At 72.2% G+C, this 57,671-nt stretch carries 47 protein-coding genes and 1 tRNA gene (1 of these 48 running past the window's edge); 29 read left to right on the plus strand and 19 right to left on the minus strand.

The features are described 5' to 3' along the window. Positions 1-58: 58 nt before the first annotated feature. Positions 59-595: a CGNR zinc finger domain-containing protein gene (locus D6B71_RS14565; protein WP_121256301.1), complete on the minus strand. Its 537-nt coding sequence runs from the start codon at positions 593-595 to the stop codon at positions 59-61. A 47-nt stretch (positions 596-642) separates the two neighbouring features. Here D6B71_RS14565 and D6B71_RS14570 point away from each other — a divergent pair, with 47 nt between their 5' ends. From D6B71_RS14570 to D6B71_RS14585, 3 genes are all read left to right on the plus strand, one after another. Then, positions 643-1,635 (plus strand): EamA family transporter, encoded by a 993-nt coding sequence (locus D6B71_RS14570; protein WP_121256303.1) that lies wholly within the window; start codon positions 643-645, stop codon positions 1,633-1,635. 82 nt (positions 1,636-1,717) lie between these two features. After that, a complete protein-coding gene (locus tag D6B71_RS14575; protein WP_240641425.1) occupies positions 1,718-2,245 on the plus strand; it encodes a SigE family RNA polymerase sigma factor in 528 nt (175 codons plus the stop codon). Then, a complete protein-coding gene (locus D6B71_RS14585) occupies positions 2,238-3,416 on the plus strand; it encodes a hypothetical protein (protein WP_164519686.1) in 1,179 nt (392 codons plus the stop codon). Before D6B71_RS14575 ends, D6B71_RS14585 begins: the two co-directional genes overlap by 8 nt. Positions 3,417-3,434: 18 nt before the next feature. On the opposite strand, the gene D6B71_RS14590 is transcribed toward D6B71_RS14585, so the two are convergent. The 4 genes from D6B71_RS14590 to mce all read right to left on the minus strand — a co-directional run bounded on the left by D6B71_RS14590 (position 3,435) and on the right by mce (position 7,904). Further along, complete coding sequence (locus D6B71_RS14590; protein ID WP_121256311.1) at positions 3,435-4,592, minus strand: AI-2E family transporter; 1,158 nt, start codon at positions 4,590-4,592, stop codon at positions 3,435-3,437. Next, the gene (locus D6B71_RS14595) at positions 4,589-5,842 is read right to left on the minus strand and encodes a coiled-coil domain-containing protein (RefSeq protein WP_121256313.1); all 1,254 of its coding nucleotides are present in this window, start codon (positions 5,840-5,842) and stop codon (positions 4,589-4,591) included. Before D6B71_RS14595 ends, D6B71_RS14590 begins: the two co-directional genes overlap by 4 nt. Before the next feature lie 124 nt (positions 5,843-5,966). Then, on the minus strand, positions 5,967-7,304 hold the full coding sequence (gene ccrA, locus D6B71_RS14600) for a crotonyl-CoA carboxylase/reductase (RefSeq protein ID WP_121256314.1): 1,338 nt from the start codon (positions 7,302-7,304) through the stop codon (positions 5,967-5,969). 150 nt (positions 7,305-7,454) lie between these two features. Beyond that, positions 7,455-7,904 carry a methylmalonyl-CoA epimerase gene (mce, locus tag D6B71_RS14605; RefSeq protein WP_121256316.1) on the minus strand — a complete coding sequence of 150 codons (450 nt, stop codon included), beginning with the start codon at positions 7,902-7,904 and terminating at the stop codon, positions 7,455-7,457. A 235-nt stretch (positions 7,905-8,139) separates the two neighbouring features. Between mce and D6B71_RS14610 the strand changes: the two genes are divergently transcribed. The 4 genes from D6B71_RS14610 to D6B71_RS14620 all read left to right on the plus strand — a co-directional run bounded on the left by D6B71_RS14610 (position 8,140) and on the right by D6B71_RS14620 (position 11,154). Beyond that, the gene (locus D6B71_RS14610) at positions 8,140-9,333 is read left to right on the plus strand and encodes an acetyl-CoA C-acetyltransferase (protein ID WP_121256318.1); all 1,194 of its coding nucleotides are present in this window, start codon (positions 8,140-8,142) and stop codon (positions 9,331-9,333) included. Further along, positions 9,330-10,331, plus strand: a complete 1,002-nt coding sequence (gene meaB, locus D6B71_RS14615; RefSeq protein ID WP_420846332.1) for a methylmalonyl Co-A mutase-associated GTPase MeaB — start codon at positions 9,330-9,332, stop codon at positions 10,329-10,331. The genes D6B71_RS14610 and meaB overlap by 4 nt, the downstream gene beginning before the upstream one ends. Before the next feature lie 112 nt (positions 10,332-10,443). Further along, the gene (locus D6B71_RS22850) at positions 10,444-10,608 is read left to right on the plus strand and encodes a hypothetical protein (RefSeq protein WP_164519687.1); all 165 of its coding nucleotides are present in this window, start codon (positions 10,444-10,446) and stop codon (positions 10,606-10,608) included. 18 nt (positions 10,609-10,626) lie between these two features. Beyond that, on the plus strand, positions 10,627-11,154 hold the full coding sequence (locus D6B71_RS14620; protein ID WP_121256320.1) for a PH domain-containing protein: 528 nt from the start codon (positions 10,627-10,629) through the stop codon (positions 11,152-11,154). Between the two features lie 9 nt (positions 11,155-11,163). Here the strand turns inward: D6B71_RS14620 and D6B71_RS14625 are convergent, their stop codons facing one another. Beyond that, on the minus strand, positions 11,164-12,975 hold the full coding sequence (locus D6B71_RS14625; protein WP_126688286.1) for a sensor histidine kinase: 1,812 nt from the start codon (positions 12,973-12,975) through the stop codon (positions 11,164-11,166). A gap of 212 nt (positions 12,976-13,187) precedes the next feature. Here D6B71_RS14625 and D6B71_RS14630 point away from each other — a divergent pair, with 212 nt between their 5' ends. The 5 genes from D6B71_RS14630 (at position 13,188) to D6B71_RS14645 (ending at position 18,537) form a co-directional block, all read left to right on the plus strand. Further along, positions 13,188-14,414: an acetyl-CoA hydrolase/transferase family protein gene (locus tag D6B71_RS14630; RefSeq protein WP_121256324.1), complete on the plus strand. Its 1,227-nt coding sequence runs from the start codon at positions 13,188-13,190 to the stop codon at positions 14,412-14,414. Positions 14,415-14,446: 32 nt separating this feature from the next. Further along, entirely contained in the window at positions 14,447-15,385 is a 939-nt protein-coding gene (locus D6B71_RS14635; protein ID WP_121256326.1) for a co-chaperone YbbN, read from the plus strand. Between the two features lie 244 nt (positions 15,386-15,629). Then, the gene (locus D6B71_RS23535; protein WP_240641434.1) at positions 15,630-15,854 is read left to right on the plus strand and encodes a hypothetical protein; all 225 of its coding nucleotides are present in this window, start codon (positions 15,630-15,632) and stop codon (positions 15,852-15,854) included. A 29-nt stretch (positions 15,855-15,883) separates the two neighbouring features. Further along, positions 15,884-18,019, plus strand: a complete 2,136-nt coding sequence (locus tag D6B71_RS14640) for a molybdopterin oxidoreductase family protein (protein ID WP_240641433.1) — start codon at positions 15,884-15,886, stop codon at positions 18,017-18,019. Then, positions 18,016-18,537, plus strand: a complete 522-nt coding sequence (locus tag D6B71_RS14645; protein WP_121256328.1) for a hypothetical protein — start codon at positions 18,016-18,018, stop codon at positions 18,535-18,537. Before D6B71_RS14640 ends, D6B71_RS14645 begins: the two co-directional genes overlap by 4 nt. A gap of 178 nt (positions 18,538-18,715) precedes the next feature. Here D6B71_RS14645 and ppdK read toward each other — a convergent pair whose 3' ends face one another. From ppdK to D6B71_RS14680, 7 genes are all read right to left on the minus strand, one after another. Next, entirely contained in the window at positions 18,716-21,400 is a 2,685-nt protein-coding gene (ppdK, locus tag D6B71_RS14650) for a pyruvate, phosphate dikinase (RefSeq protein ID WP_206051779.1), read from the minus strand. Between the two features lie 91 nt (positions 21,401-21,491). Next, positions 21,492-22,280, minus strand: a complete 789-nt coding sequence (locus D6B71_RS14655) for an NUDIX hydrolase (protein WP_121256330.1) — start codon at positions 22,278-22,280, stop codon at positions 21,492-21,494. 39 nt (positions 22,281-22,319) lie between these two features. Next, positions 22,320-24,578 carry a 1,4-alpha-glucan branching protein GlgB gene (gene glgB / locus D6B71_RS14660; RefSeq protein ID WP_121256331.1) on the minus strand — a complete coding sequence of 753 codons (2,259 nt, stop codon included), beginning with the start codon at positions 24,576-24,578 and terminating at the stop codon, positions 22,320-22,322. Next, positions 24,575-26,023 carry a maltokinase N-terminal cap-like domain-containing protein gene (locus D6B71_RS14665; protein ID WP_121256333.1) on the minus strand — a complete coding sequence of 483 codons (1,449 nt, stop codon included), beginning with the start codon at positions 26,021-26,023 and terminating at the stop codon, positions 24,575-24,577. Before D6B71_RS14665 ends, glgB begins: the two co-directional genes overlap by 4 nt. Continuing rightward, the gene (treS, locus tag D6B71_RS14670) at positions 26,020-27,741 is read right to left on the minus strand and encodes a maltose alpha-D-glucosyltransferase (RefSeq protein WP_121256432.1); all 1,722 of its coding nucleotides are present in this window, start codon (positions 27,739-27,741) and stop codon (positions 26,020-26,022) included. Before treS ends, D6B71_RS14665 begins: the two co-directional genes overlap by 4 nt. 62 nt (positions 27,742-27,803) lie before the next feature. Beyond that, complete coding sequence (locus tag D6B71_RS14675) at positions 27,804-29,846, minus strand: alpha-1,4-glucan--maltose-1-phosphate maltosyltransferase (RefSeq protein ID WP_121256335.1); 2,043 nt, start codon at positions 29,844-29,846, stop codon at positions 27,804-27,806. Positions 29,847-30,026: 180 nt separating this feature from the next. After that, positions 30,027-33,557, minus strand: coding sequence for a M36 family metallopeptidase (locus D6B71_RS14680; RefSeq protein ID WP_121256337.1), 3,531 nt, complete (start codon positions 33,555-33,557; stop codon positions 30,027-30,029). 160 nt (positions 33,558-33,717) lie between these two features. On the opposite strand from D6B71_RS14680, the gene glgP reads away from it, so the two are divergent. Beyond that, the gene (glgP, locus tag D6B71_RS14685; protein WP_121256339.1) at positions 33,718-36,312 is read left to right on the plus strand and encodes an alpha-glucan family phosphorylase; all 2,595 of its coding nucleotides are present in this window, start codon (positions 33,718-33,720) and stop codon (positions 36,310-36,312) included. Between the two features lie 75 nt (positions 36,313-36,387). On the opposite strand, the gene glgX is transcribed toward glgP, so the two are convergent. Next, positions 36,388-38,532 carry a glycogen debranching protein GlgX gene (gene glgX / locus D6B71_RS14690; RefSeq protein ID WP_240641426.1) on the minus strand — a complete coding sequence of 715 codons (2,145 nt, stop codon included), beginning with the start codon at positions 38,530-38,532 and terminating at the stop codon, positions 36,388-36,390. Between the two features lie 181 nt (positions 38,533-38,713). On the opposite strand from glgX, the gene D6B71_RS14695 reads away from it, so the two are divergent. The 4 genes from D6B71_RS14695 (at position 38,714) to D6B71_RS14710 (ending at position 41,879) form a co-directional block, all read left to right on the plus strand. After that, positions 38,714-39,523, plus strand: coding sequence for an enoyl-CoA hydratase/isomerase family protein (locus D6B71_RS14695; protein ID WP_121256343.1), 810 nt, complete (start codon positions 38,714-38,716; stop codon positions 39,521-39,523). Positions 39,524-39,530: 7 nt separating this feature from the next. Next, positions 39,531-39,866 (plus strand): hypothetical protein, encoded by a 336-nt coding sequence (locus D6B71_RS14700; RefSeq protein ID WP_121256345.1) that lies wholly within the window; start codon positions 39,531-39,533, stop codon positions 39,864-39,866. Positions 39,867-40,123: 257 nt separating this feature from the next. After that, positions 40,124-40,903, plus strand: coding sequence for an electron transfer flavoprotein subunit beta/FixA family protein (locus D6B71_RS14705; RefSeq protein WP_240641427.1), 780 nt, complete (start codon positions 40,124-40,126; stop codon positions 40,901-40,903). Between the two features lie 13 nt (positions 40,904-40,916). Further along, positions 40,917-41,879 (plus strand): electron transfer flavoprotein subunit alpha/FixB family protein, encoded by a 963-nt coding sequence (locus D6B71_RS14710; RefSeq protein WP_121256349.1) that lies wholly within the window; start codon positions 40,917-40,919, stop codon positions 41,877-41,879. Between the two features lie 90 nt (positions 41,880-41,969). Here D6B71_RS14710 and D6B71_RS14715 read toward each other — a convergent pair whose 3' ends face one another. Further along, positions 41,970-43,514 (minus strand): lysyl oxidase family protein, encoded by a 1,545-nt coding sequence (locus tag D6B71_RS14715; RefSeq protein WP_121256351.1) that lies wholly within the window; start codon positions 43,512-43,514, stop codon positions 41,970-41,972. A gap of 98 nt (positions 43,515-43,612) precedes the next feature. Here D6B71_RS14715 and D6B71_RS14720 point away from each other — a divergent pair, with 98 nt between their 5' ends. The 9 genes from D6B71_RS14720 to D6B71_RS14755 all read left to right on the plus strand — a co-directional run bounded on the left by D6B71_RS14720 (position 43,613) and on the right by D6B71_RS14755 (position 50,784). Beyond that, positions 43,613-44,863 carry a glutamate-5-semialdehyde dehydrogenase gene (locus D6B71_RS14720; protein WP_121256353.1) on the plus strand — a complete coding sequence of 417 codons (1,251 nt, stop codon included), beginning with the start codon at positions 43,613-43,615 and terminating at the stop codon, positions 44,861-44,863. Between the two features lie 66 nt (positions 44,864-44,929). Next, positions 44,930-45,094, plus strand: coding sequence for a hypothetical protein (locus D6B71_RS22855; RefSeq protein ID WP_164519685.1), 165 nt, complete (start codon positions 44,930-44,932; stop codon positions 45,092-45,094). Between the two features lie 14 nt (positions 45,095-45,108). After that, the gene (gene nadD / locus D6B71_RS14725) at positions 45,109-45,756 is read left to right on the plus strand and encodes a nicotinate-nucleotide adenylyltransferase (RefSeq protein WP_276311007.1); all 648 of its coding nucleotides are present in this window, start codon (positions 45,109-45,111) and stop codon (positions 45,754-45,756) included. Then, positions 45,753-46,130, plus strand: coding sequence for a ribosome silencing factor (gene rsfS / locus D6B71_RS14730; RefSeq protein ID WP_121256357.1), 378 nt, complete (start codon positions 45,753-45,755; stop codon positions 46,128-46,130). Before nadD ends, rsfS begins: the two co-directional genes overlap by 4 nt. Next, a complete protein-coding gene (locus D6B71_RS14735) occupies positions 46,127-46,774 on the plus strand; it encodes a histidine phosphatase family protein (protein ID WP_121256359.1) in 648 nt (215 codons plus the stop codon). Before rsfS ends, D6B71_RS14735 begins: the two co-directional genes overlap by 4 nt. A 113-nt stretch (positions 46,775-46,887) precedes the next feature. Beyond that, positions 46,888-46,963, plus strand: a tRNA-Ala gene (locus D6B71_RS14740). Positions 46,964-47,110: 147 nt separating this feature from the next. Continuing rightward, the gene (locus tag D6B71_RS14745; RefSeq protein ID WP_206051780.1) at positions 47,111-47,821 is read left to right on the plus strand and encodes a response regulator transcription factor; all 711 of its coding nucleotides are present in this window, start codon (positions 47,111-47,113) and stop codon (positions 47,819-47,821) included. Next, positions 47,818-49,488 (plus strand): sensor histidine kinase, encoded by a 1,671-nt coding sequence (locus tag D6B71_RS14750; protein ID WP_121256361.1) that lies wholly within the window; start codon positions 47,818-47,820, stop codon positions 49,486-49,488. The genes D6B71_RS14745 and D6B71_RS14750 overlap by 4 nt, the downstream gene beginning before the upstream one ends. A gap of 57 nt (positions 49,489-49,545) precedes the next feature. Further along, positions 49,546-50,784, plus strand: a complete 1,239-nt coding sequence (locus D6B71_RS14755) for an alpha/beta hydrolase (RefSeq protein ID WP_121256363.1) — start codon at positions 49,546-49,548, stop codon at positions 50,782-50,784. A gap of 10 nt (positions 50,785-50,794) precedes the next feature. Here D6B71_RS14755 and D6B71_RS14760 read toward each other — a convergent pair whose 3' ends face one another. Next, on the minus strand, positions 50,795-51,316 hold the full coding sequence (locus tag D6B71_RS14760) for a helix-turn-helix domain-containing protein (protein WP_121256365.1): 522 nt from the start codon (positions 51,314-51,316) through the stop codon (positions 50,795-50,797). Between the two features lie 157 nt (positions 51,317-51,473). On the opposite strand from D6B71_RS14760, the gene D6B71_RS14765 reads away from it, so the two are divergent. Together D6B71_RS14765 and D6B71_RS14770 are read left to right on the plus strand one after the other, a co-directional pair. Continuing rightward, positions 51,474-53,009, plus strand: coding sequence for a YjjI family glycine radical enzyme (locus D6B71_RS14765; protein ID WP_121256367.1), 1,536 nt, complete (start codon positions 51,474-51,476; stop codon positions 53,007-53,009). A gap of 5 nt (positions 53,010-53,014) precedes the next feature. Continuing rightward, the gene (locus tag D6B71_RS14770; protein ID WP_121256369.1) at positions 53,015-53,797 is read left to right on the plus strand and encodes a radical SAM protein; all 783 of its coding nucleotides are present in this window, start codon (positions 53,015-53,017) and stop codon (positions 53,795-53,797) included. 84 nt (positions 53,798-53,881) lie between these two features. On the opposite strand, the gene D6B71_RS14775 is transcribed toward D6B71_RS14770, so the two are convergent. Together D6B71_RS14775 and D6B71_RS14780 are read right to left on the minus strand one after the other, a co-directional pair. Further along, positions 53,882-54,508 carry an acetoacetate decarboxylase family protein gene (locus D6B71_RS14775; protein ID WP_121256371.1) on the minus strand — a complete coding sequence of 209 codons (627 nt, stop codon included), beginning with the start codon at positions 54,506-54,508 and terminating at the stop codon, positions 53,882-53,884. Next, positions 54,505-56,040, minus strand: a complete 1,536-nt coding sequence (locus tag D6B71_RS14780) for a flavin-containing monooxygenase (protein WP_240641428.1) — start codon at positions 56,038-56,040, stop codon at positions 54,505-54,507. Before D6B71_RS14780 ends, D6B71_RS14775 begins: the two co-directional genes overlap by 4 nt. Before the next feature lie 92 nt (positions 56,041-56,132). On the opposite strand from D6B71_RS14780, the gene D6B71_RS14785 reads away from it, so the two are divergent. Then, positions 56,133-57,137, plus strand: a complete 1,005-nt coding sequence (locus D6B71_RS14785) for an AraC family transcriptional regulator (protein WP_121256375.1) — start codon at positions 56,133-56,135, stop codon at positions 57,135-57,137. Here the strand turns inward: D6B71_RS14785 and D6B71_RS14790 are convergent. Beyond that, a protein-coding gene (locus tag D6B71_RS14790; RefSeq protein WP_121256377.1) for an SDR family NAD(P)-dependent oxidoreductase crosses the window boundary here: on the minus strand, positions 57,130-57,671 show its 3' portion. 262 nt of this gene lie beyond the right edge of the window; only the last 542 of its 804 coding nucleotides appear in the window; the start codon falls outside the window, past its right edge; its stop codon occupies positions 57,130-57,132. The two genes, D6B71_RS14785 and D6B71_RS14790, sit on opposite strands and share 8 nt — an antisense overlap.

A 57,671-nucleotide genomic window follows, 5' to 3' on the forward strand; every position in this document is an offset into this window, starting at 1 on the left:
GAGCGGACCCGCGGAGCGGCGGCCACCGTCGGGTGGCCGCCGCCTCGATCGCCCGGCGCTACCGAGCCTGCCGCGCGCGGTAGGCCGCCACGGCGTTCCGGTTGCCGCACGCGGTGCTGCAGAAGCGCTTCGACCGGTTGCGGGAGAGGTCGAGGACGACGCCCTGGCAGTCGGCGTCGTCGCAGACGCCCAACCGGGACATCTCGTCGGAGCGGATGACGTCGATCATCGCCATCGCGGTCTCGACCGCGATCCGCGTGGCGAGCGGCGCGTCCGGCACCACCGCGTGCAGGTGCCAGTCCCAGCGGTCGTGGCGGACCAGCTGGGGCACCGCCTGCGCGTCGGCCAGCAGCTCGTTGACGATGCCGGCGGCGTGGTCGCGGTCGGTGGTGAGCAGCTCGCGCAGCCGGAGGCGGAGGGCGCGCACATCGTCGAGCTCGGCCCTGGTGCGGTCGTGGCGGCCGGTGTATTCGAAGCGCTCGTAGAACGCGTCGAGCGCGGCGACGCCGTCGAGCTCGTCGACGTCGCCGTCGAGACTGTTCACCAGCGCGACCGCGGCCTGCAGCGACACCTCGGTGTCATGAGTGAAGGGCACGTTGACAGGTTACCTCAGGGCCCGTAATGTCATGTTCCATGACGGCGATGGCTCATGACGCGGTGGGTGGATCGACTCCTGGCGCATCGCTCCCCGCAGGGGCGCCGTCCTCGCGGTTCGCGTCGGGTCTGCTGTTCGCGGTGGTATCCGCAGCCACGTTCGGCATGTCCGGTGCACTGGCCAGCCCGCTGCTGGAGCGTGGGTGGAGCGCCGGTGCGGTGGTCCTGGTGCGAGTCGGTGGCGCGGCGGCGGTGGTGCTGCCCTTCGCGCTGCGCTCGCTGCGCGGCCGTTGGGGGGTGCTCCGCGAGAACGTCGGCCTGATCGGCCTCTACGGCACGCTCGCGGTCGCGGGCGCCCAGTTCTGCTACTTCTCCGCGGTGCAGCACATGCAGGTGGGGCCCGCCCTGCTCATCGAGTACACCGCGCCCGCGGCCGTGGTCTGCTGGCTCTGGCTGCGCCACGGCGAGCGACCGGGGCCGGTCACGCTCGTCGGTGCCGGCCTGGCCGCGCTCGGCCTGGTGCTGGTGCTCGACCTGCTCTCCGGCGCCGACCTCAGCGTGGTCGGGGTGGCCTGGGCGCTGGCGGCGATGGTCGGCGCCGCGGCGTACTTCGTGATCTCGGCCGACGAGGGCAACGGGCTGCCGCCCCTGGCGCTGGCCGGGGCGGGGCTGCTGGTGGGCGCGGTGCTGCTCGGACTGCTCGGGCTCGTCGGCCTGATGCCGATGGACACCGCGACCGGCACGGTCGTCTACGCCGGGCGCGCCGTCGAGTGGTGGGTGCCGCTGCTGCTGCTGGCCCTGGTCACCGCCGCGATCGCCTACACGACCGGCATCGCGGCCGGCCGCCGGCTCGGGTCGCGGCTCGCCTCGTTCGTCGCGCTGCTCGAGGTCGTCCTCGGCGTCGTCTTCGCCTGGCTGCTGCTCGACCAGCTGCCCCGGCCGATCCAGCTCGCCGGCGGTGTGCTGATCCTGGTCGGCGTGATCGCGGTGAAGCTGGGGGAGCGGACCACCGCCGTCTCCGACGTGCCGGTCACCACCTGACGGTCCGCTCGCCGGGCAGAAAGTTCGTGTCGCACTGCCACGCACGGTCCGGCTGCGGCGTGTGTTGTGCATGGATGTGGGGGTGGCCGAGCAGAGCAGGGCGGCGGATGCGCCGACCTTCGAGGAGTGGGCGACCGCCCGCGCCCCGGCGCTGCTGCGCTTCGGCTACCTGCTGACCGGCTCCCAGCACGCGGCCGAGGACGCCGTGCAGACCGCGTTGACCCGGGCCTGCGAGAAGTGGGGGCGGGTGTCGCGGACCGCCGATCCGGACACGTACGTGCGGCGGATGGTCGTGAACGCGCACGTCTCCGCGTGGCGGAAGGCGGGGCGTCGGGAGCTGAGCGTCGCCGACGTGCGCGACGTCCCGCCCTCCGCCCTCCACGGCGACCCGGCCGACCGGGTCGCCACCGACGACGCCGTGTGGCGGATGTGCGGTGGGCTGCCGGCGCGACCCCGGGCCGCGGTGGTGCTGCGCTACTACGAGGACCTGGAGTACGCCGAGATCGGCGCGGTCCTGGGCTGCTCGGAGGCCACCGCCCGCTCCTACGTCCACCGCGCCCTCACGGCTCTGAGGGCCCAGCTGCGAGCAGGGGAGCACGGCCATGACTGAGCCGACGAGTGACCGATGGAGCGACGACGAGCTGGAGCGCCGGGTGCGTGGAGCCCTCGAGCGACGCTCGCGGATGGCGGCGATCGACGTACCGGTGGTCGAGCGGGCCCGGGCGGCCGCCCGGCGTCGCCGAGCAGGACGGGTGAGCGCCGGACTCGCGGCCGCGGCGGTGGTCGCGGTGGCGGGTGTCGCGGTGGCCGTCGACGGTGACCGGGGCCGCGACGCGCCACGGGACCCGGCCGGTCCCAGCACGACCGCGGTGGACCCCGCGGACACGAGCGTGCCGGCCGGCTGGCGGGTGGAGAGCTGGCGGGGACTCGAGGTGTCCGTGCCGCCGGACTGGGGCTGGGGCGCCGCCCCGATCAGGCCGGTCGCCGGCGACGACCTCGCGCTCTGCGGCGGCCCGGGGGCGATGGTGACCGCCGCCGGCCAGAAGCTGGTCAACGCCGACGCCTCCCTGCCCTACGTGGGGCGTCCCGTCCTGCAGTCCGACATGTGCGTGGGGGCGCCGTACCCGCAGCCCGAGGCGCCGTACGTGTGGCTGGGCGCGGCGCTCGAGCCGGGCACCGTCGAGCTGGGCGACGGCTACGTGCAGGAGACCGTCGTCGTGGGTGGTGCCTCCGTGACGGTGGCGACAGCAGACGCCGAGCTCCGCGCCCGGATCCTCGCCTCCGCCACGGAGACCGGTCCGGGAGCCTGCCGGGCCGTGCGCGACCAGCCGCCCCCTCCCGTGCGCGAGACGACGGTCGAGGGACGCGGCGACCTGCATGTCGCACGGATCTGTGCCTACCGGCGCCTCGACGGTGACGGACCGCTCGACCTCGTCTACTCCGCCGACGTGGCCGCCGGCGACGTGGAGGGCACCCTCGCAGCCGTCGACGCGGCCCCGCCCAGTGACGTGCTGTGCAAGGACACCTCGGAGGTGGTGGTGCTCGAGGCGACGTACCTCGACCCCTACAGTCCCGACCCCGACCTGAGGCTGCGCGAGCGCACGGTCTTCGATCTCACCTGTGGCCACGTCACGACCGGCGACTGGTTCACGCCCGCGCCGGTTCAGCGCCGCCTCACCGAGGCGACCGTGCGGCCCTGGGCCAGCGGCGGGGTCGGCTCGGTGCTGGTGGGCCCGTCGGCGCCGTGGGTCTACGACTACTTCATCGGCATGCAGGGCTAGGGGGCGTCCGTCGCGCCGTCACCGGGCATCCTGGCGCTTGACCACGACCTCCTTGCCGAGCATCAGGATCGCCGCGGCGGTCGGGATCGCGAGCAGGGCACCGACGACGCCGAGCAGCGCGGCGCCGACGAGCGCGGCGATCACCGTCACCGCGCCGGGGATGTCGACCGAGCGGGACATCACCCGCGGGTAGATCAGGTAGTTCTCGACCTGCTGGTAGATCAGGTAGAAGATCGCGCAGGCGATGCCGATGGTGGGGTCCTCGGCGAACGCGATCAGGGTCACGATGACCGCGCCGATGGTGGCGCCGATCATCGGGATCACGTCGAGCAGGGCGACCACGAACGCCAGCGCCAGGGCGTACTCGCCCAGGCCCACGGCGAACAGGAACACCAGTGACGAGACACCGGCTGCGGTGGCGACGATGAACGCCCCCGAGACGTAGCCGCCCACCCCGCGCAGCACCCGGTCACCGAGCAGGCTCACCCGCTCCCGCCGGGAGGCCGGAGCCAGCTGGTAGAGCGCGTTCTTCGTGGTCTGCAGCGAGGAGAGGAAGTAGAGCGTCAGCACCACGATGATGAACGCGTTGCCGAGCGCGGACAGAACCGCGAGCCCCACGCCCAGGACACCGCCGAACAGGCTGCTGGCGTAGCCGCCGTCCTCGATGTACTTCTCGGCCTTCTCGATCACGCCGTAGCGCTCGTCGAGCTCCTGGACCTTGGGGTTCTCCTCCAGGGTGGCCAGCCACCCGGGGGCGTTGTCGGTGATCGAGCGCACCTGCTCGGCGATCACCGGCACGATCGCCAGCAGGAAGAGCGCCAGGGCCACGAGCACGCCCACGATCACGGCCAGCACGGCCCAGCCGCGGCCCAGCCCCCGTCGCTCGATCGCCTCGACCGAGGGGTTCAGCCCGGCGGCGAGGAACATCGCGACGACGACCAGCACCAGCACCGAGCTGATCGAGACGATCTGCTCGCCCAGCCAGAAGGCCAGGAACAGTCCGAGGCCGCCGAAGAACCCCCACACGAACGGGGAGTGCCGCGACAGCGGGGCGCCCAGCTCGCCGAGGTAGTCGACGTCTTGGCTGGGGTTGAGGTCGATCGCGGCGTCACCGTCGGGGACCCGGTCGTCCCCGCCGTCCCGCCCCGCTGGTCGGGGCGGCCGGCCCTCGCTCAACTGCGGTCCTCGGCCTCGTCATCGCCGGCGAACCCGGAGATGACGTCACGCAGCGACGACAGCTGGGCGACGATCGCGTCGCGCCGCTTGGTGAGGCGCTCGAGCTCGGCGCGGGTCGCCGCCGCCTCGCGCTCGGCCTCGGCCTGCCCGGTGGAGGTGATCGACTCGGCCTGCGAGCGGGCCGAGGCCACGATCTGCTCGGCCTCGCGACGGGCCCGGACCAGCAGCGCCTCGGACTCGCTCTGCGCCTGCTGGCGGTACTGGGTGGCCTGCTCCGTGGCCTGGCGCGAGCGCGTCTCGGCGGCGTCGGCGCGCTGCTCGGCCTCCTCGACCAGCCGCCGGGTCTCACTCATGGCGCTGTTGTGGTGGTCGGTGGCCTCGCGGGCCAGCCGCTCCTTCTCGACCGCCAGCGCCCGGCGGGCCTCCTGGACCTCGCGGTCCGCGGCGGCCCGGGCCTGCTCGGCCTCGCGAACCGCCGACGTGCGCAGCTCGGAGGCCTCCTGCTGAGCCGCGAGCCGCAGCTGCTCGGCCTCGCGGCGCGCGGAGGCGAGGAGGTCCTCGGCCTCGCTGCGGGCCAGGCTGCGCTCCTGCTCGGCGTCGGCCATCGCCCGGGTGCGCTGCTCGTCGAGCTCCTTGAGCTGCACCACGCGCATGTCCTCGGCCTCGCGGGAGGCGTCGGCCCGGGTGGCCCTGGCGTCGCGGGCGGCCTGCTCGCGGATCTCGGCGGCGTCCCGCTCGGCGATGCCGCGGATCTCGGCGGCCTCCTCCTCCGCGAGCCGCAGCATCGCGCTCGCGCGGCCGCCCAGACCGGCGTACGACGGGTTCTGGTGCTCGGCGAGCTCCTCGCGGGCCCGCTCGAGCTCGGCGCGAGCCGCGGTGAGCTGCTGCTCGAGCTCGACGGTGTGGGCGCGCAGCGCGGCCTGCTCCCCGGCCAGCTCGCGGAACCGGGCATCGACCGCCGCCCGGTCGTAGCCGCCGCGCCGGACCACGGGGAGTCCGGGGGCGGCAGCGGTCGGCGCGGCGGGCGGAAGCACCGGCCCGGGGGTGGCCTTCGCGGCCGTGGGGGTGGGCCGCGGCGCCGCCGGTGCGGGCACCGGAGTGGTGCGCTGGGTGCGCTCGGCGGGCGGCTGCTGCGCGGCGGGCTGCTGCTCCTGGACCACCGGCAAGGCGCGGGTCTCCTCCGCGTCGGGACTCGTGGCCTCGTCGGTGTCCGGCTCGTCGTCGAAGATGGACAGACCCTGGTCGTTCATGGTGTTCCCTCGTCAGGCTGTGGGCGGCGGCTACCAGCCCCATCCTCCACGATCGCCCCAACGAAGAGCACCCCGGCTCAGCGTGTCGCCGAGCCGGGGTGCTGGGGTTCTTCGAGAGCGCAGGTCAGACCCCGCGGAACCGGTTGATGGCGGGCTCGTGCTCGGCCCGCATCTCGGCGTTGCGGACGCCCAGGCCCTCCTCGGGGGCCAGGCAGAGGACGCCCACCTTGCCCTGGTGCAGGTTCTTGTGGACCTCGAGCGTCGCCTGGCCGACCTCGTCGAGCGGGTAGGTGTTCGAGAGGGTCGGGTGGATCTTCCCCTTCGCGACCAGGCGGTTGGCCTCCCACGATTCGCGGTAGTTCGCGAAGTGGCTGGAGACGATCCGCTTGAGGTTCATCCACAGGTAGCGGTTGTCGTACTCGTGCATGTAGCCGCTCGTCGAGGCGCAGGTGGTGATCGTGCCGCCCTTGCGGGTGACGTAGACCGAGGCCCCGAACGTCTCCCGGCCGGGGTGCTCGAAGACGATGTCGATGTCCTCGCCGCCGGTGAGCTCACGGATGCGGGAGCCGAACCGCTTCCACTCCTTGGGGTCCTGGGTGTGCTCGTCCTTCCAGAACTTGTAGCCCTCCGCGTTGCGGTTGATGATCAGCTCCGCACCCATCGAGCGGCAGATCTCCGCCTTCTCGTCGGAGGAGACCACGCAGATCGGGTTGGCGCCGCCGTTGAGGGCGTACTGGGTGGCGAACCCGCCGAGGCCCCCGGAGGCGCCCCAGATCAGCACGTTGTCGCCCTGCTTCATCTGGCCGCCGTTCTTGGAGACCAGCTGACGGTAGGCGGTGCAGTTGACCAGACCGGGGGAGGCGGCCTCCTCCCACGTGAGGTGGTCCGGCTTCGGCATCAGCTGGTTGGCCTTGACCAGCGCGATCTCGGCCAGGCCGCCGAAGTTGGTCTCGAAGCCCCAGATCCGCTGCTCGGGGTCGAGCATCGTGTCGCCGTGGCCGTCGGGCGACTCGAGCTCCACCGACAGACAGTGCGCGACGACCTCGTCACCGGGGTTCCACAGGTGGACGCCGGCGCCGGTCTTGAGCACGACGCCGGCCAGGTCGGAGCCGACGATGTGGTAGGGCAGGTCGTGCCGCTTGGCCAGCGGCGAGGTGCGGCCGTAGCGCTCGAGGAAGCCGAACGTCGAGACCGGCTCGAAGATCGAGGTCCACACGGTGTTGTAGTTGATGGCGCTGGCCATCACGGCGACCAGCGCCTCACCGGGCCCGAGCTCGGGCAGCGGCACCTCGTCGACATGGAGCGACTTGCGGGGGTCCTTCTCCTTCGTGGACTGGCCCTCGAACATGCCTACCTCGTCCTTGTGCACCGTGGCGGCGCGGAAGGACTCGGGCAGGTCGAGGTTGGCGAAGTCCTCAGCAGAGGTGTCGCCGGCGAGGATGGCGTCGCGGATGTTCTGCACGTCAGCTCCTGGTCGTGGGGTGCGTTGCGCGAAAGATACCCATGGGTAACCGAAGTGAACACCCGCTGTGACGCGGGTCTCCCGGGGGCGGGCCAAGCGTGGCGCCTGCCGACCTGTGGGGCAAGGGTGCGGGCCGACCGGGAGTCTGGGTCAGTGCGCGGCGCCCGCGGGCTCCACCAGCTCGACCAGCACGCCGCCGGCGTCCTTGGGGTGGACGAAGTTGATGCGCGACTCGGAGGTGCCGCGGCGCGGGGCGTCGTACAGCAGGCGGACGCCGCGCTCGCGCAGGATCGCGCTGACCTTCTCGACGTCGGTGACCCGGTAGGCCATCTGCTGGATGCCCACTCCCGAGCGCTCGATGAACTTCGCGATCGTCGACTCCTCGTTGAGCGGCGCGAGCAGCTGGACGTGGGAGCCGGACTCGCCGACCGCCATCATCGCCTCGCGCACGCCCTGGGCCTCGTTGACCTCCTGGTGCGCCAGGCGCATGCCGAAGGTCTTCTCGTAGAACTCGATGGCCTCGTCCAGGTCGCGGACGGCGATGCCCACGTGGTCGATCGCGGTGAACAGGTGCTCGGGGATCTGGAGGTCTGCGCTCATGGCCCGATCGTTCCCCGCCCGGGGCATCTCATGCAACGGGAGGGGTCATTGGTCCCGACGCGGACCCCGTCGCGTGAGGCGTGTGCCGCGCTCGACCTGTCGTCGCTGTGACGAGCGCCTCACGGGCCGCGGCGGACGCCCCTCGCGGCACCGGTGACTCGTGGGTATGGTCCCCTCAGTCGGGGCCCGGTGCCCCGGCGTCGTCCGATCACCGCTCCACGCCTGGAGGAACCCCATGTCCGGATCCGTCATCGTCGCGGGGGCTCGCACCCCCATCGGTCGCCTCTCCGGTGGTCTGAAGGACCTCTCTGCAGCCGAGCTCGGCGGGGTCGCCATCAAGGGCGCCCTCGAGAAGGCCGGCGTCAGCGGCGACCAGGTCGACTATGTGCTCATGGGCCAGGTCATCCAGGCCGGTGCCGGCCAGAACCCGGCCCGCACCGCCGCCATCGCGGGCGGCATCCCGATGAACGTCCCGTCGATGACCATCAACAAGGTGTGCCTCTCGGGCATCAACGCGATCGCCCTGGCCGACCAGCTGATCCGCGCCGGCGAGTGCGACATCGTCGTGGCCGGCGGCCAGGAGTCGATGACCAACGCGCCGCACTTCCTGCCGAAGTCGCGTGAGGGCATCAAGTTCGGCGACGTGAAGCTCGTCGACTCGATGGCCTACGACGCGCTCTTCGACCAGGTCACCTCGCAGGCGATGGGCCTGCTGACCGAGGAGTGCAACGCGGCCGCCCAGAACCTCACCCGCGCCGAGCAGGACGAGTTCGCCGCCCAGTCGCACCAGAAGGCCGCCGTCGCGTGGAAGAACGGCATCTTCGACGACGAGGTCGTCCCCGTCACGATCAGCACCCGCAAGGGCGAGGTCGTCGTGTCGTCCGACGAGGGCGTGCGTGGCGACACCACCGCCGAGTCGCTGGGCAAGCTGCGGCCCGCCTTCAACAAGGAGGGCACGATCACCGCCGGCTCCTCCTCCCAGATCTCCGACGGCGCCGCGGCCGTGGTCGTGATGAGCAAGGCCAAGGCCGAGGAGCTCGGCCTGACCTGGCTGGCCGAGATCGGCGCCCACGGCCAGGTGGCCGGCCCCGACTCCACGCTCCAGCTCCAGCCGGCCGCCGCGACCGCCAAGGCGTGCGAGAAGGAGGGCATCGCCCCCACCGACCTCGACCTGGTCGAGTTCAACGAGGCGTTCGCCGCGGTGGGCATCTCCTCGGCCCGCGAGCTGGGCCTGGACAACGCCAAGGTCAACGTCAACGGCGGCGCCATCGCGCTGGGCCACCCGGTCGGCATGTCGGGTGCCCGGATCGTGCTGCACCTGGCCCTCGAGCTCCAGCGCCGGGGCGGCGGCGTGGGCGCCGCCGCGCTGTGCGGCGGCGGCGGCCAGGGCGACGCGCTGATCGTGCGGGTCCCCTCCCGCGAGGCGTGAGTCCCACCTCGACCACCGGCTCGACCACGGGGGGCCGGCGCCGCGCTGCGGTGTCGGTCCCCGACCTGGTCGAGCGCGCCCGGGCCGGTGAGCCGCGAGCGGTGGCCCGGCTGATCTCGCTGGTCGAGGACGAGTCCCCGCTGTTGCGCGAGGTGATGGCGGCGCTCGCGCCGCACACCGGCCGGGCCCAGGTGGTCGGACTGACCGGGGCGCCGGGGGTCGGCAAGTCGACCTCGACCAACGCGCTGGTCACCGAGCTGCGTGCGCAGGGCAAACGGGTGGGCGTCCTCGCCGTCGACCCCTCCTCGCCGTTCTCCGGCGGTGCCCTGCTGGGCGATCGGGTGCGGATGCAGGACCACGCGCTGGACGACGGCGTCTTCATCCGCTCGATGGCCTCCCGCGGCCATCTCGGAGGTCTCGCGTGGACCACGCCGCAGGCGCTGCGGGTGCTCGACGCCGCGGGCTGCGACGTGATCTTGATCGAGACGGTCGGGGTCGGGCAGAGCGAGGTCGAGATCGCCGGCCTCGCCGACACCACCGTCGTGCTGCTGGCTCCCGGCATGGGCGACGGCATCCAGGCCGCGAAGGCGGGCATCCTCGAGATCGGTGACGTCTACGTCGTCAACAAGGCCGACCGCGACGGCGCCGACCAGGTGCGGCGTGACCTGCGCGGGATGATCGCGCTGGCCGACCGGGCCGAGGGGGCGTGGCGTCCGCCGATCGTGAAGACCGTCGCCCAGCGCGGCGAGGGGCTCGACCGGGTGGTCGAGGAGCTGGACCGGCACCGCGAGTGGCTGGCGGGCGGCGGCGAGCTCACGCGGCGGCGTACGCGCCGGGCTCGCGACGAGATCGAGGCGATCGCGGTCACCGCCCTCCGCGCCCGGTGGGGCGACGTGCACGGGCGCTCCGAGCTGGACGAGCTCGCCGCGGCCGTCGCCGCCGGCGAATCGGACCCTTACACCGCGGCCGACGAGCTGCTCGCGACCGTCTCGTCCTGACTCCATCACGTCCGCCGTCGGCGAGTCGCGTGGTGCGGCGCTGCGCCGTGAGGTAGACACGGGCCGATCCATATCCTGACTCCGGGTGTCACACGGATGGAGCTCTTCCCCCATGAAAAAGGCTGTCGCGGCGCTTCTCGCCGCCTTCGGGCTGTTCTGGTTGGTCACCGATCCGCAAGGTCTCGCGCAGTCGGCGCAGAAGGCCGGCGGCAACGGGGTCGACCTGACCGGCGACGTGTTCGACGCACTGATCGCCTTCGTCGGCGAGTTCGACTGACGGCCGGCGACCGCGACCATGGTCCGGCCCCGCGGGCTCTCCTGGGCGGAGCCCGACATCGGCAAGCACCTGCTCCGCGACGAGGGCGAGGTCATCGTCGACGAGGTCGCCCACCACTGGGTCGCCTACCTGCGCCCGGCGCTCGAGGCGGTGCTCGCCGTCAAGCTCTTCCTGCTCAGCGGGTGGGCACCGGTCGGGCTGGCCTGGATGCCGCTGCTCGCTGCTGCCCTGCTGCTCACGCACGCGGCGTGGCTGACCCTCGGCGTGTTCCGCGACCGGTTCGTGATCACGAACATGCGGGTCTTCCGGGTGCACGGCGTGCTCAGCCAGAGCCTTGCGACCATGCCGCTCTCCCGCATCCTCGACATCACCGTGCGCCGGCCGCTGCACGGGCGCCTGCTCGGGTTCGGGCACTTCTGCTTCGAGTCCGCCGCCCAGGAGCAGGGTGTGCGCGACGTCCGGTACGTCGGTCGGCCCTACGAGCGGGACCTGGCGATCCAGCGGGTGGTGCAGCGCTCCGGGGTGCGGGGGCGGCAGCTCAACTGACGCGACGGGTCAGGAGAGCGGGGGCAGGGTCACGGTGAACGTCGAGCCCTCACCCAGCCGCGAGCGCACCTCGACCGTGCCGCCGTGTCGCTCGGCGATCGTCGCGACGATCGTCAGCCCGAGCCCGGTGCCGGGTTGCACCAGCGCATCGGGGTTCGTGGTGCGGAAGAAGGCCCGGAAGAGCCCCAGCTGATCCTCCTCGGAGATGCCCAGTCCGTCGTCGGAGACCGTGAGCACCACGCGTCCCTCGTCGTGCCGGGCCGAGACGGTGACCCGGCCCCCGTCGGGGGTGTACTTCACCGCGTTGCTCACCAGGTTGCCCAGCATCCGGTCGAGCTCGGTCGGATCGCCGGCGACCTCGAGTGGACCGGGCTCCAGCAGCAGGTGCAGCTCGACGCCGCGGGTCTGTGCCGCAGAGTCGATCAGGCCGGTCACCTCGCGAACCGTGTCGCGCAGGTCGACCGGCACCCGCACCAGCGGATGGCGAGGGTCGCTGACCCGGGCGAGCAGCAGCAGGTCGTCGACGACCTTCTGCATGCGGGTGGTGCCGCGTTTCATCGCCTGGTGATAGCGGTCGGCGAGCTCCTCGAGCTCGAGGTCGCCGAGCAGCTCCAGATTGCCCGAGATCACCGTGAGCGGGGTGCGCAGCTCGTGCGAGAGGGTCGCGATGAGCTGGCTGCGGTAGTCGTCGAGCTGCTGCAGCTCGCTGACCAGGTTGCGCTCCCGTTCGAGGGCGCGCGCCGTCATCAGAGCGGCCCCGAGGTCGTGGCCGATCTGCAGCGCCGACGCGGCCTCGATCGACGACCACGGCGGGCCGTCCTTCTCGCGGGTCAGGACCAGGAAGCCGAGGCACTCGGTGCCGGTGCCCAGAGCCACCGCCAGTGCCGACGCCAGGTCGAGCTCGGCCAGCTGCTGCCGTGCGGCCTCGAGCAGCGGCTCGACACCCGGGCCCGGCAGCTCGGGATCGACTCCGTCGGCGATCACCAGCACCCGCTGGTCGCGCCAGAGCCGAGGAGCCAGGGCCTGGGCCAGCTCGGCCATCCGGTCGGAGAGCGTGACGGGGTCGCCGTCGCGGGCGCGCGCGTAGCCGCGTCCGACGCCGTGGTCGAGCACCTGGATCCAGGATCCGGCGGCCGAGAACCCCTCGACCAGGGGACGGTGGGTGGACTGGAGGACGGCCTCGAGCGAGGCGTGTGCGGGCATCGACGCGGCCCGGATCAGCCGACGCGCGGTCTCGGCGTGCGCGACCTGCTGCACCAGCTCCTCGCGCTCGAACGCGGTGAGCACCGCGCGCTCGGTCTGAGCTGCGTACCGTTCGAGCAGCCGGCGCTGCCGGGCGTCGGGGCGTCGCCCGGACACCGGGCGGTCCACGGAGAGCACGCCGATCAGCCCTCCGTCGTCGTCGGTGAGCAGTCCGACGAGAACGTCGTGTGGGTGCCAGGCGTCGGGCTCGTCGGTCTGGTGGTCGGCCACCACCACCCAGTGGCCGTCGAGATCCTCGGGCTCGTAGTTCTCCGCGGCGAGGAAGTGCAGACGACCCCACGGCTCGGCCCGGTGCAGCACCGAGTCCAGCGCCGACACCGGGTCGGCGTTCTCGTACAGGTGGGCGCGGAACTCCTCGGGACCGGTGTAGCCCATCGTGATCAGGTGCCCGTCGAGGACGACGGAGAGGGCCGCCACCTCGAAGCCGATCATCTCCGCGACCGCCTCGACCATCAGCTGGAGGACCGCCCGGGCCGAGGAGTCCGACCAGCCGGTGTGGTCGGGGTGGCTGTGCAGCACCGGTACCGAGGCGTACCCCGGTCCATGCAACTGCCTCACTCTCGCCAACCCCTCCACTGCCCCGGGTCTCGCCGCGGGTCCCGTCGGCCCGCGTCACGGACCCTCGAAGCGCCATCCTCCTGCACCGACGACGTCCCCGGGGGCGATTTCCAGAGGGTCGGTCGAGCCCGTTCGTCCCTGCGGTGCGGGGCCTGGGCCCCGGCGATTGGGGGACGTTCGCCCTCTCCCGGCATTGGGGCGCGTCTGGTTCGATGAGGACCGTGGATCTCTCCTCTGCTCTCGCCCGCCTGCCCGAGAACCCCCGCGTGGTCGTCACCGGCAACCACGCGACGCCCTGGGAGACGCTCAAGCTCGTCGACGAGGCTCTGCCGTCGTACAAGCTCTGGGCGCTCAACGGCCAGCGGGAGCTGCCGGATCGCGAGGGCGTCACGCTCGAGACCTCCTTCGTCGGCCCCGGCCAGCGCAAGAGCCCCCGGCTCGCCTACTTCCCCTCCCGGCTCTCGCTGGTTCCGCTCTTCTTCGACCAGGCGCTGCCGCCGGACGCCGTGCTCCTCCACACCACCCGTCCGAGGGGCGGCAAGGTCTCGATGGGCACCGAGGTCAACGTGCTCCCTGCGGCCATCGAGGCGGCCAAGCGGCGCGGCGGCCTCGTGATCGCCGCCGTCAACGAGCACATGCCCTACACCTTCGGCGACGCCGAGATCGACGTCGACCTGATCGACGTGATGGTCGAGGCCGACGTGCCGATGCCGGTGGCGCCGGTGACCGCGATCGACGAGCAGTCCGCCTACATCGGTCAGCTGGTCGCCGACCGCGTCGAGGACGGCTCCACCCTGCAGGCCGGCATCGGTGCGGTCCCCGACGCCACGCTGCACGGACTGACCGGACGCCGCGGGCTGCGGGTGTGGACCGAGATGTTCTCCGACTCCGTGCTGGCACTGGAGAAGGTCGGCGCGCTGGACCGCAACGTCCCGATCACCGCATCGTTCCTGTTCGGCTCGCCCGAGCTGATGGAGTGGGTCGACGGCAACGACCGGGTGCACATGGTGCGCACCGAGGTCACCAACGACCCGGGCCGGATCGCCCAGAACCCCAAGATGCTCAGCGTGAACACCGCTCTGCAGGTCGACCTGTTCGCCCAGGCGAACGCCTCGCGCATCCGGGCCCGCATTCACTCCGGCTTCGGCGGCCAGACCGACTTCATCGTCGGCGCCATGCACAGCGTCGGCGGCCAGGCCCTGATCGCGCTGAAGTCCTGGCACCCCAAGGCCGACTGCTCCACGATCGTGCCGCTGGTCGACGAGCCGGTGACCTCGTTCCAGATGAGCGGAGTGGTGACCGAGCAGGGTGTCGCGGAGATCTACGGCCGCGACCAGCGTGAGCAGGCCCGGCAGCTGATCGAGCACGCCGCCCACCCGAGCGTTCGTGACGAGCTCCGCGAGGAAGCCGTCGAGCTGGGGCTGGCCGACCCGAGGTAGCGCCAGCTCCCGCGATCTCTAGAATCGCGGCCATGACGCAGCAGCCGTTCTCCCGCCCCGGCGCCATCGACCTCTCCGGACTCAAGCAGCCCGCCGGCGCGCCACCGGCCGGCGCCGCCGGCCCGGCGGCCGGGGGGACGGCCGGCGGCGTCTCGTCGTACGCCGTCGCGGTCGACGAGCAGAACTTCCAGGCGACCGTCGAGGCGTCGATGACCGCGCCGGTGCTGCTGGTCTTCTACTCGCGCAGCCGGATGCCCGAGAGCGGCCAGCTCGCCGACGACCTCGCCACCGTCTCGGGCGAGTTCGAGGGCCGGTTCCTGGCCGGCCTCGTCGATGTCGACGCGACCCCCTCGATCGCGCAGGCCATGCAGATCCCGAGCATCCCGCTGGTGGTGGCGGTGCTCGACGGGCGTCCCGCGCCGCTGCTGCAGGACGTCGTGCCGATCGAGGAGCTGCGCGCCGCGCTCACCCAGGTGATGCAGCAGCTCACCGCCCAGGGCGTCACGGGTCGGCACCAGCCCCGCCACGCCGAGGCACCGGCGGGGGAGGAGCCCGAGGTGGACCCGCGCTACGCCGCGGCCCAGGACGCGCTCGGTGACGGAGACATCGACCGGGCGGTCGCGGAGTACCAGAAGCTCGTCGACGCCAATCCCGCCGACGCCGAGGCCGCGGCCGGGCTCGCGATGGCCAAGGTGCTCCAGCGCACCCAGGGCGTCGACCTGCAGGCCGCTCGCGCTGCCGCCGCCGAGCGCCCCGACGACGTGGACGCACAGACGATGGTCGCCGACCTCGACCTGCTGGGCGGTCACGTCGACGACGCTTTCCACCGGTTGGTCGAGCTGGTCCGCCGCAGCGTCGGCGACGACCGCGACCGGGCCCGCGACCACCTGCTGGGGCTGTTCGCCGCGGTCGGCAACGACGACGAGCGGGTGCTGCGCGGCCGGCGCAACCTGGCCTCCGCGCTCTTCTGACCTCTCGTCTCGCCCTCTGCTGGGGCCCGGCCGCTGACGCCGGCACCTCCGCGATCATTGCGACAGCGCATGGATCCGGGCCGGCGTGGTACCCGAGGCGTGAACGCCGGCGGCGGTGCTGCCCCGGGGCAGCCGTCGTCGGGCCGCACTCACGCGAAGAGGGTGACCAGAGATGGCTCGGGTCGATCGCATCGCAGAACCGTGGGGCACACGCACGCCCTACGGGCCGGGAGAGTCGTGGCCGGTGCGGGTGGACAGCCACCTGGCCGAGGGGGTGGAGCTCGGCGACGTGGAGCGATGGGTGCAGTCCGCCTCGATCCTGCACTCCAACGGCGACGCGCTGGACATCGCGGTCCGCGACGGTCGGATGGTCGGTGTCCGCGGCCGGGCGGTCGACCGGGTCAACACGGCCGGCTCGGACCCAAGGACCTCTACGGCTGGCAGGCGAACGGCTCCCGGGAGAGGCTGACCAAGCCGCTGATCCGCCGCGACGGCGAGCTGGTCGAGACCGACTGGGACACCGCGATGGAGGCGGTCGCCGGGCGCACCCGTGAGCTGGTCGCCGAGCGGGGACCGAGCTCGGTGGGCTTCTACACCACCGGTCAGCTGTTCCTCGAGGAGTACTACACGCTCGGCCTCATCGCGCACGGCGGCATCGGGACCAACCACGTCGACGGCAACACCCGACTCTGCACCGCCACCGCTGCTGCGGCGCTGAAGGAGTCCTTCGGGTGCGACGGCCAGCCCGGCTCCTACACCGACATCGACCACGCGGACACGATCTGCCTCTACGGGCACAACATGGCCGAGACCCAGACCGTGCTCTGGACCCGCATCCTGGACCGGCTGGCCGGCCCCAACCCGCCGCAGCTGGTCTGCGTCGATCCCAGGCTCACTCCTGTCGCCGAGGCGGCCAGGGTGCATCTCGCCCCGCGTCCCGGCACCAACGTGATGCTGATGAACGCACTGCTGCGCGAGATCCTCGACCACGGCTGGGTCGACCGTGACTACCTCGAGGCACACACCGTCGGGTTCGCGGAGCTTTCGAAGATGCTCGACGGCTACACCGTCGAGCGGGCGGCCGAGGTGTGCGGGGTGCCGCCCTCCGACCTCCGTGAGGCCGCCCGCATCATCGGCGCCGCCGAGCGGCTGCTGTCCACCGTGCTCCAGGGGTTCTACCAGTCCCACCAGGCCACGGCGGCCGCGGTCCAGGTCAACAACGTGCACATCGTCCGCGGCATGCTCGGCAAGGCCGGTTGCGGCATCCTGCAGATGAACGGCCAGCCCACGGCACAGAACACCCGTGAGTGTGGCGCCGACGGTGACCTGCCGGCGTTCCGCAACTGGTCCAACGACGCGCACATCGCCGACCTCGCTCGGGTCTGGAACATCGACCCGATGGACATCCCGCACTACACCTCCCCGACGCACGCGATGCAGATCATGCGGTACGTCGAGGACGGCTCGATCCGGTTCCTCTACGTCACCGCCACCAACCCGGCGGTCTCGATGCCGGAGCTGCGCCGGATGCGCGAGATCCTCTCCCAGGACCGGCTCTTCCTGGTGGTCCAGGACATCTTCCTCTCGGAGACCGCCCAACTGGCCGACGTGGTGCTGCCGGCGGCCACGTGGGGTGAGAAGACCGGCACCTTCACCAACGTCGACCGCACCGTCCATCTGTCGGAGAAGGCCGTCGAGCCGCCGGGGGAGGCCAGGGCCGACCTGGAGATCCTGCTCGACTACGCCCGCCGGCTCGACCTGCGCGACAAGGACGGCGCCCCGCTGGTGAAGTGGCGCACGGCCGAGGAGGCCTTCGACGGCTGGCGGGAGTGCACGCGCGGGAGACCGTGCGACTACACCGGCCTGAGCTACGACAAGCTGCGCGGTGGCAGCGGCATCCAGTGGCCCTGCAACGACGAGCACCCCGACGGCGCCGAGCACATCTACGTCGCCGGAGACTTCTGGTCACATCCGGACCACTGCGAGAGCTACGGGCGCGACATGGTCACCGGCGCACCGGTGGAGCCCAGCGAGTACCGCTCCCTGAACCCCGACGGCAAGGCGATCCTCAAGGCGGCGGAGTACCTCCCGCCGCACGAGATGCCTTCGGAGGAGTTCCCCTTCCAGCTGATCACCGGCCGCACGCTCTATCACTTCCACACGCGCACCAAGACCGGCCGAGCGCCGCAGCTCCAGGCCGCGGCCCCGGAGGTCTGGGTGGAGGCGTCGGCTGCGGACGCCGAGGAGCAGGGCTGGACGGAGGGTGACCTGCTGCGGGTCACCACGCCACGAGGAGAGGTCAGTGCGCGGCTCCGGGTGAGCGGCATCCGGCAGGGCGTGCTGTTCCTGCCGTTCCACTACGGCTACTGGGACACCGACGCCGGCCACCGGCCGGACGGGTCCGACGGCCGGGCGGCCAACGAGCTCACCCTCACCGACTGGGACCCCGCCTCGAAGCAGCCGATCTTCAAGACCGCCGCGGCGGCGGCGCACCGGATCGGCGCGGCGGAGGGACCCTCCCTCGCGCCCACGACGACCGGGTCCCGCCCGGTCACCACGGAGGTGCCCGCCACCAGCGGCGGACCGACCGCGTTGGCCGAGGAGCGGTTCGAGAACACGGGAGCGGCCCGATGAGGGCCCGTCAGCTGCTGCGCAGCCTGCACGGCAACAAGGTGGGGGCGGCGCTGGAGGAGCTGCACCGCTCCGAGAACGACCTCGCGGCGGCCTTGCTGCACGTCTCGGACCAGCACAAGGTCGACCACGAGATCTTCTACGTCGCTCGCGACATCGCTCGCTGGTCCCAGGAGCACGTCCGCCGGCTCGCCGAGGTCGGCGGTGACTACGGCCTCGACCTGGATCCGGACGCCGAGGACGACGCCACGCCGCTGGCACCGATCAAGCAGAAGGGCACCGAGCTCACCGGCCGGTTCCACGAGCCGACCCTGCTCCTGTTGGCCGACCTGCGCCGGATCCATCGCGATGCCGCCGGCGTCTCCCTCGACTGGGAGGTGCTCGCGCAGACCGCGCAGGCCATGCAGGACCGCGAGCTCCTGGGCGTCTGTCAGGAGTGCCACCCCGAGACCCTGCGCCAGATGCGCTGGGCCAACGCGAAGGTCAAGGAGACCGCGGCCCAGATCATGGTCACCGGCTGAGCGGCGACGCGAGATGAACGATAAGAGGGCACGAGCCGCCGAGGCCATGATGCCGGTGTCGCGCACGAGGACGAGCGGGACCGCCGCCAGGCGCTGCTCAGCCTGACCGCACACAGACCACCGCCCCGCCGCCCTGGCGAACCAGGACGACGGGGCGGTGTGAGTGTGGACCGGCTCGCTACTCCGCGCCGAGCGCCGCCCGGCCGGCCTCCAGCCGCGCCACCGGGACCCGGAACGGCGAGCAGGAGACGTAGTCGAGACCGACCTGGTCGAAGAAGTGGATCGAGTGCGGGTCGCCGCCGTGCTCGCCGCAGACGCCCAGGTGCAGGTCGGGACGGGCCTTGCGGCCCAGCTCGACCGCGGTGCGCACCAGTGAGCCGACACCCTCGGTGTCGAGCGACTCGAACGGCGAGACCTGGAAGACGCCCTGTTCGAAGTAGGTCGAGAAGAACTCGGCCTCCACGTCGTCGCGCGAGAAGCCCCACGTCAGCTGGGTCAGGTCGTTGGTGCCGAAGGAGAAGAACTCCGCCACCTTGGCGATCTTGTCGGCGGTGACCACGGCTCGAGGGATCTCGATCATCGTGCCGATCTTGTGGGGGATCGTGATGCCGCGCTCCTGCTCGACCTCGCGGGCCACCTGCTCCAGCTTGGCCTTGATGATCTCCAGCTCCTTCACGCTGGCCACCAGCGGCACCATGATCTCCGGCCGCGGGTCGCCGTTGGCCTGGAGGTGGTCGGCGGCCGCCATCAGGATCGCCCGGGCCTGCATCGTGAACAGGCCGGGGATCGCGATGCCCAGGCGGACGCCGCGCAGACCCAGCATCGGGTTCTGCTCGTGCAGCCGGCGGACGGCGGTGAGCAGCTGGTGGTGCCGCTCGTCGTGCTCGCCGTGCTCCTCCTCGAGGGCGACGTCGACCGAGAGCTCGGTGAGGTCCGGGAGGAACTCGTGCAGCGGCGGGTCGATGAGCCGGATGGTCACCGGCATGCCGTTCATCGCCTTGAAGATCTCGGCGAAGTCCTTGCGCTGCAGGGGAAGCAGCTCGTCGAGAGCCTTCTCCTGCTCGGACTGGTTCTCCGCGACGATCAGGTGCTCGACCAGCTCACGACGCTCGCCGAGGAACATGTGCTCGGTGCGGCACAGACCGATGCCCTGGGCGCCGAACCGGCGCGCCCGGGAGGCGTCGTCGGGAGTGTCGGCGTTGGCCCGGACCAGCATCCGGCGCGCCTTGTCGGCGTGCTCCATCAACGCGGCGACCGCGGTGACCAGCTCGTCGCTGGTCGCGTCGAGCTCGCCCTCGAACCAACGCACGATCGAGGACGGCACGACCGGCACCGACCCGGCGTACACGTGGCCGGTGGTGCCGTCGATCGAGATCAGGTCGCCCTCGGCGATCTCGGCACCGTCGGCGGTGGTGAACCGGCGGTTCTTGGCGTCGACGTCGATCGCCTCGGCGCCGCACACGCAGGTGCGGCCCATGCCGCGCGCCACGACGGCCGCGTGCGAGGTCTTGCCGCCCCGGCTGGTCAGGATGCCGCGCGCGGCGACCATGCCGTGCAGGTCGTCGGGGTTGGTCTCCTTGCGGATGAGGATGACGTCCTCGCCCTTCTCGGCCCACTCGACAGCGGTCGCGGAGGAGAAGACGGCCTTGCCGACGGCCGCGCCGGGGGAGGCGTTCATCCCCTTGGCGAGCAGCTCGCGCGCCGCGGACTCGTCGAAGCTGGGGAACATCAGCTGCCCCAACTGCGCGCCGTGCACGCGGCGGACCGCCTCGTCGAGGTCGATCAGCCCCTCGTCGGCCATCATGTAGGCGATCCGGAACGCGGCGGCCGCGGTGCGCTTGCCCACCCGGGTCTGCAGCATCCACAGCTTGCGGTCCTCGATGGTGAACTCGATGTCGCACATGTCGCGGTAGTGCTTCTCGAGGGTGTCCATGATCTGGAGCAGCTCGTCGTGGGCGGGCTTGTCGATCTCACCGAGGTCGGCCAGCGTCACGGTGTTGCGGATGCCGGCGACGACGTCCTCGCCCTGCGCGTTCTGCAGGTAGTCGCCGTAGACGCCGCGGTGGCCGCTGGCGGGGTCACGGGTGAACGCGACGCCCGACCCGGAGGTCATGCCGCGGTTGCCGAAGACCATGACCTGCACGTTCACGGCGGTGCCGAGGTCCTCGGGGATCCGCTCCTGACGGCGGTAGAGGCGGGCCCGGTCGGTGTTCCAGGAGTCGAAGACAGCGCGCACGGCCAGGTCGAGCTGCTCGCGGGGGTCCTGCGGGAACGGCCGGCCGACGTGGCTCTGGATCAGCCCCTTGAAGGTCTCGACGAGACCGCGCAGGTCCTCGACGTCGAGGTCGAGGTCGGCGGTGGTCCCGCGCTTCTCCTTCAGCTCATCGAGCGCCTCGGCGAAGACCTCGCTGTCGATGCCGAGGACCGTGGAGCCGAACATCTGGAGCAGGCGACGGTAGGAATCCATCGCGAAGCGCTCGTTGCTGTTGGCCCGGGCCAGCCCGTGCACCGACTCGTCGTTGAGGCCGATGTTGAGGACGGTCTCCATCATGCCGGGCATCGAGAACTTCGCGCCCGAACGGACCGAGAGCAGCAGCGGGTCGGCGGGGTCGCCCAGGCGGCGCCCCATCGTCTCCTCGAGGGCGGAGAGCCGTGCGGTCACCTCGTCGGCCAGGCCCGCGGGCTCGGCGCCTTCCTCGAGGTACGCACGACAGGCCTCCGTCGTGATCGTGAATCCCGGCGGCACCGGCAACCCCAGGTTGGTCATCTCGGCGAGGTTGGCGCCTTTGCCACCCAGCAAGTCCTTCTGGTCCTTGCTGCCCTGACTGAAGTCGTAGACGAAGCTGGTCACGGGGTCGATCATCCCCTTGCAAACTTTCGGGACGGCAGGGTCGTAAGTCCCCTCGAAGTCCCGAAAGCAAACGAGTTGTGGTAGCCCTGATCAACTCACCTGTTCAGCTCTCGACGGGGCTCCCGGACTCGACGTACGCAGGGGCGCCGCCGAGGTTGCGCAGCGCGCTCTCGACCCGCCGGGCGGTGAAGTCGGCGCAGCGCTCGCGAGCCTCCTCGAGGGTGCAGAAGGCCGCCGACCGGATCTCGCGCGGCTCGGCCACCACGCGGTCCAGGATCGCGGCGGGGTGCACCCCGCCGTCGAAGACCAGACACAGCGCGTCGTCCCAGCCGCTCCACGGCGGCAGCCAGTCGGTGAGCAGCAGGTCCCCGGCGGGGAGGACCAGACCCAGCTCCTCCTCGAGCTCTCGGCCGACGGCCAGCTGCGGCGACTCGCCCACCTCGACCACGCCGCCCGGAAGGTCCCAGTCCTGCTTGTAGGTCAGCTGGCACAGCAGCACCCGGCCGTCCTCGTCGCGCACCAGCATCTGGCTGATCGCCCGCTTGCGGGGCAGGAACGAGTTGAGCAGCGCCCGGAACCCCTCGGGCTCGTGGGCGGGGACGTCGTCGCGCAGCCGCGCGTAGACGATGCGGTCGACCGCCTCGCCCTCGACGGTGACCCCGCGCATCACCCCCTCGCGGCGCAGCCCCGACCAGGTCGCGACCCGCTGCGCCGCCTCGTCGGCGGGGTCGACCAGGGCCTCGACCCGCACGTGCGCGGCGAGAGCGGCCTCGACCTCACGGCGTACGACGTCGACGGCCGACCCCAGGCCGGAGACGTGCACGTCGGGAAGCCAGCTGATCCGGGCGACTCCCTCGGCGACCGTGGTGACGGTGGTCGGCTGCTTGCTCACGCGGCCACGATAGCCAGGAGGTGGTGCGGCGCCGACCGGTCAGTCGCGGCGCCGGAACCACACCGTGGCCAGCGGAGGCACCACGATGTCGGCGTACGCCGGCTGCCCGCTGTGCTCGCCCTCGACCGCGGTGATCGCGCCGAAGTTGCCGACGCCCGAGCCGGTGTAGGCCTCGGCGTCGGTGTTCACCACCTCGTCCCAGACCCCGGCGGCCGGGAGGCCCAGCCGGTAGCCGTGGTGGGGGGTCGCGGAGAAGTTCGACACGCAGACGACCTCACCGGAACTGTCGCCGGCATCGCCGCGGCGCACGAACGAGAAGACGTTGCGCCCCGCGTCGTTGCCGTCGATCCAGGTGAAGCCCCCCGGGTCGGTGTCCTTCTCCCACATCGCCGGGCTGCCGGCGTAGACGGTGTTGAGATCGCGGACCAGCGACTGCACGCCTCGGTGCTCGGGGTGGTCCAGCAGCCACCAGTCGAGCTCGCGGGCCTCGGCCCACTCGGACTCCTGGCCGAACTCGCTGCCCATGAACAGCAGCTGCTTGCCGGGGTGGGCCCACATGAAGCCCAGATAGGCGCGCAGGTTCGCCAGCTGCTGCCACCGGTCGCCCGGCATCTTGCGCAACAGCGAGCCCTTGCCGTGCACGACCTCGTCGTGGCTGATCGGCAGCATGTAGTTCTCCGACCACGCATAGACCATCGAGAACGTCATCTCGCCGTGGTGCCAGGAGCGGTGCACCGGATCGCGCTGCATGTAGCCCAGCGAGTCGTGCATCCAGCCCATGTTCCACTTGAAGCCGAACCCCAGGCCGTTGTCGCTGGTGGGCCGGGTGACCCCCGGCCAGGAGGTGGACTCCTCGGCGATCGTCACCGCGCCGGGAACCCGGCGATAGACGGTCGCGTTCATCTCCTGCAGGAACTGCACGGCCTCGAGGTTCTCGCGGCCGCCGTACTTGTTCGGCGACCACTCACCCTCCTCGCGGGAGTAGTCGAGATAGAGCATCGAGGCGACGCCGTCGACGCGCAGCCCGTCGGCGTGGAACTCCTCGAGCCAGTAGATGGCGTTGGCGTAGAGGAAGTTGCGCACCTCGTGCCGGCCGAAGTTGAAGATGTGCGAGCCCCACTCCTTGTGCCAGCCGCGCTGGGGGTTGGGGTCCTCGTAGAGGGGGGTGCCGTCGAAACGCGCCAGCGCCCACTCGTCGGTGGCGAAGTGGCCGGGCACCCAGTCCAGGATCACGCCGATGCCCGCCTGGTGCAGCCGGTCGACCAGCAGCCGAAAGCCGTCGGGGTCGCCGAAGCGCGCGTCGGGGGCGAAGTAGGAGGTGACGTGGTAGCCCCACGAGCCGCCGAACGGGTGCTGCATGACCGGCATCAGCTCGACGTGGGTGAAGCCGAGATCGGCGAGGTAGTCGGGCAGCTCGTCGGCCAGCTCCGCCCACGACCAGTGCCGGCCGTCGCGGTGCTTCTTCCACGAGGCCAGGTGGAGCTCGTAGACCGACATCGGCTCGCGGTGGTGCTGCTTGGCCGCACGCTGCTGCATCCACTCCTGGTCGCCCCAGGTGTAGTCGGAGTCGAAGACCAGCGACGCGGTGGCCGGGGGAGCCTCCGCCCAGGCCGCCATCGGGTCCGCCTTCTCCCGCCACTGTCCGTCGGCGCCCAGCACGGCGTACTTGTACGCGGTGCCGGTGCCGACGCCGGGCACGAAGAGCTCCCACACCCCGGAGCTGCCGAGCTGCCGCATGGGGTGCTCGCGGCCGTCCCAGCTGTTGAAGTCGGCCTTGAGTCGCACGGCGCGGGCTCCGGGCGCCCAGACCGCGAACGAGGTGCCGGTGATCTCCTCGACGCCGTGCCCGTCGTAGCGGTGCACCCGCGCACCGAGCACCTGCCACAGGTTCTCGTGGCGGCCCTCGTTGATCAGGTGCAGGTCGACCTCGCCGAGAGTGGGCAGGAAGCGGTAGGGGTCGTCGACCACGATCGGCTCGTCACCGTAGGACACCGCCAGCCGGTAGTCGGGCACCTCGGGGACCGGCAGCACGCCGACCCAGATGCCCTCGTGCTCGTGGGTCAGCTCGGTCTCCCGGGGGCCGTCGGCGCCCCGGTAGCGGGCCACCACCCGGGTCGCGAGCGGCCGCAGCGCGCGCACGGTGACCGCCCCCTCGTGCGGGTGGGCGCCGAGGACTCCGTGCGGGTTGCCGTGCTCGCCGCGGACGATCTGGTCCAGTTCGCTGACCGGCACCGGGCGGGCCGCCCGGGCCGTGACGTCGGTGCTGCCGGGACCTCCGGCGGGGGGGTTCGTGGTCATGACTCTCCGATCCTCGCGACGGCCTCGAGTGGGATGCCCACCCAGGTCGGACGGTTGCGGGTTTCGTAGACGGTCTCGTACACGGCCTTGTCGGCGACGTAGGCGTCGAGCAGCGTCTGCTCCGCCGGCGTGAGCTCGCGGCCGACGTAGGCGTCCAGGAACGCCCTCTTGTTACGGGTAGCCCATTCGGTGGCCCGGTATGCCCGCTGCTGGGCACCCTCGTCGTCGCCCCAGCTGCGCTCGACCACATGCGGGGCGTAGTCGAAGGAGCGCAGCATGCCGGCGACGTCGCGCCACGGCGAGTCGGGCAGCAGCCGCTCGGCGAGCGGCTTCGCGGGCTCGCCCTCGAAGTCCACGATCTTCCAGCCCCGGACCGTGCGCAGCGTCTGGCCCAGGTGCAGGTCGCCGTGGACCTGCTGGACCTGGACGCCGTCCAGTCCGGCGAGCGCGTCGAAGACGCCGCGGACCCGGTCGGCGTGGGGGGCGAGCCCCTCGACGACCTCGACCGCCGCGTCGAGGCGGCGCCGCATGCCCTCGGCGAGCTCGGCCAGTTGGTCGGCGGTGCGGTCCTCGGTGGGGAACTCCTCGGCCAGGGTGCGGTGCACCGACGCCAGCGCCTCGCCGAGCCGCGCCGCCTCGCCGGCGAAGTCGCCGCCGACCTCGTCGGCGTGCAGGTCGGCCTCGGCGTACAGGTTGCGGATGCTGGCGAGTGCGAGGTCCCAGCCGTCACTGGCGGTGCGCAGGAACTGCTGGAGCATCGCCAGCGTGAGCACCTGGTCCTCGGTCTGTCCCTCCTGCCGCAGCGCCGGGGTGTCGACCCAGCCGAACAGGGCGGCGACGTGGTCGCTGCCGGCTCGGGTGAGCACCTCGTGGATCGAGACGTCGGGGTTCGCCCCGGGAGTGATCCGGCGGAACACCTTCAGCAGGGAGTCCTCGCCGAACGCCACCGACGAGTTCGACTGCTCGCCGCTGAACAGCGTCGAGTGGGTGTCGAGGTCCAGCTCGTGGCCCGGGATCCGGTGGAACCGGAGCGGCCCCTCCGGCTGGTCGACGAACGACCGGAGCCAGCAACCCATCGCCAACCGGTCGTGCAGCGCGTCGTAGACGTAGCGGACGCCGAAGTCCGAGTCCTCGAAGTGGCCGACGAACGCGTGCTCGAGGCGGTCCTGCGGCTCGGTGTAGAACGCGAGCGGCAGTTGGTAGTAGTCCTGCCCGCTCTCGCCCGACCCCTCCTGGGCGTCCTCGAAGCCGACGGTCGCCAGGTCGATGGCGACCTCCGGCCCGTCGTCGGCGCAGGCGGGCAGCCGCCCGAGGCGGCGGACTCCCACCACCTGGAAGGGGCGGCCCTTGCCGCCGAACCAGCGGGACCGGCCGACGAACTCGGTCAGCAGGTGCAGTTGCTCGGGCGGGACCTCTCGCGGGCCGCCCGCTGTGGCGTCAGTCATGACACTCCCTCCTCCGAGTCGGACGGGGTCAGCCGGAACCAGTAGAAGCCGTAGCCCCCCAGGGTGAGCAGGTAGGGCAGCTCGCCGACCTTGGGGAAGGGGACTCCACCGGTGAGCTCGTAGGGCACCATCCCCTCGTAGCGGCGCAGGTCGAGCTCCACCGGCTGCGGGAATCGCGAGAGGTTGTTGATGCAGACGATCACGTCGCGGCCGCCGTCCTCGTCGACGTGCTCGCGGGCGAACGAGAGGACGCAGGGGTTGGACCCGCCGAGGTCGGTGAACGAGCCCAGCCCGAAGGCGGAGTGCCGGCGCCGGATGTGGATCATCCGCCGGGTCCAGTGCAGCAGGGAGGAGGTGTTCTCCAGCTGCGCCTCGACGTTGACGCTCTGGTAGCCGTAGACGGGATCCTGGATCGCGGGGAGGTGCAGCTTGCCGGGTGTCGCGGCGGAGAAGCCGGCGTTGCGGTCCGGCGTCCACTGCATCGGGGTGCGCACGCCGTCGCGGTCACCGAGCCAGATGTTGTCGCCCATGCCGATCTCGTCGCCGTAGTAGAGCACCGGTGAGCCGGGCAGCGAGAGCAGGAGCGCGTTGAACAGCTCGATCTGGTTGGTGTCGTTGTCCAGCAGCGGGGCCAGCCGCCGGCGGATGCCGATGTTGGCCTTCATGCGTGGGTCCTTGGCGTACTCGGCCCACATGTAGTCGCGGTCCTCGTCGGTGACCATCTCGAGGGTCAGCTCGTCGTGGTTGCGCAGGAAGATGCCCCACTGGCAGCCGTGGGGGATCGGCGGCGTCTGCTCGAGGATCTCCGAGATCGGGAAGCGCGACTCGCGACGCACCGCCATGAAGATGCGCGGCATCACCGGGAAGTGGAAGCACATGTGGCACTCGTCGCCGCCGGACTCGAAGTCGCCGAAGTAGTCGACGACGTCGGCCGGCCACTGGTTGGCCTCCGCCAGCAGCACCCGGCCCGGGTAGTTCTCGTCGACGAACCGGCGTACCTTGCGGAGGAACTCGTGCGTCTCGGGGAGGTTCTCCCCGTTGGTGCCGGGCCGCTCGTAGAGGTAGGGCACCGCGTCGAGCCGGAAGCCGTCCAGCCCCATGTCGAGCCAGAACCGCATCGCGTCGAGCATCGCGTCGTGGACGCGGGGGTTGTCGAAGTTGAGGTCGGGCTGGTGGGAGAAGAAGCGGTGCCAGAAGTACTGCTGACGGACCGGGTCCCAGGTCCAGTTCGACGGCTCGGTGTCGACGAAGATGACCCGGGCGTCCTGGTAGAGCTCGTCGGTGTCGGACCAGACGTAGAAGTCGCCGAACGGGCCGTCCGGGTCCTCCCGGCTGGCCTGGAACCACGGGTGCGCGTCGCTGGTGTGGTTCATCACGAAGTCGACGATGACCCTGATCCCGCGCTTGTGCGCCTCGTTGAGGAGCTCGCGGAAGTCCTCGACCGCCCCGCACTCGGGGAGGATGTCGGTGTAGTCGGCGACGTCGTAGCCGCCGTCGCGCAGCGGTGAGGTGAAGAACGGCGGGATCCACAGGCAGTCGACGCCGAGCCACTCGAGGTAGTCCAGCTTCTCGGTGAGGCCGCGGAAGTCGCCGACGCCGTCACCGTTGGAGTCGCGGAACGAGCGGACCAGCACCTCGTAGAACACCGCGGTCTTGAACCACGAGGGGGCGCTGGCGACGTCGTCGGGAAAGGGGTCTCCCTCGGGGCTGTGACCCATCGGGCTCAGCTGGTTCTCGGCTCGGGCTCCGGTGGAGCCGGTCGGCCCGGCGGTCGACTGCGTCAACGGTTCCTCCTCACGGTCAGGATGTGCGCCGGCTCGTGGAAGGGGTCGAGCCGCACGAAGTTGTGCTGCCCCCAGTTCCAGTCCTGGCCGGTGATCTCGTCGTGCACCGCGAACGTGTCGCCCCACTCGAAGCCGAGGGCCGGCAGGTCGAGGTGGACCGTGGTCTCCCGGGTGGCGTGGGGATCGAGGTTGACCACGACGATGACCGTGTCGTCGCACGTCTCGCCGCTCGCCGGATCCGGGGCGACGGGGGGAGTGGCGGCGTGATTGGCGGGCCCCGGCATCCGGGTGCTCTTGCTGAACACGAGGACGTTCTCGTCGTCGCTCCAGTGCACCGCGACGTTGCGCAGCAGCTGGAGGGCGGGGTGCCGGCGGCGGATCTCGTTGAGCCGGGTGAGGTACGGCGCCAGCGTGCGCCCCTCGCGTTCGGCGCCCTCCCAGTCGCGGACCCGGATCTGGTACTTCTCCGAGTCGAGGTACTCCTCGCTGCCCGGTCGCACCGCCACATGCTCGAACAGCTCGTAGCCGGCGTACACGCCCCACGAGGGGGCGGAGGTGGCCGCGATCGCGGCCCGGATCTTGAACGCGGCCGGGCCGCCGTACTGCAGGTAGGCGTGCAGGATGTCGGGGGTGTTGACGAAGAAGTTCGGGCGCATCAGGTGGTCGCTCTCGCGGGCGAGCTCGAGGAGGTACTCCTCGAGCTCCCACTTGGCGTTGCGCCAGGTGAAGTAGGTGTAGCTCTGCTGGAAGCCGACCGCGCCCAGCCCGCGCATCATCGCCGGCCGGGTGAACGCCTCGGCGAGGAAGAGCACGTCGGGGTCGGTGCGGCGGACCTCCGCCAGCAGCCACTCCCAGAACGCCACCGGCTTCGTGTGCGGGTTGTCGACCCGGAAGATCCGCACGCCGTGCGACATCCACAGCCGGACGATCCGCAGCACCTCGGCGGAGATGCCGGTGGGGTCGTTGTCGAAGTTGATCGGGTAGATGTCCTGGTACTTCTTGGGCGGGTTCTCCGCGTGCGCGATGGTGCCGTCGGCGCGGGTGGTGAACCACTCGGGGTGACTGGTGACCCACGGATGGTCGGGCGCGGCCTGGAGTGCGAGGTCGAGCGCCACCTCCAGGCCCAGCTCGCGGGCCCGGGCGACGAACGCGTCGAAGTCGTCGAAGTCGCCCAGGTCGGGGTGGATGGCGTCGTGGCCGCCGTCCTTCGAGCCGATCGCCCACGGGGAGCCGGGGTCGTCGGGGCCGGGGGTCAGCGTGTTGTTGGGGCCCTTCCGGTTGACCTCGCCGATCGGGTGCACGGGCGGCAGGTAGATCACGTCGAAGCCCATGGCGGCCACCGCGTCCAGCCGCTGGGCGGCAGTGCGGAAGGTGCCGCTGGTGACGGCGCCGGTGTCGGGGTCCTGCGTGGCGCCCTCGGAGCGGGGGAAGAACTCGTACCAGCTGCCGTAGAGCGCGCGGCGGCGGTCGGCGTAGAGCGGGAACGGCCCTTCGACGGTGAGCAGCTCGCGCAGCGGGTACGCCGCGAACACCGCCTGCAGCTCGGGCGCCTGGAGGACGGCGAGGCGCGCCGCCACGGGGCGGTCGGTGTCGCCGGCGGCCACGATGGCCGCGTCGAGCGCCTCGTGGGCGTCGGCCTCGGCGGCCGGAACGGACTCCTTGACCCGCTCGCAGAGCAGCCGGCCCTCGGTGAACATCAGCTCGACGTCGACGCCGGCGGGGATCTTCAGGCCGGCGTCGTGCTCCCAGGTGGCCAACGGGTCGGACCAGGACTGGATCTCGAAGGTCCAGGGGCCTTCGAGGTCCGGGACCACCCAGGCCTCGTAGCGGTCGGGCTCCTGCGGGTGCTTGGCGAGCCGGACCGGGGCGCGGCGGGCGCCGGTGGGGTCGACGAGCACCACCTCGGCGCCGAGCTTGTCGTGCCCCTCGCGGAACACGGTGGCCCGGACGGGCAGCGGTTCGCCGACCGTCGCCTTCGCGGGCTGTCGACCCAGGTCGACGACGGGCATGACGTTCATGACGGGGATGCGTCCGACCATTGCTCCAACCTAGTGGCGGTCCGAGGCGGAGCCGCAAGGGGCGGTCCACCGGGTCGCGCCGGGCGGCTCCCGGCGTGACGCCGCACTGGTACCCAGGCAGCCCGCCGCCGAACGTCCCGGGCCCACGTTGGGCGGTGACGGAGGTCACCGCCGAACGTCCCCCCGGTTCGGGTCGCAGGGTCAGAACACCTGCAGCTCCGCGGCGTGCACGATCGTCCCGCGGTCGGAGGCGGTGGCGCAGTCGGTGTCGTTGAGCGGGTCGTCGTCCTGCTCGCCGGCGTAGCCGGGCCCTCCGGTGCATTGGTTCTCCAGCGCGACCAACCGGATCGCGGCGGCACGGGTGGGCGGCACCCGGAACGAGCGCAGCGTCAGGTCGGGGGCGACCGGCCGGGGCCGGACCCCCGGGAAGGCATCGCGCGGGGAGACGTAGAAGCGGCGCCAGGTGGCGTCCGCGGTGTCGCACCCGGCCACGCACGCCTCGAGCGCGAACCGGCGCAGCGCGGTGAACCGCGAGCCGGAGTCGGGGTCGGGGTCGGCCTGCGCCAGGGGGATCGGCGAGTCCTCGGCGGGCGCCGGGGTGAGCATCGCGCTGACCTGGACCCGGCGGACGCGGTGCACGCCACCGGCCAGGTCGACGGCGACCGACGGCTGCGTCTCGTCGACGTTCGCGGTGGTGACACCGCCCCAGTTCGTGGCCTCGGTGCCGTCGATCAGGTGCGCGGGGTTGCGCGAGCCCTCGGTCGCCGAGATCACCGTCGCGCCGGCGGCGGCGGCCGCCAGGTTCCGCGGTGCCCGCACCCGGACCACCCGGTCGCGACCGGGCCGGACGGTCACGGCGAACCGCACGAACCCGCGGGCCGGCGACGCGAAGAGCAACCGGTAGCGGCCGGGGGCGAAGACCGCGCTGCGCCCCAGCGCGGACTTCGGCAGCGTGTCGGCGACCGGCGTGACCCGGGCCTCGTAGTGCCCCACGAAGACCCGGCCGCGGCCCGGGGTCCGGAAGGTGATCCGCGCGTTGCGCTCTCGCGGCGAGGCGAAGCTGGGCCGCACCTCGCTGGAGTCGGCGTCCGGAGTGCTGGCGCCGCGGCCCATCCCGCGGGCGGCGAAGGCCTTCCACAGCACCCGCTGGTTGGCGCCGCCGAACCGCATCCGGTCGGCGGCCAGCATCGCGTCGCGGGCGTCGAGCATCGACGTCGCCCCCTGCTGGAGCAGGAACGAGTCGAACATCAGCTGCACCCAGCGCCGGTTGCCGGGGCAGAACTGGGCGGCGAGCGGCGAACGGTCCGCGGTGGCCTGCGCGCAGCGCAGCTGCAGCCGCTCGTCGTCATAGGGGAAGCGACGGTCGTGCTTGCGCACCAGCGCCTGCCGGACCGACCACTGGGTGCCGTTCCAGATCTCGCCGTCGGAGTGGACCTCGGCTCCGGTGCTGTCGAAGCCGTAGTCGGAGTAGTTCAGCGGATTGCGGTTGATGGCGTAGTCGCGGATGGCGACCTGCTTGTTGCCGGTGGCGTAGACGCCGACGGCCCAGATGTTCCCGCCGTTGCGGTAGCCGTGGCTGAACTGGTACTCCGCGGCGACCAGGTCGCTCCACGACTCACCCATCGCGCCGCCCTGCTCGGAGGTCAGGCCCTCGTCGGGCCCGGCGACCATCCGGTTGCTGATCGCGTGGGTGTACTCGTGGCCGACGATGCCCATGTCGAGCCCGCCGTCGGTGCAGGGCGCGTAGAACGCGCCGGCGATCGGCTGGAAGAGGTACTGGTTGGTGATGCCCGGGATGCCGTCCTGCAGCGTGATCTGGTTGGCGTTGTCGCGGCCCAGGCCGGTGAGGTAGTTCGCGCCGGTGATCGCCCCGGCCTGCGCGTTGCCGATCTCCGGGTCGCCCTCGACGCCGCCGCGACCGTGGTTCTCGGTCTGCATGTTGTAGTTGTCCTCGGTGAACCCGAGGTAGTAGCTGTAGTCGTGCATCCGGTTGTGCGAGACGAACAGGTTGGTCACCGACGCGTCGATGTCGTTGCCGCCCGGCACCAGGTTCGCGGGGTTGCACCGGGACTCGTTCCACGCGTCGGTGAACTCGCCGGCGTACTCGCGGGTGGGGGACACCGGGGCCTGGAACGCGCCGCCCGGCGTCAGCGGGCTGACCCACGCCTCGTGCGTATTGGCGTTGTTGCCGATGGTGGTGAGCGTCGAGGTGCCGCTCGCGTCGAGCGCGTCCCAGGGATAGGTCGCGGCCACGTTGCGCAGCGGTCCGGTCGGGCTGGTGCAGCCGGGGCCGGGCAGCCAGCACGCGGTGACCCGGTTCTGCGGCACGGCGCCGGTGCCGAGCGAGGTCATCGCCGGGTTCGCGGCGAAGTAGGTCCAGCGGGGCGAGAAGCCCAGGCCGGAGCCGTCGGGGGTCTCGGTGTCGCTGCTGGTGACCAGCAGGGAGTACTGGCCGACCACGGCGGAGGCGGTGTCGAACGGGCAGACCTGGAGGGTGTAGACGCCGGCGGGGATCCGGTCGGCGGTGTAGGTGGCGACCTCGGGGCTGGTCAGCAGGTCCTGGGTCAGCAGCAGTTCGCCGTCGGGGTCGAACAGCTTGACCGTGATGTCGTCGACCGGGAGCGCGAGGCCGACCGCGGTGATGGACCTGGTGGCGCCGTCGGTCAGCTCGAACTCGTGCTCGGGGCCGCAGGTGGTGCCGGTGAACGCGCCGCTGAACACGTCGCTCCGGCTGCTGTTCTCGACCTGGTTCTGCCTGGTCAGGATGTCACCGGTGACGGCGTCGACGTTGACTGTGTAGGCCATCGCCGTGCCGCCGGCGGCGTCGACCACGTTGGCCTCGAGGACCGGCCGCACCACCGTGATGCCGTCGACGACCAGGGGCAGTGCCCGCAGCCGCACCTGCTGCTCCTGCGCGAAGCCGGGGACCGTCAGGCGGGTCCAGCCGGCGCGGACGACGCGGCCGATCCGGTCCGACAGGCCGTCGGCGACCTCGTCGGCCAGGGTGGGCCGCACGTCGAGGGCGGCGGCCAGCCAGCCCTCCACCGGGCTGAGGCGAGCGGCCTCGGGGGCGGCGTCGGTGCGGGCCAGGGAGGAGGAGACATAGGTGATCGCGCCGTCGGCGACCCCGACGGTGACGAGTCCGCCCCGGGCCGGCGCCAGCCCGCCGAAGTCCTGCTGGAAGAGCACGGCCCGGGCGGGGCTGTCGATCTCAGTGCCCGAGGGGGTGGACCCGCCGGCGAACTCCTGGGCGCCGACCAGCTCGAGTCGGTCCATCTGGTCGGCGTCGAGCCCGAACACCGCGGCGTGGTGGCGCAGCCAGGTGCGCGCCGCCTCGACCGGGTCGGCGGACGTGGCGACGCCGAGCACGCCGTCGGCCGGAAGCAGCGAGGTGGGGGTGCCGAGGTCGTTCCAGCGCACGTCGACCAGGCCCAGGGAGCGGGCGGCGTCCAGCTGGCTCGCGGCCGGGGCGAGGCGCTCGCCGATGTCGAGGTCCGACAGCGCGGCGACCGGGTCGCCGAGCGTGAGCGGGCCGCCCGGCCCGGCCTCGCTCGCTGCCGCTGGCGCCGTCGTGGCGGCTGAGGCGGGGGCGACGGGGATGGTCAGCCCCGTGAGCCCTGGCAGCAGAGCGGTGGCGGCGAGCGCGAGCGCCCCGGTGGCGAGCCGAGTCCGGCGGCGCGGCCGAGCGCCGGCTGGCCGGCCCTCGATGCTGGTGTTGGTCCCACTGTCCATGTCCCGCCAACGCGGTTTTGCCCGAGGCGTCACGCTCGGGCCTCTCGGCCCGGGTTCCGCCAGGTTCTGGACAAACTTGGCGACGCTCCGGGGAGCGTGGGGGCAGGCCGGTTCGGCCGAAAGAGTTGGATCGTTCAAGTGGAACCGTTAGCGTCGTCCCGTGCGTGCTATTCGTCGCTTCACCGTCCGCCCTGTCCTGCCTCCTGCCCTCGCCGCTCTCGGTGAGCTCGCCGGGAACCTGCGCTGGTCCTGGCACCCCGAGACCCAAGACGTCTTCGAGGCCGTCGACGCCGACCTGTGGGCGGCCACCGGCCACGACCCGGTCCGGCTGCTCGGCTCGGTGGGGCGCGACCGCTTCGAGCAGCTCGCCGCCGACCCGGCGTTCCTCGAGCGTCTCGAGGCCGCTCGCGGCGACCTGGAGGGCTACCTCACCGGCGACCGCTGGTACCAGCAGAAGATGCTCGGCGGCGACGGTGACGCCGGACCCCGGGCGATCGGCTACTTCAGCCCCGAGTTCGGCATCGCCGCGGTGCTGCCGCAGTACAGCGGCGGACTCGGGATCCTGGCCGGTGACCACCTCAAGGCGGCCAGCGACCTCGGGGTGCCGATCATCGGCGTCGGGCTGCTCTACCGGCACGGCTACTTCGACCAGGCGCTCTCGCGTGAGGGCTGGCAGCAGGAGACCTACCCGGTCCTCGACCCCGACGGCCTGCCGCTGTCGCTGCTGCGCGAGGCCGACGGGCGCCGGGCCACGATCACGATCGCGCTGCCCGACGAGCCCGACCTCACCGCCCGCATCTGGGTCGCCCAGGTCGGCCGGGTCCCCCTGCTGCTGCTCGACTCCGACGTCGAGGAGAACCTCGACCACGTGCGCGACGTCACCGACCGGCTCTACGGCGGCAACAGCGAGCACCGGCTGCGCCAGGAGCTGCTGCTCGGTGTCGGCGGCGTCCGGGCGCTGCGCGCCTTCTCCCGGATCACCGGGGCACCCGAGCCCGAGGTCTTCCACACCAACGAGGGGCACGCCGGCTTCCTCGGACTGGAGCGGATCCGCGAGCTCACCGTCGCCGAGGGCGGGCCGAAGCTCGACTTCGACACCGCGCTCGAGGTCAGCCGCGGATCCACGGTCTTCACCACCCACACGCCGGTGCCCGCGGGCATCGACCGGTTCCCGCGGACGCTGATCGAGCAGTACTTCGAGGTCGGCGGCGCCACCCCCGGCGTACCGGTCGACCGGGTGCTGAGCCTCGGTGCCGAGGACTACGAGGGCGGTGACCCCACGGTCTTCAACATGGCCGTGATGGGCTTCCGCCTCGCCCAGCGCGCCAACGGCGTCTCCCAGTTGCACGGTCACGTCAGCCGCGACATGTTCAACGGCCTGTGGCCGGCCTTCGACGAGGCCGAGGTGCCGATCGGCTCGATCACCAACGGCGTGCACGCCCCCAGCTGGGTGCCGCGCGAGGTGTTCGCGCTGGTCGAGGGCCGGGTGCACCCGACCGACGGGGTCGGCGAGCCCGACGAGTTCTGGGCCGCCGTCGACGACATCCCCGGCGCCGCGATCTGGTCGACCAAGCGCCGCCTGCGCGAGCGCCTGGTCGCCGACGCCCGGCGGCGGCTGCGTGCCTCGTGGCAGCACCGCGGCGCCGCGACCGCGGAGCTCGGCTGGATCGACTCCGTGCTCGACCCCGACGTGCTCACGATCGGCTTCGCCCGGCGCGCCGCGTCCTACAAGCGGCTGACGCTGATGATGCGCGACCCCGAGCGGCTCAAGCGGCTGCTGCTCGACCCGGAGCGGCCCGTCCAGCTGGTCATCGCCGGCAAGGCCCACCCCGCCGACGACGGCGGCAAGAAGCTGATCCAGGAGATCGTCCGGCTCTCCGACGACCCCGAGATCCGGCACCGCATCGTCTACCTGCCCAACTACGACATCTCGATGGCGCAGCCGCTCTACCCCGGCTGCGACGTGTGGCTGAACAACCCGCTGCGCCCCTACGAGGCGTGCGGCACCTCCGGCATGAAGGCGGCGCTGAACGGCGGGCTCAACCTGTCGATCCTCGACGGCTGGTGGGACGAGTGGTACGACGGCGACAACGGGTGGGCGATCCCCACCGCCGACGGCGTCGACGACATCGACCGGCGCGACGACCTCGAGGCCACGGCGCTCTACGACCTGATCGAGAACGACGTGGCACCGCGGTTCTACGACGTCGACGCCGACGGGCTGCCGGCCCGGTGGCTGGAGATGGTGCGGCACACGCTGAAGTCGCTGGGTCCCAAGGTGCTCGCCACCCGGATGGTCTCCGACTACGTGCAGCAGCTCTACGCCCCCGCCGCGCTCACCGGTCGCCGGCTCAACTCCGACTACACCGGGGCCGCCGAGCTGGCCGCGTGGAAGAAGCGGGTCAAGGGCGGGTGGCCGGCCGTGCGGGTCGAGCACGTCGAGAGCAGCGGGATCGGAGACACCCCCGAGGTCGGCCAGGTGATGGCCGTCCGGGCGTTCGTGTCGCTCGGCGAGCTCAGCCCCGACGACGTCGAGGTGCAGCTCGTGCACGGGGCCATCAACGCCCACGACGAGCTGACCCGCACGATGGTCGAGCCGCTGCACGCCGCCGAGGAGTACGAAGGCGGCCGGCATCGCTTCGACGGCCGGGTCGAGCTCGACCGGGGTGGCTCGTTCGGCTACACGGTCCGGGTCGTGCCCAAGCACCCGCTGATGATCGCCTCCGCCGAGCTCGGGCTGGTGGCCGTGCCCTGAGCCGGGCTGAGCGAGCCTCCCGCTGGAACCGCTCCGGACCCCCGTTCCCCATCAGGGGGCGGGGGTCCGGTGCGTTCAGGACTGCTGGAGCACGACCACCGTGCGGGCCCCGAGCGTGAGGTGGTCGTCGGGCTCGACCACGGATCCCACCGGCAGGCGGGTGTCGGTCGAGACGACCACCTCGGCGGTGCTGTTCCAGTGGCCGCCGGGCAGCTCGACGCGCTGCGGCTCCGGTCCGGCGTGCAGCCAGAGCAGGAACGAGGCGTCGTGCAGCTGCTCGCCGCGCGGCCCGGGTGCGCGCAGCGGGGCACCGGAGACGAACATGCCGACCGTGTGCAACGACTCGTCGTGCCAGTCCTCGCCGGTCATCTCCCGACCCGACGGGTGCACCCAGGCGACGTCCTTGGGCCCGCCGACCACCGCCGGCCGGCCCTCGAACCAGTGCCGCTGGCGCAGCGCCGGATGCTCCCGGCGCAGGCGCAGCGCCTGCTTGGTGACCTCGTAGACGTCGAGCCAGGCGTCGTCGGCGGACCAGTCGATCCAGGAGATCTCGTTGTCCTGGCAGTAGGCGTTGTTGTTCCCGCGCTGGGTGCGGCCGCGCTCGTCGCCCGCGGTGATCATCGGCACCCCGTTGGACAGGCAGAGCGTGGCCATCAGGTTCGCGGCCTGCCGGCGTCGCAGCGCGAGGATCTCGGCGTCGTCGGTCTCGCCCTCGGCCCCGTGGTTCCAGGAGCGGTTGTTGTCGGTGCCGTCGCGGTTGTCCTCGCCGTTGGCCTCGTTGTGCTTGTGGTTGTAGGAGACCAGGTCGCGCACGGTGAAGCCGTCGTGGGCGGTGATGAAGTTGACCGAGGCGTACGGCGAGCGGCCGTCGTCGGCGTACAGGTCCGAGGAGCCGGCGAGCCGGGTGGAGAGGGTGCGGATGCCGGCGGAGCGGCCCAGCCAGAAGTCGCGGGTCTCGTCGCGGAACTGGTCGTTCCACTCCACCCAGGGCGAGGGGAACTCGCCCACCCGGTAGCCGTCCATCGAGGCGTCCCAGGGTTCCGCGATCAGCTTGAGGTCGCGCAGCAGCGGATCCTGACCGATCGTGGTCAGCAGCGCGGAGCGCATGTCGACGCGGTGGTCGGTGCGTGAGAGGGCGGAGAGCAGGTCGAAGCGGAAGCCGTCGACGCGCATCTCGGTGGCCCAGTAGCGCAGCGAGTCGAGGATCATCCGCAGCGCGAAGGGGTGGCCGGTGTCGACGGTATTGCCGCAGCCGGTGACGTCCCAGTAGGCGTCGCCGGCGTTGGGGTCGCCGGGGTTCACCCGCTGGTAGATCGAGTCGTCGAGCCCGCGGAACGACAGCGTCGGTCCGGCGGGACCGCCTTCGGCGGTGTGGTTGTAGACCACGTCGAGGATCACCTCGATGCCCGCGGCGTGGAACGCCTTGACCATCGCCTTGAACTCGTTGACCTGCTGGCCCCGGTCGCCCCAGGCGGCGTAGCCGGCGTGGGGGGCGAAGAAGCCGATCGAGTTGTAGCCCCAGTAGTTGCGCAGCCCGCGGGTGAGCACGGACGGCTCCGAGAGGAACTGGTGCACCGGCAACAGCTCGACGGCGGTGACGCCGAGGTCGCGCAGGTAGTCGATCACCGCGGGGGAGGCCAGGCCGGCGTAGCTGCCGCGCAGCTCCTCGGGGACCCGGTCGTGCAGTGCGGTCATGCCCTTGACGTGCAGCTCGTAGACGACGCTGTCGGTCCAGCGGTGCCCCGGCGGCCGGTCGCCGGCCCAGTCGAACCCGTCGTCGACGACCACGCTGAACGGGACCGCGCCGACGGAGTCGAGGGCGCTGGGCCGGTCGAAGGACTCCATGTCGTAGCCGAAGATCGCCGGGTCGACGGTGAGGTCGCCCGAGAAGGCCCGCGCGTAGGGGTCCATCAGCAGCTTCGCGCTGTTGAACCGGAGCCCGTGCGCGGGCTCCCACGGGCCGGCGGCGCGGTAGCCGTAGCGGGTGCCGACGGCGACGCCGGGGATCGCCCCGTGCCAAATGCCGAGCGTCCGCTCGGTGAGACGGTGGCGGGTCTCGTGGCCGTCGTCGTCGAACAGGCAGACCCACACGCCGGTGGCCTCCGGGGCCCACACCGCGAAGTTCGTGGCCTCCTGGCCCCAGGTGGATCCGAGGGGCGAGTGGCGACCGGGCCACACGTCGGCCCGGTCGTCGTGGGAGCGCCAGGTTCCGGGGGTCACCGCACGATTGTTGCGGACCGGGCACAATGCCCGCAGCCGGTACCCTGCGGCGCGCCCGCGGAGTTCAGCCGGGCTCCGCCGGATTGCACCGGTCGGTGAGCCGTGGGACCGCCCAGCACGCAACCGATCACACCGACCGATCACACCGACCGCACGCCGATCACAGGAGATGGAGCGACACATGGCTGACGTCAGCGCAGGACCGGGGGAGTCGCGAGAGTTCGTCCGGCTGGAGGTGGCCGACGGGGTCGGCACGATCCGGCTGGACCGGCCCAAGATGAACGCGCTGGACGCCCAGGTGCAGGAGGAGATCCGCTCCGCCGCCATCGAGGCCACCGAGCGCGACGACGTCAAGGCGGTCGTGGTCTACGGCGGCGAGCGGGTCTTCGCCGCCGGCGCGGACATCAAGGAGATGGCCGCGATGTCCTACACCGACATGGTCAAGCGCTCCGGCGGGCTGCAGTCCGCGTTCACGGCCGTGGCCAGGATCCCGAAGCCGGTCGTCGCCGCGGTCACCGGCTACGCGCTCGGCGGCGGCTGCGAGCTGGCGCTGTGCTGCGACGTCCGGTTCGCCGCCGAGGACGCCGTGCTCGGCCAGCCCGAGATCCTGCTCGGCATCATCCCCGGCGCCGGCGGCACCCAGCGGCTGACCCGGCTGGTCGGCCCCAGCAAGGCGAAGGACCTGGTGTTCACCGGACGCTTCGTCAAGGCCGACGAGGCACTGGCGATCGGCCTGGTCGACCGGGTGCTGCCGAAGGAGCGCGTCTACGAGGAGGCCCTGGCCTGGGCCCGGCAGTTCGCCGGCGCCGCGACGTACGCCGTGCGCGCGGCGAAGGAGAGCATCGACCGGGGCCTCGAGGTCGACCTCGACACCGGGCTGGAGATCGAGCGGCAGCAGTTCGCGGCCCTGTTCGCCACCGAGGACCGCACGATCGGCATGGGCTCCTTCATCGAGAACGGGCCCGGCAAGGCCCGGTTCGAGGGCCGGTGAGGCGGCGATGAGCCGGCAGGCCACGAAGGAGACCCCGACGGCCTCCCGGGTCCGTGTGCTCGCCGCGCGGGTGCTGTGGACGGTCTGCGTGCTCGCCGCGCTGGTGCTGGCGCTCGGCGCGCTGCTGATCGCGCTCGACGCCAACCGGGACAACAACCTGGTCACCTTCGTGCTCGACCTCGCGGACGCGCTCGACCTGGGCGTGTTCTCGATGGAGAACGGCATCAAGGAGTGGACCGAGGGCGAGAACGCCGAAACCAAGAACGCGCTGTTCAACTGGGGTCTGGGCGCCGTCGCCTGGCTGGTGCTCGGCCGTCTCCTGGACCGGCTGGTCCGCCCCTGACGCGGGCCCGGATCGAGGGAGCGTGACAGTGTCACTGTGAGGGAACGCACCGCGGACCCGTGTTTCGCGGTGGGTACCTCGACGGTAGCCTCACGACGCCACCACGACACCGGACCGACACCGGGCCGCCGCTGGGCCGACTGTGGTCGATGCAGCAGTCGCCGGCGAGATTCACCACCCACAGGTGCCATCGGGTGCCACAACGAGTCCACAGGAGGGGCCGCACCGGCCACACCACCATGAACATTGTTGTCTGTGTGAAGTACGTGCCCGACGCCACTGCCGACCGGCAGTTCGAGTCGGACAACACCGTCGACCGCGTCGGTGTCGACGGACTGCTCTCCGAGCTCGACGAGTACGCCGTCGAGCAGGCGCTCCAGCTGAAGGAGAAGGCCGGGGACGACACCGAGGTGACCGCGCTGTGCGTGGGCCCCGAGAAGGCGGTCGACGCGGTGCGCAAGGCGCTGCAGATGGGTGCCGACAAGGGTGTCCTGGTCTCCGACGAGGCGGTCGCCGGCTCCGACGCCGTGGCCACCTCGCTGGTGCTCGCCAAGGCCGTCGAGAAGCTCGGCTCCGAGAAGCAGGTCGACCTGGTCGTCTGCGGCATGGCCTCCACCGACGGGTCGATGAGCGTGGTGCCGGCGATGCTGGCCGAGCGCCTCGACCTGCCCCAGGTCACCTTCGCCTCGGTGATCGAGACCCAGGGCGACCAGGTGCGGGTCAAGCGCGACGGCGACACCGCCACCGAGGTGATCGGTGGCACCATGCCGCTGGTGCTGTCGGTGACCGACCAGTCCGGCGAGGCCCGCTACCCCTCCTTCAAGGGCATCATGGCCGCGAAGAAGAAGCCTCTCGACACCTGGGCGCTCTCCGACCTGGGCGTCGACGCGGGTGAGGTCGGCCTCGACGCGGCGTGGAGCGAGGTCCTCGAGACCGCCGCCCGCCCGCCGCGCACCGCCGGCGAGATCGTCAAGGACGAGGACGGCTCGGGCGCCACGGCGCTGGCCGAGTTCCTCGCGTCGAAGAAGTTCATCTGAGGAGTGCTGAGGAATGTCTGAAGTTCTGGTTCTCGTCGACCATGTCGACGGCACGGTCCGCAAGCCCACCCTCGAGCTCCTGACCCTCGCCCGCCAGCTGGGCGAGCCGTCCGCGGTGTTCATCGGCTCCGCCGACCAGGCGAACGCCGCCGCCGAGCGGCTCAAGGCCTACGGTGCCGAGAAGGTCTACGCCGTCGACGACGCGCAGACCAAGGGCTACCTGGTGGCGCCGAAGGCCGAGGTCCTGGCGCAGCTGGCCGAGAAGACCTCGCCCGCCGCGATCTTCATCGTCTCCGGCTACGAGGGCAAGGAGATCGCCGGCCGGCTCGCCATCAAGCTGGGCTCCGGCCTGATCACCGACGCCGTCGACCTGGCCGTCGACGGCGGTGCGCCGGTCTTCACGCAGAGCGTGTTCGCCGGCAACTACACCGTCACCTCGAAGGTGAAGCAGGGCACCCCGATCGCCACGTTCAAGCCGAACTCCGCGGCCCCCGAGGAGGCGGCCGGAGCCGGCACCGTCGAGCCGTTCGCGGCGACGATCTCCGACTCCGCCAAGAAGGCGCAGATCGTGGCCTCCCAGCCGCGCAAGGCGACCGGCCGTCCCGAGCTCACCGAGGCCGCCATCGTGGTCTCGGGCGGTCGCGGCACCGGCGGCAACTTCGAGCCGATCGAGGGTCTGGCCGACGCGCTCGGTGCCGCCGTCGGCGCCTCCCGCGCCGCCGTCGACTCCGGCTGGATGCCGCACACCTTCCAGGTCGGCCAGACCGGGAAGACGGTGTCGCCGCAGCTCTACGTCGCCAACGGCATCTCCGGCGCCATCCAGCACCGCGCCGGCATGCAGACCTCGAAGACCATCGTCGCGGTCAACAAGGACGAGGAGGCGCCGATCTTCGAGCTGGTCGACTTCGGCGTCGTCGGCGACCTGCACACCGTGCTGCCCGCCGCCACCGAGGAGATCAACAAGCGCAAGGGCTGATCCCGCCGCGCGGCCCAGCAACCACGGCGCCCCGCCACCCGATCCGGGTGGCGGGGCGCTGTCGCGTGGTGGTGCCGGGACGCCGAGGGGTCAGCGGGTGATCGCCCGGCGCATCCAGTCGGGCAGCTGGTCCTCGACGACGCCCACGCGGTGCACCTTCAGCCGGCGCTCGCCGCGCTTGGTCGTACGCAGCTCGATCTTGCGCAGCGCGTCGTTGTTGGTGACGTCGGACTCGACCAGGTTGCGCATCGGGTTGGCCTGCACGGCGATGTAGTAGACGCCGTCCGGCACGTTCTTGATGCCGAACGCCTGCCCGTAGCGGAACTGGTGGTAGGTGTCGCCGGAGCCCGCGGAGAGCACCTGGCGCACCGAGATCGCGTCGAACCCGCCGCAGGCGGTGGACAGGTCGGTGTTCTCCGGGTGCCAGTCGGCGCCGGGCACGGTGTAGTCGACGGCGTCGGTGTTGGCCAGGCAGAACGACTGCTTGCCCGACAGCACGACCTCTCTCTGGTCCTCGCCGAGCAGGCGGTACTGCGCGAAGTCCTCGAAGTGCCAGTGCTGGTGGTTCTCGGCATGCCAGTGCATCTCGCCGACCTCCTGATAGCCGGTCTGCTCGCCGGAGGCGTCGAAGAAGTACTGGTACGCGGCCATGTGGTCCTCGTCCTCGGCCCGGAAGCCGTCGACGACCAGCGGGCTGTCGCCGGCGTTCCACACGGTGGCCGCGAACCGGATCACGGTGCCCTTGCCGTTCAGGCCGATGTCCCAGGCCGGCAGCGAGCGCAGGTCGGGGCGGGGGCCGTCGTCGGCCGGCTCCGCACCGGGGCCGGCAGGGGCGGGCGAGGCCGGCTGCAGCGGGGTCCCGTCGGCGCGGCGACCCACCCCGGGGCCGCTGTCGCCCCGGCCCTCGTCGACGACCACCAGCCGCAGCTGCTGGGTGGCGTCGTCGGAGGAGATGCCGAAGAAGCTCGCGTACGCCGGAGCGATGCGCACGGTGACGTCGTACTTGCCGGGCTTGATCCGCAGCCGGTTGCTCCACTCGTCGATCGGCGCGGCGGCGTAGCCGGCCTCCAGCCCCATCACGGAGCCCACCGTGAAGGGGTTGTAGGGGCAACCCCAGGGATAGGGGTTGCGGGCGGGGGCGTCGGGGCGGATGCGCTGGGCGTAGCCGCCCAGGCACCCGTCGAGGGTGAGCCGACGTGTGGTGCCCTTGGCGGTCAGCTCGACCTCGATCAGGTCGTCCAGGCCGGAGAAGTCGGTCATCGAGCCGGCGGGCAGCGCCTTCTCGCCATCGGGGGAGAGCCAGGTCGCCGCGATCTCCTCGTCGTACGACGGGCGGTGGGCGCGGATCTCCACGGGCGCGGTGGGTGCCACGAGGCGCACGCCGAAGCCGGTGTAGACCCGGCCCCGGTAGGCGGTGGTCTCGATCTTCGAGGGCGCCCACAGGACCAGCGGCGACTCGCCCTCGGCGGCGCGGGCCAGGCCGGCGGGGACCTCGGCGACCGTCGGCTCGGGACGGGCGGTGCCGACCGCTCCGGCGTGGCTGCCGAGGGTCAGCGGCAGGGCGGCGGCGGTCGCCGCGGCCGTCAGGGAGAGCAGGCGGGCGAGCGGTGCTCGCCGGGTACGGGGGAGTGGCACGGGCGTCCTCGGTGTCGTCGTGGGGGTGAGGGTAGGCAACCGTAAGACGCATCCGGGGCGTGTGAGGTTGCCCGCGTGGCGCAACTACTCTTCGTGCCATGAGCACCCAGCAGGACGTCCTCGATGCCGCCACCCGCGCTCGCGCCGCCAGTCACGGCCTGGCCCTGGCCACCCGGGCCCAGAAGGATCGTGCGCTGCTGGGCATGGCCGACGCGCTCGAGGCGGGTCAGGAGGCGCTGCTGAGCGCGAACGCCGAGGACGTCGCCCGCGCGGAGGCGGGCGGCACGCCGCCGAACATCGTCGACCGGCTCCGTCTCACCCCCGACCGGCTGGCCGGCATGGCGCAGGGGCTGCGCGACGTGGCCGCGCTGCCCGACCCGGTGGGCGAGGTGGTGCGCGGCACGAAGCTGCCCAACGGGCTCGAGCTGCGGCAGCTGCGGGTGCCGTTCGGCGTGGTCGGCATGATCTACGAGGCCCGCCCCAACGTCACCGCCGACGCGGCCGGCATCTGCCTGAAGTCCGGCAACGCGGTGCTGCTGCGCGGCAGCTCGAGCGCCCGCTCCAGCAACGCCGCGATCGTGGCCGCGCTGCGCGAGGCCGCGGCCGCCGCCGGCCTCGAGCCCGACGTGGTGCAGCTGGTGCCCGGCGACTCCCACGACAGCGTCAAGGCGCTGATGCGAGCACGCGGCCTGGTCGACGTGCTCATCCCGCGCGGCGGCGCCGGCCTGATCCGCAGCGTCGTCGAGGAGTCCACGGTGCCGGTGATCGAGACCGGCGTGGGCAACTGCCACGTCTACGTCGACCGCGCCGCCGACCTCGACAAGGCGCTGGCCATCGTGCTGAACGCGAAGACCCACCGCACCAGCGTCTGCAACGCCGCCGAGTCGCTGCTGGTGCACGCCGACGTGGCCGACGAGTTCCTGCCCCGTGTGGTCGCCGCCCTCCAGGAGGCCGGGGTGACCGTGCACGGCGACGCCGCGTTCACGGCGTACGACGGGGTGGTCGCGGCGAGCGAGGAGGACTACGCCACCGAGTACCTCTCCCTCGACATCTCGGCGGCCGTGGTGGGCTCGCTGACCGAGGCGATCGAGCACATCCGGCGGTTCTCCAGCCAGCACAGCGACGCGATCGTCACCGAGGACCTCGGCGCCGCCCGGCTGTTCACCGCCGCGGTCGACTCGGCCGCGGTGCTGGTCAACGCGTCGACGCGGTTCACCGACGGCGGCGAGTTCGGGTTCGGCGCCGAGATCGGCATCAGCACCCAGAAGCTGCACGCCCGCGGTCCGATGGGGCTGCCCGAGATGACCTCGACGAAGTACGTCGTCACCGGCGACGGGCACGTGCGGTGACCGGGCGCTGGTCCGGGCCGCGGGTGCCTGACCGGCTCCCGGCCCGGCATCGGTAGGATGCCCGCCATGTCTGCGCTGACCGTCCCGAGCCTGCTCCTCCGCGCCGCCGAGGAGACCCACCACGAGGTCGACAAGGCGCTGAGCTGGGGCATCGGCGTGCTCACCCTGGTGATCCTGATGGCGCTGCTGCTGGGCCTGCTCGCCTTCGGCAAGGGACGCGAGCACAGCTGAGCACGCGCGAGATCGTGGTCGCCTCGCCTCGCCGGGTCGGGGTGATGGGCGGCACCTTCGACCCCATCCACCACGGCCACCTCGTGGCCGCCTCCGAGGTGCAGGCCTGGTTCGACCTCGACGAGGTCGTCTTCGTGCCGACCGGCGAGCCGTGGCAGAAGGCGGACCGGCAGGTCTCGCCCACCGAGCACCGCTACCTGATGACGGTGATCGCCACCGCGGCCAACCCCCGGTTCACCGTCTCGCGGGTCGACATCGACCGCGACGGCCCGACCTACACCATCGACACGCTGCGCGACCTCAAGGCCCTGATGCCCGACGCGGAGCTCTACTTCATCACCGGTCTCGACGCGCTGGCTGAGATCTTCACCTGGCGCGACGCCGGCGAGCTGTTCGAGCTGGCCCAGTTCGTCGGCTGCACGCGGCCCGGCTACGAGATGGACGACGCCACGCTGGGCGCGATCCCCTCCGACCGGGTCGAGATCGTCGAGATCCCGGCGCTGGCGATCTCCTCCAGCGACTGTCGTGAACGCAAGCGTCGCGGGGAACCGGTCTGGTACCTCGTCCCCGACGGCGTCGTCCAGTACATCGCCAAGCACGACCTGTACGCACCGCCCCAGGGGCCCGGCCTCACCGACGTCCACCGAAGGAACCACCCGTGACCGCCACAGACCACGCCGTCGAGCTCGTGCACGCCGCCGCCCGCGCGGCCTCGGACAAGCTCGCCCAGCAGATCGTCGCCTTCGACGTCAGCGACCAGCTCGCGATCACCGATGCGTTCCTGCTCGCCTCGGCCACCAACGACCGGCAGGTCAAGGCGATCGTCGAGGAGGTCGAGGACAAGCTCCGCGAGATCGGCGCGAAGCCGATCCGCCGCGAGGGCGAGCGCGACGGGCGCTGGGTGCTCATCGACTACGGCGACGTGGTCGTGCACGTCCAGCACGAGGAGGAGCGGCAGTTCTACGCCCTCGAGCGGCTGTGGCGCGACTGCCCGACCATCGAGCTGCCGGCTGACGTCACCGCCTCCTCCCGGTGAGCTCGGCGCCGTCCGGAGGACGCCGGCTGGTGCTGCTGCGCCACGGGCGCACCGCCTACAACCACGAGAAGCGGGTGCAGGGGCAGCGCGAGGTCGAGCTCGACGACGTCGGGCACGCCCAGGCGGCCGCGGTGGCGCCGGTGCTGGCGGCGCTCGCGCCCGACCTGCTGTGGTCCTCCGACCTGACCCGGGCCCGGCAGACGGCCGCGTACCTGGCGAAGGAGACCGGTCTGGAGGCCGTTCACGACGCCCGGCTGCGCGAGTACCACCTCGGTGAGCGGCAGGGCATCACCCACGACGAGTACGCCGCTGCGCACCCGGCCGAGTACCTCGAGTTCCGGCAGGCGCACTACGACGTCGTGCCCGGTGCCGAGCCGACCGTCGAGGTGGTCGCCCGGATGCGCGCCGTGGTGGCCGACCTGCTGGCCGCGCTGCCGCCCGGCGGGCTCGGCGTGGCCGTTTCGCACGGCGCCGCGATCCGGATCTCGCTGGCCCCGCTGCTCGGCCTGCCCGGCGACACGGTGGAGTCGCTGCGGGCGCTCGACAACTGCGGCTGGGTGGAGCTCTCCGAGGACCCGGACGGCTCGCCGACGCCGCGCCGGCTGCGGCTGGCCGCCTACAACCGGGTGGCCCCGGCCGGCTGACCCGTCGGGCGGGAGGCCGGCGATCCTCTCGAGGACACCCTGGATTAGGACTCCGGCGGCGGGTTCGTTACTATTCCGCAGGTCGATCGGCCGCCTCGGCGGGCGAGATCGATGGGGCTGTGGCGCAGCTGGTAGCGCACCTGCATGGCATGCAGGGGGTCAGGGGTTCGAGTCCCCTCAGCTCCACCAAGACAAGAGCCCGACGGCTTCGGCCGTCGGGCTCTTGCTCGTCTCGGGGCTCGAAGCCCGCCCCTCGTGCCGACCGAGGCGGGTCGGTTCGCCCGTCGTTGGCCCGTCCCTGACACTTCCCTGACATCGCCTCCGTAGGGTCGGGGTGTGGCGCGGATCCTGGTCGCGGAGGACGACCCGAAGCAGGCGGAGCTGATCCGGCGCTACGCGGTCGCGGAGGGACACCTGGTCACGATCGTGGGGGACGGCCGGTCCGCCGTCGACGAGGTGCGACGGCAGACTCCCGACCTGCTGGTCCTCGACGTCATGATGCCCCGCCTCGACGGGCTCGACGTGTGTCGCATCCTGCGGGCGGACCCGCCGACCGAAGCGGTCCCGATCCTGATGCTCACGGCCAGGGCGACCGAGGACGACCTGCTCCACGGGCTGGACCTCGGGGCGGACGACTACCTCACCAAGCCCTACAGCCCGCGTGAGCTGATGGCCCGTTGCCGGGCGTTGCTGCGCCGGCACCACCGGGCAGGGTCCGAGGCACCTCCCCCCGACGTCGTGGTCGGCGACCTGACGATCTCGCCGAGCACCCGCGAGGTCCGGGTGGGGGCTCGGGTCGTCGACTGCACGCCGGGCGAGTTCGCGCTGCTGCACACCTTGACTGCCGAGCCGGGCCGGGTCTTCACCCGCGAGCAGCTGCTCCGGACGCTGCACGGCCCGCACGGGGCCGGCGACCACGTCACCCGCCGAACCGTCGACGTCCACGTGGCGAACCTGCGCAAGAAGCTCGGCGCCACCGTGATCCGGACCGTCCACGGCGTCGGCTATGCCGGTGCGCTCCCGGGCCCCCACCGGCCGGGCCCGTGAACGACGTCCGGGTCCCGTGGCGCCGGAGCCTCTTCTTCCGCCTCTTCGGCCTGGGCACGCTGATCGCGCTGGTGGCCGTCGCGGCAGCGACCTGGGCCACGGTGCGTGCGACGACGGTCGCCGTGCGCGAGGCGCAGCAGGACTCCCTGCACGCCGACGCGCGGATCTACGACGCCCTGGTCGGGTACGCCGCGACGCACGCGGCGTGGGCCGGTGCGGAGGCGCTCGTGGACGAGCTGGCCCGGGAGGCCGACCGGCAGGTGAGCGTCACCGACCTGCGGGGCCGAGTGCTCGTGGACTCGGCCCGCCAGCCGGGACGCCGGCCTGTGGCCCGGGCCCGGGCACGGCTGGACGCGCTCGACGTCGACCCGGTGCTGGTGTCCGAGCTCGGGTCCGCGGCGCCGGCGGAGCTCGTGCCGGGGCCGGTGTCGGAGCCGGTCGACGGACCGTGCGCCGGCGACTGCCGGGTGTGGACGGTCGACCCGCCCGGCCTGCTCGACGGCCGGGTCGACCCGGACGCCGGGGCGGCCGACGGGAGGGTGGATCCGCGGGTCGAGCGGCGCCTCGCGCGCTGCCTGGCGCGCGCCGGGCTCCCGCCCCCGGTCGGGGTCACCCGCAACCTCGGCGTCCTCGTCGACTTCCGGCGCGGACACGTGAGCGTCGAGCGCTGCGCGGGGGAGGCCAGGCGCGTCGCCTATCGGGGCGAGGTGGCGCCACCGGCCCTGCTGTTCGTGCACGGCGAGGAGGGGTCCGCCGAGGTGTTCTGGGACCTCTCCCGCGACAGCCAGACGCGGATCGTGCTACTGGCCGGCGGGGTCCTGCTGGTGACGTCGCTGCTGTGCCTGCTGCTCGCCGGCAGCGTGGTGCGTCCCCTGCGCAGGATGGCCGTCGCCGCCGAGCGTGCCGGCGACGGGGACCTGAGTGTCCGGGTCTCGGACCGTCGTGGCGACGAGGTGGGCGCCGTGGCGCGCGCGTTCAACCGGATGGCGGACCGGCGTCAGCAGCTGGAGGAGGCCCGGCGGCGGCTGGTCAGCGACGTCTCGCACGAGCTGCGTACCCCGATCGCGAACATCAGGGGGTGGCTCGAGGCCGCCCAGGACGGGCTGGCCGACCCGGGCCCGCCGCTGCTCGACAGCCTGCACGAGGAGACCCTGCACCTGCAGCGGCTCGTCGACGACCTGCACGAGCTCGCCCTCGGCGATGCCGGCGAGCTGCGGCTCGAGCCGGTCGAGATCGACCTCGGGGTGCTGCTGGACCAGGTCGCGGCGTCGTTCCGCGGGCAGGCCGACGCGGTGGGCGTCGTCGTCGACGCGGTGTCCGAGCCCGGGGCGGTCGTGCTCGCGGACGCGGTCCGGTTGCGACAGGCCGTCGGCAACCTGGTCACCAACGCGCTGCGTCACACCCCGGCCGGGGGGTCGGTGCGGCTGCGCGGGCGCACCGGGACGATCGAGGTGACCGACACGGGCGAGGGCATCCCGGCGACCGAGCTGCCGCACGTCTTCGAGCGGTTCCGACGCGTCGACACGGCTCGGGGCCGCAGCACCGGTGGCAGCGGCCTCGGGCTGGCGATCGTGCGCCAGATCGTCGAGGCGCACGGCGGGTCCGCCGAGATCGAGAGCCGACCGGGGGAGGGGACGACGGTGCGGCTGCGGCTCCCTCACGCCTGACCGCTCCCTGACCGCGTCCTGACGACTCCCTGACATCTGCCCGCCAGGATCGGCGACATGTTCCGAGCCGTCCTCCGTGTGCGCGGCCTGGTCGCCGCCGCGATCGCCGTCGCCGTGTCCCTTGCCTTGTCCCTCGGGCCGTCCGTCGGTCCCTCGCTGGTGCTGCCCGACGTCGTCCGGCAGTCGGCCCTCGCGGGACCGCCGGAGGAGGCGCCGGTCCGGGTCTACGACTACGACCTGGGGGACGCCGCGTTCACCGTGCGCGGCTTCAACGCCCTGGGACCGAAGGGGCCGACGAAGCGGCTCGCCCCGATCGAGCTGACCGGCCGTGTGTATGCGCCCGAGGACGCCGCGGGCCGGCGGCTGCCGATGGTGGTGATCGCACACGGGCTCTTCTGGACCTGCGCCGACGAGGAGGCGGCCTCGGTGCGCGCGCACTGGCCGTGCCGGCGGTCGTTCACGAGCATCCGCAGCGACCGCGGCTACGACTACCTCGGGCGAGCGATGGCCGCGCAGGGCATGGTGGTGGTCTCGGTGGGGGCGAACGGGGTCAACGCGGGCGAGCTGGGCGAGGTCGCCGACCGGGCCCGAGGCAGCGTCATCTACCGGCACCTGCGGTTGTGGCGGAACCTGGTCGAGCGGGGCACCGGCCGGCTGTCCGGTGCTCTCGTCGACGCCGCGACCGGTGGTCCGGCCTACCTCGACCTGCACCACGCGGTCGACTTCGCTCAGGTTGGGCTGCTCGGCCACTCCCGCGGGGGACGCGGTGTGATGTGGGCCGCCGCCGACGCGCATCGCGCTCGGGTGCCGGAAGGGGTCCGGCTCCGCGCGGTGTTCGGGCTGGCGGCCGCGGAGCCACCTTTCATGGACCGCGCCACGCGGCGCCTCGAGGTGGGGCGGATCCCCCTGATGACCTGGGCGGGCACCTGCGACGTGACCGGCCGCGACGAGTACAACAGGCTGGCCAGGCGGTTGCGGAACCCGGTCAACATCGGGATCACCGTGCACGGTGCCAACCACAACAACCTCAACTCGCGGTGGGCCGCGGAGAGCGGACTGCCCGGTGGGGAGGACGACGCGAGCCACCCCGAGGGCCGGCCCGACCTCTGCTACGCCTGGGACGACACCGACCACTACCCGACCCTCGGCTACGACGCCGAGCAGCGCGTCGCCGAGACCTACGTCGTGGCCTTCTTCGGGCGCTACCTGCAGGGCCGGCGGGGCTACGACGGGGTGCTGTCCGGCGAGGAGCTTCCCGTCGACGACCTGGCGACGGTCGAGGTGCGCCGCTACTGACCGGCCGCGTTCACCAGATCGGGCCGCGGTCCGGCAGCGACGCCGACAACGCCGCGACCTGGGCGGCCAGGTCGTCGCGGTCCACGAAGCGGCTCAGCAGCCGGGCGAGGTGCTGCCGGTCCTCCAGTGGCCAGTCCATCAGCGAGTCGAGCATCCGGCCGCGCCGCTCCACCTCGGCCAGCTCCAGCGGCTCGCTCGCGGCCGCGGAGACGCCGACCAGCAGGGCATGACCGTCCGGTCCGGCCAGCCGGTCGACCAGCCCCCGGCGGTCGAGCTCCGTGACGTAGGACCGGGTGGTCTCCTCGTCGAGGCGCAGCTGCGCGGCCAGGTCGGCGACCCGCAGCGGGCCGGTGCGGCGCAGCCGCAGCAGCGCCTCGACCGGGCCGCGGGCCAGCCCGGGGGAGACCCGCTCGGCGAGCGCTGCCAGATAGGCGTGCCCCTGGAGCGTGAGCTCCGCGAGCGCCTCGTGCAGCACGTCCTCGACGCGATGGTCCCGGCCTCGCGGGATCTCCGGGCCTCCCCGGTGCTCCATGCCCCCTCCGTCTCCCGAGACCATCTCCGTCGTGGCGTCTTGGCAGTCGCTCCTGGCACCGTAGGCCCCAGCGCGCGGGCGTGGGGGAGGATTCTCAGAACCGGGCCCGGGCCTTTGGACCCTGCGATTCCCGGAGCGGCCGAGCGAGACTGGAACGGTGGAACTGAACGAGCTGCGCGCTCAGACGCGAGACCTGATCGAGGACCCCACCCTGACCTTCCGGCAGCGGATGCACCGGCTGGCGACCCTCGCCGAGAACGCCCTCGAACCGCCGCAGGTCTCTGCGGCGTGCGCCGAGGCCCTCGAGAAGCGCGTCGTCTGCGACATGTTCGAGGGCAACGCCCCCCACCGTCCGCGTTACCTGCTCCCGGACTTCGCGAAGCTGCTGCGCGAAGGCTCGACGTTCCTCGAGCTCGGCCCGGCCCGCGACCTCGACGAGGCCCTGACCCACCTGCTGATCGCCTACTCGCAGACCCCCTCGATCACCGGCTACCCGGTCTGGCTCGGCGACGTCGACACCCTGCTGGCGCCCTACGTCGACGACGTGTCCGACGAGGAGCTGCACCGGCGGCTGCGGCTGTTCTGGATCTCCGTGGACCGGATGTTCCCCGACGCCTTCACCCATGCCAACCTCGGCCCCGACGACAACCGGGTGGCCCGCACGGTGCTGCGCCTGGAGCGCGAGCTGCTGCAGGTCGTGCCGAACCTGACCCTGAAGGTGGACGCCGATCGCACCCCCGACTCGCTGGTGCGCGACGGGGTCGAGACCGTGTTCGCGTGCGGCAAGCCGCACTTCGTCAACCACTCGATGATGTCCGGAGACCTCAGCCGCGGCTACGGCGTGGTCTCCTGCTACAACTCGCTGCCGGCCGGCGGCGGCTCGCACACGCTGGTGCGGCTGAACCTGCGCGAGGTGGCGCTGCGGCACGACGGCGACCGGCGTGGCTTCCTGGAGGAGCTGCTGCCCCACTACGTCGAGCTCACGGCCGAGTTGATGGAGGCACGGATCCGGCACCTCGTCGAGCGATCCGGGTTCTTCGACCACTCGTGGCTGGCCACCGACGGCCTGCTCCACCTGGATCGCTACACCGCGATGTTCGGCATCTACGGGCTGGCCGAGGCGACCTCGATCGTGCTCGAGCACGAGGGCATCGAGGCCCGCTACGGGCACGACCAGGTCGCCGACGACCTGGCCCACGAGATCGTCGAGGCCGTCTCCCGGTTGGTCGCCGACCGGCCCATGCCCTACTGCGAGGGCACCGGCGGGCGCGCCCTGCTGCACAGCCAGTCGGGCATCGACTCCGACATCGGGGTCACCGCCGGCACCCGGATCCCGGTCGGCGACGAGCCCGGCCTGCTCCGGCACCTGCAGGCGGTCACTCCCAACCACCGGCTGTTCCCCGCGGGGGTCAGCGACATCCTGGCCTTCGACGAGACCGCCCGCCGCAACCCCGACGCCGTCGTCGACGTCATCCGGGGGGCCTTCCGCACCGGGATGCGCGACATGACCTTCAACCTCGACAGCAACGACTTCATCCGGATCACCGGCTACCTGGTGCGCAAGTCGGACCTGGCCAAGATCGAGCACGGTGCCCGCCACGACAGCACCTTCCTGGGTGCCGGCGCGGTCGAGCAGATGCACGTCGACCAGCGAACCCCCAAGCGGATCATCGCCCACGAGATGGGCGGCTGAGCCTCATGGCCGGCCCGCTCGTGGCGCCGCCGGCCGCCGTGCGACGTCCGGGCGGCGGCGACCCGCTGCTCACGCGAGCGCGGGTCGCCGACGTGATCCCGTTCTCGTGGGTCGACGGGCCCGGCAACAGGTACGTCGTGTTCGTGCAGGGCTGCTCGTTCGACTGCGTGGCCTGCCACAACCCCGAGACCATCGCGCCGCGCACCCCCGGCGGCCGGGTCGCGACGGTGGGCGACCTGCTCACCGACCTCCGCCCGGCCGCGCCCTACCTGGCAGGGGTGACGGTGTCGGGCGGGGAGGCGACCGGCCAATGGCACTTCGTGCGCGACCTGTTCCGCGGCGTGCGCGCCGACGGTGAGCTGTCGCGGTTGACGACGTTCGTGGACTCCAACGGCAACGCGCTGCCCCGGGTCTGGGATCGGCTGCTGCCGGTCACCGACGGCTTCATGATCGATCTCAAGGCGCTCGATCCCGAGGTGCACCGGCGGCTGACAGGGCGCGGCAACGACCTCGTCCTCGACTCGATCCGGCATCTGCACGGCGCCGGGAAGCTCCACGAGGTGCGGCTGCTGCTCGTGCCGGGCTACAACGACAGCCCCGACCAGTTGGCGCGCACCGCCGAGTGGCTGGCGGATCTCGACCCGGCGCTACGCGTCGTGGTCATCGGCTTCCGGCAGCACGGTGTGCGCCCGGAGTACGCCGGGGTCCCCGAGGCCACCGCGGATCTGCTGGCCGGCTGGCGGGCCGGGCTCGAGGCCGCGGGGCTCTCCGGGGTCGTCACCGTCTGACGCGCCACCGGGTCGCGAGCAGCTCACTGCAGGCGGCCTCGCTGTCCCGTTGCCCCGGGCACCGCCACCACGTGCGGTCGGGGCTCAGCCGCTGCCGAACCGCATCGAGAAGTCCTCGGCGATCACGGACGTGACCGGTCTGCCCGAGGACAGCCAGGCCAGCGGCCCACCCGGCGCCGGCTCCCAGGTCGCCGTCGCCGGGCGGACCCGGCCGCCGGCACGGATCCGGCTGTCGACGGTGCGGGCCTGCAGCGTCTGGACCACCCACCCCGGCAGCGGGATCGGCAGCGGAACCGCCGGCACGCCGCGGGGCCGGAACGTCGCGGCGGCGATCGGCGCGTCCTCCCGACGGGCGGCGAGCCGCCCGTCGTCGGAACGGTCGAAGTCGGCCAGGTCCTTGGGGATGCCCCACAGCTCGCGGCCGCCGGCGCGCGAGGAGGGGCTGTCGACCCAGATGTCGGTGATCGAGAGCCCCACCCGCCGGCCGTGGCGGACGACGACGGCGGCGAGCAGCTCGTCGTACGCCATCAGGCCGGCCTCGGAGTAGGCGACGAACGCGGTCGCCACCAGCGCCTGCCCGCGCAGGTGCAGCGCACGGGCGGAGAACGGCAGCTGCGGCAGCGCGTCGAGCGGGACCCGCCACAACGTGATCCACCCCTGGCCGGCGAGGTCCCAGGGCTCCGGCGGGTACGCCGTGCTCTCGGGGCTCATCGGCCGCTCACCGCGGGCTCGGCGGCGGCAGCGACGGCGTGCTCCTCGAGCTCGGACCAGTCGACCTCGGCCGTGCGCTGCTGGTACTCGGCGACGAAGCCGGGCCAGTTCGTGGTGATCCGGCCGCCGCCGCCCTCGCGGTACCAGCTCACGCAGCCGGTCCAGGCGCTGTCGGCGAGACGGTCCTGCATCTCCCGGTCGAACGCCGCGGCGACGTCCGGGCTGGCGGCGACCGCGCGAGCCCGGCCGTCGGCGATGCCCCGCACCACCTGGGCGATCCAGCCGGCCTGGGCCTCGGTCATGCCGAGGATCGAGCTGCCGCCGAGGTTGGTGTTGGGGCCGTAGACGCAGAACAGGTTCGGGAAGCCGGGCACGGTGATGCCCAGGTGGGCGTGGGCCCCGTCGGCCCAGACCTCGTGCAGTGGGACCCCGCCCGCGCCGCGCACGTCGATGCCGGCCAGGAACTCGGTGGCCGCGAAGCCGGTGCCCCAGATCAGCACGTCGGCCTCGTGCAGCCGCCCGTCGGCGGTGCGCACGCCGGCCGGCTCGACCGCACTGACCCGCTCGGTCACCACGTCGACGTGCGGGCGGGCGAGCGCGGGGTACCAGTCGTTGGAGAAGAGGATCCGCTTGCAGCCCAGCGGGTAGTCCGGCCGCAGCGCCCGGCGCAGCGCCGGGTCCGGCACCTGCCGGCGGAGCTGGGCCCGCCAGGCGACCTTGAAGGCCGCCTTCAGCGGCCGGGCGACCCGCCCGTCGCCGGTGATCGCCCCGTTGAGCCGCTCCGACAGCACCCAGGTCAGGGACCGCCCGAACCGCTGCGTAACCGGCCAGCGGCGGAAGAGCCGGTGGTGCAGCCCGGTGTAGGCACGGTCCGGCTTCGGCACGATGTAGGGAGCCGAGCGCTGGAAGACCGTCATCGCGCCGACCTCGTCGACGATGCCGGGCACGAACTGGATCGCGCTGGCCCCGGTGCCGACGACCGCGACCCGCTTGCCGGCCAGCGGCACGTCGTGGCGCCACTGGGCGGAGTGGAACATCGGGCCCGAGAAGCTCTCGCGCCCCGGCAGGTCGGGGACCACCGGGTTCGAGAGCTGTCCGACCGCGGAGACCACCACGTCCGCGGTGATCTCCTCACCGGCGGCGGTGCGCAGCGTCCAGGTGGCGCTGGACTCGTCGTACGCGGCGGCGACGACGTCGACGCCGGTGCGGACCTTGTCGAGCACGCCGGTGTCGTGGGCCACCCGGCGGATGTAGTCGAGGATCACCGGCTGGGCCGGGTAGCGCCGTGGCCACTCCGGGTTCGGCGCGAAGGACCACGAGTAGAGCGCCGACGGCACGTCGCAGGCCGCGCCCGGGTAGGTGTTGTCCCGCCAGACGCCGCCCACCTCCTCGGCGCGCTCGAGGACGACGAGGTCGTCGATCCCGGCGCGCAGGAGCGACACGGCCGTGCCGAGGCCACCGAAGCCGGCGCCGATCACGGCGACCCGAGGGCCCGGCCGCGCGGTGGAGGGTGAGGGAGTGGGAGCAGTCACGTCGCAGCAACCTAGGGCGCCCGCGTCGCGCTGCCCAGGGCGCACCGGCCACCGGATCCACATTTGCGGCCACCTTGCGCGAGACTGGCCGCATGGAGCTGCACCTCGAGCAGCCCGCGACCCGGCATTGGGACTTCCCCCGGTCGGTCGCCGGCGTCGCGATCCTCGTCGAGCACGGTGCCCGGCGTGGCCTGGACCGCGGTGCGCTGCTCGCCGGCACCACACTGGCCCCGGCCGACCTCGAGCAGGCCGGGCGTGAGGTCACCGCCGAGCAGGAGCTGCGCGTCGTGCGCAACCTGCAGCACGCGCTCGGCGCGGACACCGCCGCCCGCCGCGGCGCACTCGGGGAGGCGGTCGGCGGCGACTACCACGTGAGCACCTTCGGGATCCTCGGCTTCGCGCTGCTCTCCAGCCGCACCGTCCTGGAGCTGCTCAACCTGACCATGCGCTTCCTCGACCTCAGCTACATCTTCACCACCCCCACCGTGGCGCGCAGCGGCGAGCAGGTGCAGCTGCGACTCGACGGTGCCTCGCTGCCGCCCGACGTGCGCGACCTGCTGCTCGCCCGCGACGCGACCGCGATCCGCGGTGTCGCCGGCGAGCTCGTGCCGGGTGGCATCGACGAGCGCGTGGTCCACGCCGACCCGCACTCGCTGACGCTGCTGCTCGACGTCGCCCAGCTGCGGCGAGCCCTGCCTCTGGCCAACCCGCAGTCCCTGGCGCTGGCCGAGCAGCTGTGCCGAGACGTCGTCGAGCGGCGCCGCCGCAGCAGCGGCACCGCCAGCCGGGTGCGGGTGCTGGTCGCCCAGCGCCTGGCCTCCGGCGCGCAGGCCGCCGAGGTGGCCACCGCGCTCGGCCTCTCCGAGCGCACGCTGCGCCGACGGCTCGCGGCCGAGGGCACGTCGTACCAGCGGCTGCTCGACGAGGTGCGCGAGTCGCTGGCCGTCGAGCTGCTCGGCACCGGCCTGCTCTCGGTCGACGACGTCGCCCACCGGCTCGGCTACGCCGAGGCGTCCACCTTCATCGTGGCCTTCCGCCGGTGGACCGGGCAGACGCCCGGATCCCTCCGGTCGGCCACGGGAGAGGCGCTCAGGTGATCGTCATCCCGCCGTCGACCGCGAGCGTCTGGCCGGTCACGTAGCCGCCGGCGGCGGAGGCCAGGAACACCACGGCCGCCGTGAGCTCGACGGGGTCGCCCTTGCGGCCCATCGGGATCCGCCCCAGCTGGGAGTCGAGGTAGCCGGGCGGGTACTGCTCGGTCATCTCGGAGGTGAAGAACCCCGGCGCGATCGCGTTCACCCGGATGCCCTTGCGCCCGGTCCACTGCTGGGCCAGGTCGCGGGTCAGGCCGATCAACCCGGCCTTCGACGCGGCGTACGCGGCCTGGGGGAGCCCGGCGGTGGTGATGCCCAGCACCGAGCTGATGTTGACGATGCTCGAGCCCGGCTGCATCACCCGCCCGCACGCCTGGGCCATCCAGTAGCAGCCGTGGAGGTTGACCTCGATCACCTGACGGAACTGGTCGGGTGTCTCCCGGGTGGCCGGCACCGCGGTGCCGACGCCGGCGTTGTTGACCAGCACGTCGACCCGCCCGAACTCGGCCATCGCCGCCTCCACCAGCGCGGTGCAGG

It is taken from the genome of Nocardioides ferulae (assembly GCF_003660455.1).
GTDB classification, from domain to species: Bacteria; Actinomycetota; Actinomycetes; order Propionibacteriales; family Nocardioidaceae; genus Nocardioides; species Nocardioides ferulae.

Bases quoted from the DNA above. Each gene is read 5' to 3' on its own strand.
- D6B71_RS14570 (WP_121256303.1), top strand. From the start codon at position 643: ATGGCTCATGACGCGGTGGGTGGATCGACTCCTGGCGCATCGCTCCCC.
- D6B71_RS14585 (WP_164519686.1), top strand. From the start codon at position 2,238: ATGACTGAGCCGACGAGTGACCGATGGAGCGACGACGAGCTGGAGCGC.
- D6B71_RS14595 (WP_121256313.1), bottom strand. From the start codon at position 5,842: ATGAACGACCAGGGTCTGTCCATCTTCGACGACGAGCCGGACACCGAC.
- mce (WP_121256316.1), bottom strand. From the start codon at position 7,904: ATGAGCGCAGACCTCCAGATCCCCGAGCACCTGTTCACCGCGATCGAC.
- D6B71_RS14610 (WP_121256318.1), top strand. From the start codon at position 8,140: ATGTCCGGATCCGTCATCGTCGCGGGGGCTCGCACCCCCATCGGTCGC.
- D6B71_RS22850 (WP_164519687.1), top strand. From the start codon at position 10,444: ATGAAAAAGGCTGTCGCGGCGCTTCTCGCCGCCTTCGGGCTGTTCTGG.
- D6B71_RS14620 (WP_121256320.1), top strand. From the start codon at position 10,627: ATGGTCCGGCCCCGCGGGCTCTCCTGGGCGGAGCCCGACATCGGCAAG.
- D6B71_RS14630 (WP_121256324.1), top strand. From the start codon at position 13,188: ATGAGGACCGTGGATCTCTCCTCTGCTCTCGCCCGCCTGCCCGAGAAC.
- D6B71_RS14635 (WP_121256326.1), top strand. From the start codon at position 14,447: ATGACGCAGCAGCCGTTCTCCCGCCCCGGCGCCATCGACCTCTCCGGA.
- D6B71_RS14645 (WP_121256328.1), top strand. From the start codon at position 18,016: ATGAGGGCCCGTCAGCTGCTGCGCAGCCTGCACGGCAACAAGGTGGGG.
- ppdK (WP_206051779.1), bottom strand. From the start codon at position 21,400: ATGATCGACCCCGTGACCAGCTTCGTCTACGACTTCAGTCAGGGCAGC.
- glgB (WP_121256331.1), bottom strand. From the start codon at position 24,578: ATGACCACGAACCCCCCCGCCGGAGGTCCCGGCAGCACCGACGTCACG.
- D6B71_RS14665 (WP_121256333.1), bottom strand. From the start codon at position 26,023: ATGACTGACGCCACAGCGGGCGGCCCGCGAGAGGTCCCGCCCGAGCAA.
- treS (WP_121256432.1), bottom strand. From the start codon at position 27,741: ATGGGTCACAGCCCCGAGGGAGACCCCTTTCCCGACGACGTCGCCAGC.
- D6B71_RS14675 (WP_121256335.1), bottom strand. From the start codon at position 29,846: ATGGTCGGACGCATCCCCGTCATGAACGTCATGCCCGTCGTCGACCTG.
- D6B71_RS14680 (WP_121256337.1), bottom strand. From the start codon at position 33,557: ATGGACAGTGGGACCAACACCAGCATCGAGGGCCGGCCAGCCGGCGCT.
- D6B71_RS14695 (WP_121256343.1), top strand. From the start codon at position 38,714: ATGGCTGACGTCAGCGCAGGACCGGGGGAGTCGCGAGAGTTCGTCCGG.
- D6B71_RS14700 (WP_121256345.1), top strand. From the start codon at position 39,531: ATGAGCCGGCAGGCCACGAAGGAGACCCCGACGGCCTCCCGGGTCCGT.
- D6B71_RS14710 (WP_121256349.1), top strand. From the start codon at position 40,917: ATGTCTGAAGTTCTGGTTCTCGTCGACCATGTCGACGGCACGGTCCGC.
- D6B71_RS14720 (WP_121256353.1), top strand. From the start codon at position 43,613: ATGAGCACCCAGCAGGACGTCCTCGATGCCGCCACCCGCGCTCGCGCC.
- D6B71_RS22855 (WP_164519685.1), top strand. From the start codon at position 44,930: ATGTCTGCGCTGACCGTCCCGAGCCTGCTCCTCCGCGCCGCCGAGGAG.
- D6B71_RS14755 (WP_121256363.1), top strand. From the start codon at position 49,546: ATGTTCCGAGCCGTCCTCCGTGTGCGCGGCCTGGTCGCCGCCGCGATC.
- D6B71_RS14760 (WP_121256365.1), bottom strand. From the start codon at position 51,316: ATGGAGCACCGGGGAGGCCCGGAGATCCCGCGAGGCCGGGACCATCGC.
- D6B71_RS14770 (WP_121256369.1), top strand. From the start codon at position 53,015: ATGGCCGGCCCGCTCGTGGCGCCGCCGGCCGCCGTGCGACGTCCGGGC.
- D6B71_RS14775 (WP_121256371.1), bottom strand. From the start codon at position 54,508: ATGAGCCCCGAGAGCACGGCGTACCCGCCGGAGCCCTGGGACCTCGCC.
- D6B71_RS14785 (WP_121256375.1), top strand. From the start codon at position 56,133: ATGGAGCTGCACCTCGAGCAGCCCGCGACCCGGCATTGGGACTTCCCC.